We start from the raw sequence: 57,671 nt of genomic DNA, 5'->3' as shown, positions 1-57,671 counted from the left end.
GTGATGATAGGCGAAAACGGTGAGGTTTTTCATATAGAACGCGGGCAGGGCATTTCGGCAGCGCCCATACAATTGGGGAATGTCCCCGTTACGCTTATTCAGGATGATGAGGCGTTCCTGTCGTCGGTAGTGAGTATGGGCTGTTTGGGGGTTACTTATGCTTTGGTGTTGAAAGTGACCGATGCTTATTTATTAAAGGAAGAGCGAACTTTTAGCAGTTGGGAAAAGGTAAAAAAACAGCTGCGTCGTGAAGGGTTATTGGGCGCTAACCGCCACCTCGAAGTTTTGCTGAATCCTTACCAAACCCATACCAAAGGCGACCATGATTGCCTCATCACGCAACGTAATATTTGCGAGCCCGAAACCTCCACCTCCTGGTTCAGGCTGCATAGGGCATGGTTTTATACGCTGGTAGGCTGGCTGATGCCCAATTTTTTGCTGAACGCCATATTGCGTTTTCTGTTCAATACCTTCCCAAAATCAACCCCTTACCTTATACAGGCTTCGCTGAAAACCCTGCGCGATGGTTGTTATATTGATAAAAGCTTTAAGGTGCTCGATCTGGGTAAGGCCAATAATATAGCTGCTTACTCGCTGGAGATCGCTTTTCCGTCGGCAAGCTACCAGCAGGCGGTTGAGGCGCTTTTTGTGATTTTTGGACAGATAGCTGCCGATGGTGAACAGTATATCACCTCGCCTTTTTCGCTCCGCTTTGTAAAAACAAGTGCGCATTACCTGGCCATGCAATACGGGGCTAAAGATGATTTTGTATGTATGATAGAGTTCCCGGTACTGAAAGGCACAGTTGGCGGCGAAGAAATATTATCGCGCATTGAGCACGATATGTACCGCTATGGCGGCATCCCCCATTGGGGCCAATATAACCATGTGGGCATTGGCGACCATACGCTGGACAAACTCTATCCGCAATTTTATAAATGGATGGCCAACTATCGCCGTTTTTGCAAAAAGGGCACTTTTGAAAACAACTTTACCGAACGTTGCCGCATTATCGCTTAACCTAAATACGTTCAATCAACACCTGCTCATCAATCCGCAGGGCATCATCATTCCAGCGAATGAGTTGCGAGCGGTTGAGGCTGCCTGTGGCATTGAGCGTGATATGCAGTAGGGTATACGTTTTATCGAGCCGTACACTGGCGGCGTTGTTTTCAAAAACGGGCATCCAGGTACCGGTGTTATAGTATTTTTGAGCAACGCCCGGCATTGATTTTTGCTGCGGATTATGCGTATGCCCAAACGTTACCAGTTTGAGGTGCTTATTACGTTCAAATAATTTCGCGGCAAATTCGCTCAATCCGCCCGATGAACTTAGCTGTAACATGGCGAACAACCGGCTCATAAAGTACGACAGTATCAATAACGACAAGCTCTTCACCACGTTAAAGATCATCTTACCGATTCCCGAAAACTCGGGTAGTTTTATAGATGAACCTATCGAACTCCACAACACCAAACCAGCCAGTACAATGGGCAAGGCGATGAACAGTAAAAACTGAAAAAGATATTTCAGCGCGTATTTATACTGCCGTTTGGGTATCACCATTAAAGTAAACGGCAAATAGTGAAACAGCATTTTTACCGCCAGCGGAAAGCGTTCCTGTATCAGCACCGGCAGTATATTTTCGCTCGGCCTTACATTATCAATGTAGGGGTACGATAGTTCGATGCGATTAATAAGGTAACGGTTAAAGAATGAGCCGAAGGGCAGGTTCAGTTCATCGCAGTTTTCCAGTTGGGCGGGGCCGTCAACACTGGTAAATTTTTCATACCGATGACCGTGTTCTACATAAATTTCGTTGTTGATGATAAAGCTGTCGTCAACATAACTTAGGTTAGGCCTCACGTATTTATCCATCGCTTCGGCGGCGCTGATGGTTGCCCGTGCCGCTATGTTTTGCGCCATTAAATGATCCATATAATTACGCACGGCAGGCCAGTACCATTCTAAATCGTGGTTGCCCTTTACAATCACCAGTTTGTTGCCTCCGGCCAGCCATTCGGCCAGGCTGGCAAACACTACAGCATGCCCCCCGGCGCATAGCAGCAGTTTCCATACCGATTTATAATCGTCTGTTTTAAGGCCGTACTTTCGTTCTTTATCATTTACGGCTTTAGTAAGTTCCGGCTTGGTTTTGCTGATACCGATAGCGGCAAGGGCTTGCTGCCACTGCGTAAAATCGGCATCGCTTACAGGTACCCGGCCAATCCGCAAATAATCTATCATGTCGCCGTTGATGATCAGCATGCCCGATCCCTCCTTTCGCTTCTGCATTAACCGGTGAATGAACCGCTGAAAAGAAGCATCGGCAAAAAAGTTTTCCGCGCCGTTATAGTTACCATCTTTATCCTTGCCCTCGGCCAAATGAAGGTCGCTGATCACAAAAATATCGTCGCCCGCGAAATGGTAATTTACCACAGGACGGCCATAACTAAGGGTATCTGTTTCGGGTTGATGGGTCATTGTAAAACGTTTAGGAATACGGTACGCTAATGCAGGCTTATTTACATAAACTTAAAATAAATTTGTGATTAGTCAAATAAATTTATAATTTAAGTGACTAATAAACAGATAATTGCCTCTTCCATCCGGCAAACATCTTCCATTAAACCTGAAACATTACGATTATGAGCTTTATCGACCTACTCCGTTTGGTGCCACGCACCCTTGGAAGCTATTTCAGGAATAACCACTTCGTCATCATGTTCTCGGCTTTTTTGCTGCTGATGATCTACGGTTATCATGGTAATTTTGATCTGCTGCGTTTTATTATTCCCAAGTGGACCATTCCCGGCGAAAATGTTTGCTGCCGCGCCCCTATCATCCCCGGCCTGGCCTGGGATCGCGAACTGATCTCTTTTATCGGCGGGGCCATATTGCTGGTGGTGGTGCCTATTGTGCTGATCCGTTTGCTGTTTAAAGAACCATTAAGTAAATACGGACTGGGCTTACCCGAAAAAGGTAAACGGTGGACGGGCGTATTCATCTTCCTGTTTTTGGTAGCGGTGCTCGGCCCCGGTTTTTACATGATCAGCGGCGATAGTTCTATGCAGGGTGTTTATCCTTTTTATAAGCCCTTTACCTCGGTTAGTGAATTTGTATGGTACGAGCTGGCCTACTTCCCCTTCTTTATCACTATCGAATTTATTTTCAGGGGATACATCCTTTTTGGCCTGGCCGATATGCACGATACCTATGTGCGCGAAAACCCGCAGCGCAACAATTATTTCATCGGCTTCGGCCTTATTATACAAATGCTGGCCTATACCATGTGGCACATGGGCAAGCCCCTGCCCGAACTTTGGGGCACACCCGTATGGGGACTCGTCACCGGAATTTTCACCTACCACCTGCGTTCGATATGGCCGGTTACGCTGGCACACTGGGGGCTCAATATATTTTTAGATGCCATGATACTGCACCGCTTACATATCCTTTTTTAAAGCCATTAAAAAATCAAGCTCATGAAAAAACTGATCTTCCTGAAAATAGTACTCGTACTTACAGGCATTTATATTGTTTTAAGCGGACTTAACATTGCAGCCGGTGGCATGCTCACGCTGGGCTGGGGTGGCTCAAAGGATTTTTTCACCGTGACCAATCAAAAGGCTTACCTGATTCAGGATAGCCATGTGCGTTTTGTGGGCGGGGTTTGGCTGGCGCTGGGGTTGTTCTTTATATGGTCGGTTACTAATGTGTATCGCTATTTGCCGCAGCTGCTTTTTGCCTGTATCCTTGTTTTTGTGGGCGGGCTATGCCGCCTTTTTCAGCCGGATGGCGCAACGTTCCACATGCCCGTGCTCGGCTCTTTCCTTGCTGAACTGGTAGGTATGCCGGTACTGTTTATATGGCTGCAAAAATCGGTACGCTGATCTATGCCTTATCGCCCTCTTTATCAAGCCGCATTTTGTAACTGGCACGCATTAAAAAGTTGAGCAATAGTATAAACACACCACCCGGCAAAGCTAAAACTACGGTACGTACCCAAACATTGGTAATACCCAGCGGCCAGCCGGGGGCAAAATCCCAGTGGTAATTGCCTAAAATGCCCAGCACGTTGATCAGTTCAATACTCCCTGCGCTTAAGGCGCCCACTACAAATTGCAGCCAGGCGCTTTGCTTACGCAGCGCCTTGGCCAAACTGGCGAAAAGCAGCCCGAATGCCCCTATAATAATTACAAAAATAAGCCAGCCGGGGGTAAAAGTGTAAAACTTGCCTATGTATGATATCAACTCAACAATACAACCCAAAGCGAACGCGGTAAGGAAATATTTTAACCACAGGATACCATTGTTTTCGAGCGCCATTTCGCGCAGTACCTTTTTTTCGGCAAAATAGGGTATCAAGGTTTTGCGCAGACCGCTTACCATATCGTGGCGTGCAACCCAGCCAAAATCGCGCTGTGCCTTTGACGGATCGGCGAGCCAGTATTTACGGGTTACTTCAAGGGCTTTATCTTTGGTCATCTTGGGCCTGTCGCGGTTAAAAAAGTAAACCAGTTCGCTTATGGGTGCCATTCCCCGTATTAAAAAGTCGGGCACGCCAATAGCCAGTCCTGCTTTTTTATCCATAGCCTCGCCTATTTTTTGCACTATACTTTTTGAGGTGAGCAATTCGGCATTGTTCAGGAAATAGGTTTCGCCGATACTTTTGTCGCTAAGCGCGGCGGCAACAATACCCTCCACCAAATCGCCAACATAAATACCGTTGGATAGCTTTTCGGTAAGGCCCAACTTGGGCTGCAAGCGATATTCTACCAGGGGGAAGATCTGGCTTAAGTCCTGCTCGCGCTCGCCGTATACAATAGCGGGGCGCACTATGGTTACCGGCAACCGGTTGTAATAACTATGCGCAACAGCCTCGCTCTGTTTTTTTGAGCGGCCATACATGGATATGGGGTTGAGCGTAGCTGTTTCAGTATAGGGTTCGGCAGATGGATTAGGCCCGGCAGATGCCAAACTGGATACGAATACCAGGCGAGCAAGGCTATCTTTGGCGTAACGTTCGGCGGCGTCAAATACATTGCGGGTACCTTCTATGTTGGTTTCGTTAAAATCTTTTTCGGTAGTAACCAGTAAGCGGGCAGCGAGGTGAAATATATATATAGCGCCTTCAATGGGTGCTTTTAGCGTAGTAATATCGCGAGTATCGCCAATGTGGAGCGTAACGTTTTGTCCGCGTAATGAAGATATATCGCTGGTATACCTCACCAGGCAATGCACATCAAAACCTTTTTCAATTAACAAAGGCACCAAATGCGAGCCCACGAAGCCGTTGGCCCCGGTAACAATTACTTTGTCCATAAAAATGAAGATTAGGTTAGGCAAACAAAATACACGGCGATGAATAGCTGCTATGCCGGATATTTAATTCGGGTTTATTTATTGTTACGCTAATATACATTTTTAATTAACAATAGGCTAATTTTCAGTTATTTATATAGATTGAAAAGTCTCGAATAGACAAAGTGTTTAATCTGCTCATGAGATGCTGAAATAAATTCAGCATGACCTTTGTGTTCTTTTAAACACAGTAACTCCGGCAAGTCCTATCCTTTTCTTAATTGGAATAACTTAATCCCCCCCAAATAACATCAATGTAAAATTCTCTTTACCTCTCTTACTCACAAACCCGCTTTCAGCCTAAATACCGCTTTTATTTATTTGTGCGCTTTTATTTTTTTAGGAATTGCTGAAAAAACATCTTATTATTGCTTCATATTGAAGCAATAATAATTTTTAACCAATTTTAACTGCAACATAAATGATGAAAGCATCCCGGTTCTTACCATTGGTAATATTTTTACCATTGCTGTCGTGCTCCGACAAAAACCAAGCACCTCAATTAGGCGAAGCCCCCGTTAAGGAAGTGGTTGCCGCCATGACACCCGAAGAAAAAGTTAAACTGATTATAGGCATGGGCATGAATTACGACGGTATCCCCGACGGTATTCTGCCTCCGGCCGATCCTGAAGATGCCAAAGTACCCGAAAAAGTACCCGGCGCGGCAGGGCGTACGCATGCTATTCCGCGTTTAGGTATCCCGTCCATTGTATTATCCGATGGACCTGCCGGTGTACGCATCAGCCCTAAACGCAAAGGAAACGACAGTACTTTTTACGCCACGGCATTCCCTACGGCTACCTTGCTGGCATCAAGCTGGGATACCACCCTGGTACGTAAAGTGGGCGAAGCATTCGGCAGCGAGGTACGCGATTATGGTATCGATATCCTGCTGGCTCCGGGCATGAACATTCACCGCAACCCGCTGGGTGGCCGTAACTTTGAGTATTACTCCGAAGATCCGGTGATAGCCGGTAACATGGCGGCTTACTTTGTAAACGGCATACAGTCAAACAACGTAGGTACATCCATTAAACACTTCGCGGCCAATAACCAGGAGTTTAACCGGATGCAGCTGAACACCCATGTAAGTGAGCGTGCCCTCCGCGAAATTTATTTGAAGGGTTTTGAAATAGCGGTAACCAAATCGCACCCATGGACGGTGATGTCGTCATACAACCTGATCAACGGCACTTATGCCTCCGAAAGCCGCGACCTGCTGACCACTGTTTTACGTGATGAGTGGGGCTTTAAAGGCTTTGTAATGACCGATTGGTTTGGTGGCAAAAACGTAGTAGCGCAAATAAATGCCGGTAACGACATGATTATGCCCGGCACTACCGCGCAAACCGAAGACCTGATGGCAGCTGTTAAAAACGGCAAAGTTAGCCCTGCGCAACTGGATGAAAACGTGGAGCGCATTTTGAACATCATTTTAAAATCGCCATCGTTTAATAAATACGCTTACTCTGATAAACCCGACCTGAAAAAAGACGCGGGCGTTAGCCGCATGGCTGCCGCCGAAGGTATGGTATTGCTAAAAAACAATGCCGATGCCTTACCGCTTACAACAGGTAAAAAAGTGGCCCTGTTTGGTAACACCTCATACAACCTGATAGCGGGTGGTACCGGCAGCGGCGATGTAAACAAACAATACGTAATATCATTACACCAGGGCCTGGCCAATGCAGGTTACGCGCCCGAAGCAAGTTTACAGGCAGCTTATCAAAAATATATTGCCGATGAAAAAGCGAAACAGCCTAAAGCGGCTATCGCTTTCTTCGCGCCTAAGCCTATTGCCGAAATGCCGGTAACTGGTGCACTATTGCAAAACGAAGCAGCCAATACCGATATAGCCATCGTAACCATTGGCCGTAACGCAGGCGAGGGCGGCGACAGGCAGGAAGCCGATGATTTTGATTTAACCTTTGCTGAAAGGCAAAACCTTAAACAAATTGCCGCGGCCTACCATGCCAAAAGTAAAAAAGTGGTTGTGGTGCTTAACATAGGCGGCGTAACCGAAATTGCCAGCTGGCGCGATAATGCTGATGCCATACTTTTGGCATGGCAGCCAGGCCTTGAAGGCGGCAACGCTATTGCCGATATCCTAAGCGGCAAGGTGAACCCATCGGGCAAACTGGCTACTACCTTCCCGGTTAAATACAGTGATGTGCCTTCGGCCAAGACATTCCCGGGTAAGCTGTTAAACCCTGATGATAAAACACCGGCCAACCCGCTGATGGGTAAACCTGCCGAGGTTACTTATGATGAAGGCATTTATGTAGGTTACCGTTACTACAATACCTTTAATATTAAACCGGCTTATGAGTTTGGTTACGGCTTATCATACACCACCTTCGCGTACAGCAATTTGGTTTTGAGCGACAGCAAATTCAACGGAAAATCGTTGGAAGCAAAAGTAACCGTTACCAACAGCGGTAAGGTAGCCGGTAAAGAGGTAGCGCAGTTATATATCAGCGCGCCAGTCAAAGACTTAAACAAACCGGCTATCGAGCTGAAAGGTTTCGCCAAAACTATCCTGTTAAGACCGGGCGAATCGGCTACGCTTACATTTACCATTAACGCTGCTGATCTGGCTTCGTATGACCCGAATCAGGCTGCCTGGGTGGCCGACGCGGGCGCTTATACGGTAAAGATAGGCGCGTCGTCGCTTAATATAAAACAAACAGCAGGCTTTGAATTGGCACAGGCTATTAAGGCCGCTAAACTGAAACATGTGTTGACTCCCTTAACCCTAATTAAGGAACTTAAAAAGTAAAACTATTGTAATTTAAAGCCGCAAAGCAGCCCGAAAGGGTTGCTTTGTTTGTTTTAATGCAGATTTTGCACACTTCTATATTTTTTGAATAACATGGCTAAAAATCAACCGGCATCTACTAACTATACCCTTCCGTTAGTAACGCTTACTTCGCTTTTTTTTATGTGGGGTTTTATCACCTGCATGAATGATGTTTTGATACCGCACCTGAAAGAGCTGTTCAAACTATCCTACACTCAATCAATGCTGATACAGTTTTGCTTTTTTGGCGCTTACTTTATCGGCTCGCTCATCTATTTCTTTATCTCCTATTACAAAGGCGACCCTATTAACCGCATAGGTTATAAGAACGGCATTTTACTGGGCCTGCTGGTATCGGCTATAGGCTGCGCCTTGTTTTACCCCGCGGCTACGGCAGGGGTTTACGGCTTATTTTTGGCCGCGCTGTTTGTATTGGGCTTAGGTTTTACGCTGCTGCAAATAGCGGCCAATGCCTATGTATCCTTACTGGGTTCGCCCGAAAGCGCTTCGAGCAGGCTGAACTTGACGCAGGCCTTTAATGCTTTGGGTACAACCATTGCCCCGGTATTGGGCGGCTTTTTGATATTGCAATTCTTTTCAGATAATGGGGTGATCACCGCGGCATCAACCCGTATGCCTTACCTTACTTTCGCGGGGATCTTCCTGTTACTGATGTTGCTGATCTACCGGGTTAAGTTGCCGCAGTTCGCATCCGAAGAAATGGAAACCCAGGGCCTTGGCGCTTTAAAGTTCATGAACCTTAAACTGGGTGTGGTAGCCATATTTTGCTATGTGGGTGCCGAAGTTGCCATTGGCAGTTTCATCATCAGCCTGCTTAAACACGGGGATATTGCCGGGCTGGACGAAACCGTAAGCAAAAACTACCTGGCCTTATACTGGGGCGGAGCCATGCTGGGCAGGTTTTTGGGTGCTATATCGCTCAATCAATCATTAAGCGCGGTAAAAAAGATACTGTATATGGTGGTAACGGCGGTGTTGGTTTTCGGGGTGATATTTTCTATTGTTGATCTTAGTTTCGCGCAAATCCAACCCTTTTTGATATTTATCGTTATCAACCTGCTGGCATTCCTGCTGGGCAAGTCATCGCCGGGCCGCACATTGCTGCTATTTGCATCGGTTAACGTGGTATTGTTGCTTATTACCGTTTTTACGGGCGGGCATACGGCTATGTGGTCGGTTATAGCGATAGGTTTGTTTAACTCCATTATGTACTCCAATATTTACACGCTGGCCATTGCCGATCTGGGTAAATATACCAGCCAGGGTTCGTCGCTGTTAGTAATGGCTATACTTGGCGGGGCGGTGTTCCCGCTGGCGCAGGGTGCCCTTACCGATGTGGTGGGAATACAAACAGCCTTGCTGCTGCCTGTATTAAATTACCTGTACCTGATATTCTTTGGTTATTACTGCTGGCGCAAGTTTAGCCATGTAACCATGGGCGCTGCAAAAGGCGGGCATTAAGTATAACATCAATCCCCGCCCATAGAACTAACTATAAGGCGGGGGTATTGATAAATTAGTTCTTCAACAGGGCAAGCTTCGCGAAAAAATCGTTGAACATGAGGTTGATATCCAAATGGGTGTACACCCTTATATTACGGCCTTTGGCATTATATTCGTAAGCGCCCGCGTTGTTAATCAGCGGGGCGTTTTTTAATACATAAGTGCTTGATGATGGGTCGGCCTCAAAAGAGGATTGCAAAGCGGTAAGCAACACCAGCGGACTATCGCCCATGATATAGGTTTCGCCAATATTGAGCTGGTATTTTTTCAGCATCACCATCAGGTTACCAATCACTCCGCTTAAATAGCTACCCAAAACACCCTTTGGTTTTATTTGGGTTTGCAGCTGCGAGTAAGGCAACAAAGCCTGACGGTAAGCATTACGCGGCACCTGCCACATTGATACATTACTACGATTGAACAAGGCTTTAGCAGCGGCTATATCAATATTTAAATTATACTCGGGGTTAGAATAATTAGGCGGTGGCAAAGCCAGATCGGTATATTCCGGGCCGCCTATCCATATCAGGGTAAGCTTACCCGCAATTTGCGGATCTGTTAACGCGGCCGAAGCTATTTCGGTTAAGCCCGCGCCACAAAGTATGTATAGCGGCTGTTGGGTATCGGTACGCAGGGCTTCTTTAATAATGGCATTTACCGCCGCGCTTTTCACAGGCGTACTATCATTCGCCATAGCCGTGTTTGAACCCGCGATAACCGGGATACGGCCATCCAGCTTCATTACCTTAAGCAATTCGGTAGCTTTTTTGGCGGCGTTATCGGCCTGGGTAGTGGAGTTATCAAAGCCGTCGCCCACTTTAAGGTGTGAGCCAATGATAGCCCTTACCTCTACCGATGGCGACAGCAGCAAGTGCGCAAGCTGGAAAAGCCCGTCGGGGTCGCCGCTGAAATCGTTATCCACAATAACCCGCATACGCGGCGTTATAGCACTTTCGGGTTTCGTTTGTTTCTGACTAAAGGCAATAGTAGTATCGGCCAGCAACAGCAGCGATACCATTACGATAAATTTTTGCATGGTTTATTATTGCTTTATAAAGAAGCAATAATAAAGAATATTTCATTAAATCAAGCTATTATCGCAATAATAATAGCGATACTTCCGTCCACAGGTATTCGGAAGATTCTAAATGTCATGCTGAACTTGTTTCAGCATCCCACGGGCAAGGTAAACACTTTGCTTATCTGATACTTTTCTAATGATATGCCGAAATAAATTCGGCATGACTGATTATGAAATTGATCTTCCGAACACTTGAGCACTTCCCTCTAACTAATAACTTACCAGTTAAAGTTCTTTAAAGATTCGCCGTACTTAGCCGGATCAAACTTATACAGGTCGGGTGCTTTGTGGGCTCCGCCTTTACGGGTTTTTGGCAGTTTAATTAAAATATCGTACTTCATTATACGCCTGTAAAAATTACCGCGGTTCAGCGTGGTGCCTAATATGGCCTCGTATAAGTTTTGCAGTTCGGTAAGAGTAAACTCATCGGGCAATAAATTATAACCGATGGGTTTATAGGTAAGCTGTTCGCGCAGTACCTCCAGGCCTTTATCCAGTATGCGGCGGTGGTCCATCACCATTTCGGGGATCTGATCTACCGGGCACCACTCACAGGCATCCGAAAATTCATCGGTTACGGGCACTACCTTGGTATGGTCAACCAGGGCATAATAACTGGTTGAAATAAAACGCTGCTTATGCCAAAGGTCATCCGGGTAATCTTTAAAATAAGCTTCGGAACGGTTTGCTTCGCCAAAGGTGGCAAACTGGTGCAAAAATATATGATCAACCCCGGTACGTTCTTTTAAAACACGCTCAACGGCCGCGTCAATATTCTCCTGCTTTTGTACATAACCGCCGGGCAGTATCCATTTCTGATCGCCGCCTATACGCAGTAATAAAACATTTAACTGGCTGTCATGAAAACCAAAAACCACGCTATCAACAGATAAGTGGGGAATGCAAGTTTCCCACAGCGTTTTACTATTAGCTAAAATCCTTTCGTTAATGCTCATTACCACAAATGTAATATTCGTAGCATAAAAATTTGGAAGTTTCATAAAAACACTTTACTATTGATTCATATTGAAGCAATAAAATTTATCATTGCCCCAATTATTACCAACCTATAAAATTTTTTATTCCCCATTATGATAAGGAAACATAAGTTGTTACTGTGCATAGCCGTTCATAGCATGCCATTTTTTGCCGTAGCCCAGCAAACAGAGAAACCGGTACCGGCAGATACTTCCCGCGTTAAAAAAACGAAAGCGCCTGCCAAAGAAGAAGAAAACCGTAACGTAATGCTAAACGCGGCCAGCAATACCGGCCCGCGCGAGGTGAACATCGGTTTACCATCAAACGTTGGCGGTATCACTATTTTAGAGAATGATATGCCCGTTGTGCACTTCTTTTGGCCTGAATTGCCTACCACCTCATGGCGCCAAAGCAACAGCCTGGGTAAAGTAGGTTTGCTTAAACTGGGCGAAGTTGCCATTACCCAGGGCGATTTAGGTTATGCCGTAAACTCTTATGCCCGCAAAGGAACCGCTAAAACCGAATTGCTGGGGAGCTTATCAACCAATCAGTTCGGATGGTTAAAAGGTGACATAACGCTATCGGGGCCGTTGAAAAACAACTGGTTTTATACCGCCGGCGTATACGAAAATTTCGACCCATCAACTTACGACATGAAATTTGCCCGTTATGTTGATAAAACGCAGATCTATCGCGCCGGTTTAACCAAGCTATTCAACAACAATAAAGGCGAGGTGAGTTTATTTTATAAATACTCCAGTTCGGCATCGCTTACCAATTACAGCGTATTCAGGTACCAAGAGGGCGGTGTGGCGCAAGAGCTATCAAACTTCCGTATCGGCCGCGATTCGTACTTCTTAAACAGTGGCACCATTCGCTTTAAGGATATTTTAACCGGCGAATACATGGATAAAAACCTGGGCAGCGATGCTACCTCATCAACCCATACTATTGACCTGGTAGGTAACTACGCCCTCAACGACTCATGGAAACTAAACTTCAACGCCCGTTATCATGCCACCAAGGCTACCTTGTTTTACGCCATTCCGTTAGGTACGGTATCGCAATCATCGGCAGATAATTTTACTTATTCTGATGGATCAAGGTATACCGGCGATGTACAATCTGTAATGGGTATGTACAGTCCTAATGTGCCTACGCATACGCTGATGTCGCGCGTGGAAATTGTAAAGAAAACCGATAAACATAATTGGCGCATAGGCCTTACCGAATCATATTATAATGTAAACAAATTTACATCGAACCGTAGTTTTTATTACCAGGAAGTAGCCGCCAACCCGGCACAGCTGTACAGAAGCGGCGCTACCGATGGCTCTAATACTGACGACGCGGGCTTTTACAATTACAACATAGCCGGTGAATATCACAATGGTTATGAGAACAAGGTAGCCGCCTTTTTCTCCGACGACTGGACAGTATCTGACAAGCTTACCGTTACCTACGGTTTAAACTTAAAGTATAACAAAGTAAAAGGCGATTATTACGAGCAACAACGCAGTCCGGGTATTGTACTGGGCGATTTGCAGACCACCAATTTTGATAAGAACTACTTTAACAAGGCGTTTGATATAAACGCGGTATATAAAATAACACCTAAGTTTGGTTTACTGGCAGAGGCCATGTACACCGAGCAAAGCGGCAGGCTCGAAAATTACTCGGGCGCGCTTGACCCGATGGTGCGTGTAAGCAAAAGCCCTTACGGCAGCTTCGGTATTTATCTTAACAGCGATAAATTCAGCCTGGTATCGGCAGTGAATTACTTAACGAGGGATAACGTGCAAACCCGCCTTAACCTGGTTAACCCTACCAACAGCAGTCAGGCACAGGCCGCAACGGTTTACTACGGCATCAGAACCATCGGCTGGACTACCGACATCGTTACTTCGCCGTTCAAAAACTTCGACCTGCACTATTTAATTACCCTGCAAGATCCGGTTTACCGCAACTATACTTTTAGCGCGTTTGGTAATGATTATAACTATAATGGCAAAAGCGTACTGGAAATATCAAAAGTACTGATGGAAATTGACCCAAGCTATACCATGAACAAATGGCGTTTTTGGGCAAGTTTACGCTCGTACAGCCAGCAGTTTGCCAACCTTACCAACGTACTGTACTTTAAAAGCCGCTGGGAAACTTTTGCAGGCGCTGCCTTTGCCCTTAACAAACATTACGATTTTGGGTTAACGGTAGTGAATCCGCTTAATCAGCGCGGCGCTAAGGGCACTATCTCAGGCGCGGAGCTGATTACCGATCCGTCGCCGTATTACAACAGTATTTTAACCGGCTCATACATCAGGCCATTTACTATAGAAGCAACTGTTAACTTTAAATTTTAACTATGAGCAATCGATTGAAATTTTTAGCGCGCGCACTGGCAACCGTTGGCATTGCGCAATTACTCACTGCCAATGCAGGCGCGCAAACCATGGAATGGGTTACCTCAAGCGCTACCGAAAACTGGAAGGTGCAGCATAAAATCCCGACAGGTAAGGCAGGTAAAACGGCTGATGCCACTATTACTAACCAAAAGTTACAGGTAATTGACGGCTGGGGCGGATGCTTTAACGAACTCGGCTGGACATCATTAAACGTACTGCCGGCAGCAGATCAGCAGGCTATTTTTAAGGAACTGTTTTCGCCGGGCGCGGGTGCCAACTTTAATATTTGCCGCATGCCTATAGGCGCTAACGATTTTGCACGCAAGTGGTACTCTTACGATGAAACCGACGGCGATTTCGGGCTGACCAATTTTAGTATTGCCAACGATGAAGAAACACTCATCCCGTTCATTAAAAGCGCGCTTAAACAAAACCCGAAGCTGAAATTGTGGGCTTCGCCGTGGTCGCCGCCGGTGTGGATGAAGGTAAATAAGCAATACGCGGGCGCACCTTTCCCTAAAACGGGTGTTAAGGCATGGCAGGATCTGCGTTTTGATTTTGACAGTTTGGATAATGGCGTAAAACCGGGACAAGAAGGAAAAGAAGGCACCAACATGTTTATACAGGATGAGCAGCATTTTAAAAGCTATGCCAATTATTTTGCCGAGTTTATTAAAGCTTACCGCAAGCAAAACATCAACATTGGTATGGTAATGCCGCAAAACGAGTTTAACTCGCCGCAAACGTTCCCAAGCTGCACTTGGACGGCCGATGGTCTATCGAAATTTGTGAGCTATTTAGGCCCCGAAATGAACAAGCTGGGCGTGAATATTTTTATGGGCACGGTAGAGCGCGGCAACCCTAAACTGGCCGATACGGTGATCAGCAGCGCGGCAAGCGGCAAATACATTAAGGGTGCGGGCTTTCAATGGGCGGGTAAGGATGCGATAGCTACCATACATCAAAAGTACCCGGCATTGAAACTCTATCAATCTGAACAGGAATGCGGTAACGGCCTTAACGACTGGAAGTATTGCACCTATACATGGAGCCTGATGAAACACTATTTAAGCAACGGTGCCAATGCCTACATGTACTGGAACATCTCCTTGCAAAACGGCGGCAAAAGTACCTGGGGTTGGTTCCAAAATTCGTTAATAACGGTTGATACCACCGCCAAAACCTATAAATACAATTACGAGTATTACTTAATGAAACACTTTAGCCATTACATACAACCGGGCGCTTACCGCCTGCAAACCGATGGCAGCTTTGGTAACTTACTGGCCTTTCAAAACCCGGATAAGAGCATGGTTATCGTAGCTTATAACGAGGGCACAGCTGCCAAAAAGATCAGCATTAACGCGGGCGGCAAAACCTGGGAGCCTGAATTAGCACCCGATTCGTTCCATACCTTTTACATTAAAAACTAAATAGCGGTATTATGCAAAGTATATTCCATTTAAAACAGCTGAAGCTATGGGGCATGCTGGCATTGCTTTTTGCTGTAGTAACGCAGGTCAGCGCGCAGTACAAACCCGATAAGCTATTATTTGGTGTAGCCTATTACGATGAGTATATGCCTTATGAACGGCTGAACAAGGATATAAAAATGATGCAAGCCGCGGGCATCAATGTGGTGCGCATTGCCGAATCAACCTGGGGAACAGTTGAGCCGCAGGAAGATGTGTATGATTTTACGCATATCGACAGGGTGTTAAGCGCCATGCATAAAGCAGGCATCAGGGTAATTGTGGGTACGCCTACCTACGCCGTACCTACCTGGCTGGCAAAAAAATATCCGGATGTGCTGGCTATTACCGCCAAGGGGCAAAACCAGTATGGCGCAAGGCAAAACATGGATATCACCAATATCCATTTCAGGGAGCATGCCGAAAAAGTGATCCGCAAAATAATGGAGCACGTGAAGGATAACCCGGCCATTATTGGTTACCAGGTAGATAATGAAACCAAAGCTTACGGTACCAGCGGCCCCAATGTACAAAAGCAGTTTGTTGAGTACATGAAAGCAAAATATCCAAGTTTGGATAGCCTGAACAAAGCATTTGGCCTCAATTACTGGAGTAATCGCATCAATAGTTGGGACGATTTTCCGTCGGTTAACGGCAGCATCAATGCCAGCCTAACCTCGGAGTTCGCCAAATTTCAACGCAAACTGGTTACCGATTACCTGGCATGGCAGGCAGGCATTGTTCGCGAATACAAACGACCGGGGCAATTCATCACCCAAAACTTTGATTTTGAATGGCGTAATTATTCGTACGGCATTCAGCCTGATGTTGACCACTTCGCGGCAGCAAAAGCCATGGATATTGCCGGGGTAGATATCTATCACCCATCGCAGGATCAACTTACCGGTACCGAAATTTCTTTCGGCGGTGATGTGACCCGCTCCATGAAGAACGGCCAAAACTATATGGTGATCGAAACCGAGGCACAGGGCTTTCCGCAATGGCTGCCGTATCCGGGGCAATTACGTTTACAGGCGTTCAGCCATCTGGCTTCGGGTGCAAGCATGCTGTCGTACTGGCACTGGCACTCCATCCATAATTCGGCAGAAACTTATTGGAAAGGTTTGCTGAGCCAGGATTTTGAACCAAACCCAACCTACGACGAAGCCAAAACCATTGGTGCCGATTTTAAAAAGCTAAGCGATAAACTGGTCAACCTGAAAAAGACCAATAAGGTTGCCGTACTGTTCAGCAATGAAGCATTAACGGCTTTCAACGCGTTCTCATTTGGCTGGGGCCGTACCGAAAATTACAACGATATACTACGCCCTTTGTACGACGCGCTTTACCGCCTCAATGTTGGTGTTGATTTTGTTGACCCAAGCAGCAAGCTCGAAAACTATAAGTTGCTGGTTGTACCCGCGCTATATGCCGCGCCCGACAGCCTGTTGCAAAGGCTTAACCTGTTTGTAAAGAACGGCGGCCATATTGTGTATACCTTTAAAAGCGGCTACTCAAACGAGAATGTAAAGGTGCGTTCGGTTAAGCAACCGGGTATTATCAGCGAAGCCTGTGGTATCAGCTACAGCCAGTTTACCTTCCCCGAAAATGTATCGTTAAAAGGCGATCCGTTTAATGTGGGTAAGCAAAACAACACCATACAAAAATGGATGGAGCTGATTACCCCTACTACCGCCAAAGTGCTGGCCACTTATGATCACCCGGTTTGGGGCAAGTACGCGGCCATTACCCAAAACAATTACGGCAAGGGCGTGGCTACCTACATAGGCTGCATGACCGGTGATCTACTTACCGAAAAAATAATGGAGAACGCCGTAAAAACTGCCGGACTTTGGGGTGCCGATCAACAGCTGCACTTCCCGCTCATTGTAAAATCGGGTGTAAACCAGCAGGGCAAAACCATCCATTATTACTTTAATTATTCGGCGCAGGCGCAAACATTTACTTACCCGCACAAAGCAGGTAAGGAGTTATTGACAGATACCGAAACCGCTTCGGGCACACAGTTATCCATACCCGCATGGGGTATAAAAATACTGGAGGAACGTTAGCTCCGGTCAATGTTTGTTTTATTAGGAAAGCTCGGGTCGGTTGACCCGGGCTTTCCTTGTTTTATGGGGGTGCTTACACCGTCAAACTTCGTTAGTGATGGTATTTAAGCGCTTTAACAATTCCTCCCGTGCGGTTCGCGATAGCGGGATCCTTTCCGTGTTAATTACTATTTGATAGTTCTCTACCTTTTCTATTTTCGGCAATGCCGCCCACTATATATGATTTATGAACAATGTGGATGCCGGAGAAAACAGGCACATTCTAATTTTTATTGAGTCTGATTAAATACGTATTTTTGTACAAGCAAACCGGCAAAACATAGTATTGAATTATTTTTTGCAGGCAACCATTGGTTATAAACCGGCGTAATCCTATTGAAAAATTATGTCCGTACGTTAAAGATGAAAGTATTACTTGTAGAAGATGAGCCTGTACTGGCAGACGAAATAGTGGGATATTTTTCGTCGCAGGGATTTTTGGTAGAGCATGCCGATACTTACGCAACCGCGGCCGAAAAAATAGATAATTATACCTATGATGTTGTAATACTTGATATTACCCTGCCCGGCGGTTCGGGTATTGAGTTGATACCGGGTATACTTAAGCAAAATGTAGAAACCGGTATCATTGTATTATCAGCCAAAAACTCGTTACATGATAAACTGCAGGGTTTAAACCGGGGTGCCGACGATTACCTCACCAAACCTTTCTATCTTGAAGAACTTAGCGCACGCTTATACGCGCTTTTTCGTCGTAAAATGCTGAAGGGAACAGGAAATATCAGGTTTGATAATTTCACTATAGACCCGCAATCGAAAGTACTGCTGTTTAATGATGAAGAGATCATGCTTACAAAAAAAGAATATCAGCTACTGCTCTATTTTATTGTGAACCGCAACCGCGTGGTAAGTAAACCGGCCATTGCCGAACATATTTGGGGCGACCATGTAGATCAATCAAATAATTTCGACGCGGTGTATGTACACCTTACCAATCTGCGTAAAAAACTAAATAATGCGGCCAATAAAGATTACATTAAAACTTTATACGGCATGGGCTATAAATTTACTGCATGAAGCTGCTTACCAAAACCAGTTTACATTATTTATGGGTAAGCATGTCGCTTTTGAGCATCACCTGTGTGCTGCTTTTTTCATTATTAAAGCGTGATGTATCTGCCGAGATAGAAGAACAGCTGGAATTGCAGCACGATATGGTTACTGCCGAAATACAAAAAGGCAACCCTGTAAATTTTCCGCTGGTGATGGTAAAGCCCGAAAAAAGCAAAAGCACCGATGCCGTATTTAGCGATACCGTAATGCACGATGCCCGGCAAAACGTGAGCGAAGATTATTACATGCTCACACAATCTAAACTGATCAACGGCAAATATTACCGCATAACGGTAATGACTACTTACATAGGCTGGAATGAATATTTAAAGGCCATTACTACCATTTTTATTGTGCTCGCTGTACTGCTCATAGTAGCCGGAACAGTGGTCAATTACCTGATAAGCCGCAAAGTATGGAAGCCCTTCTTCACCAACATGCAGTTGTTAAAAAACTTTTCGGTAGCTAAAAACGAAGAGCTGGTGTTAACCAAATCAAACATCAACGAGTTTGAGGAGCTTAACGCCGTGATGCTCAGCTTTGCCGATCATGCACGTAAGGAATACAAAGGCTTGCAGGAGTTCTCCGAAAACGCGTCGCACGAGTTGCAAACGCCTATCAGCATTATCAGAACCCGGCTCGATAGTATCAGTCAGCTGCCTTTACCCAACGAAGCGGTCGGTTATCTTGGCGACGCGAAAAGATCGCTCACCCGCTTGAGCAAGGTAAACAAGGGTTTATTATTGCTGGCCAAGCTCACTCATGACAGCTTTCCCGATCAGCAGGAAATGTCGCTATCTGCTGCGCTTAATGATGTTATCAGTCAGCTGGAAGAATTGTTTTTGAGCCGCGGACTCCAATTGCAGCAGCACGTAGCCGAGGTGAGCGCAAAGGCAAGTCCGCATTTGGTGAATATTATGCTATCGAACCTGTTATCGAACATGCTGAAGAATACCCGTCCGGACGCGGCTTTATCGGTAAGCCTTAATGCAGATAAACTGATCTTTAAAAACGAGGGCGAACCGCTGCCGTTCGCGGAGGAGGTGCTGTTTACCCGTTTTAAAAAGAACAAGAAAGCCCAAAGCGGTATAGGCCTCGGGCTTTCTATAGTAAGGCAAATTTGCCAGGTACATCAGTGGGATATTCAATACAGTTATACCAATCAAACTCACATTTTCACTGTATATCTTAAAGCTGATCAATACCCGGCATTCGCCTAAATTATTTTATACTGATAGCCAAACCACCACCCGGTGCTATAGCCTGTTTCAGTACCGTTTTTGAGGTAACCTTCATTTTACGAATGGTGTAGCTTTGCGGATTTTTATCATAATCAGCATCCTTGCCATCGGCGTAAATGGTAGCTTCATAAGTTTTACCTTTGGGTAGGTAATCAAATTTAACTACCGCTGTGCGGGCATTTTCGTCGGTCACGCTGCCTACATACCACTCGTCTTTACCTTTGGCTTTACGGGCAATGGTAATGTAATCACCGGGTTCGGCTTCCAGTATATAGGTATCATCCCAATCAACGGCTACGTCTTTAATAAACTGAAACGCGTCCGAAAACTTGTTGTAGGTTTCGGGCAGGTCGGCAGCCATTTGCAGCGGACTGTACATGGTTACATACAGCGCCAGTTGCTTAACCAGCGTAGTGTGCACAAACGAATTATTATCCGGATTGTACGCGTTTATTTTTGTCTGGAAGATACCGGGAGTATAATCCATCGGCCCGCCAACTAACCTGGTAAAAGGCAAAATAGTAGTATGATCGGGGTTGTTACCGCCAAATGATTCGTACTCGGTACCACGTGCCGCTTCGTTACCAATCAGGTTAGGATAAGTACGTGCCAAACCTGTTGGCCTGATGGCTTCGTGGGCGTTCACCATAATTTTATAATCGGCAGCCTTGGTAATGGCATACAGGTAATGGTTAACCAGCCATTGGCCATAATGGTGCTCGCCACGCGGAATGATCTGCCCTACATAGCCGCTTTTTACAGCGTTGTAACCATTCTCCACCATAAATTTATAAGCGGTATCTAAATGGCGCTCATAGTTACGTACCGAACCTGAAGTTTCGTGGTGCATAATAATTTTAACACCTTTTGAGGCCGCGTAGCGGTGCAGTTCCTTCACATCAAAATCGGGATACGGGGTTACAAAATCAAAAACATAGTCTTTGGTTTTGCCAAACCAGTCTTCCCAACCTTCGTTCCAGCCTTCAACCAGTACGGCATCAAAACCGTTTTTGGCCGCGAAATCAATATATTCTTTTACATGCGCTGTATTGGCGCCATGTTTACCGTTAGGTTTGGTTTTGCTGTAATCGGTAATGCCCAGCTGCACATTCTCCAGGTCGGTATAGGCCCAAGTGCTTTTACCGGTGATCATTTCCCACCATACGCCAATGTATTTTACGGGTTTTATCCACGATACATCTTTAAACTTAGTAGGCTCGTTCAGGTTATATACCAATTTTGATAACAGGATGTCGCCCGCTTTATCGCTCACAATAACGGTACGCCAAGGTGATTGGGTAGGCGCTTGCATGTAGCCTTTATCACCTATTGCATCGGGGGTTAAAAATGATTCGAGCACGAAGTTCTTGTCATCCAGGTTTAACGACATGCACGAGTAATCAACCAGCGCGGCTTCGTGTATATTGATGTACAAACCATCCTTGCTTTTCATCATCAGCGGGGTTTGCAGCCCGGTTGGCGAAAAGGTGGTTTGCGATACATTGGGTGTTACAGCGGCTTTCATTTTACCGCGAACTTCAGATAGGTTTGACGTTACCGTGCTGTACTCCTGCGTATCAAAATCGCCGGGCAGCCAAAACGCTTTATGGTCGCCTGCTAAGGCAAACTGCGTATGCTCTTCCTTAATAATAAAGTAATTGAGGTTAGGCTGCGACGGAAATTCGTACCTAAAACCCAAACCATCGTTAAACAAACGGAAACGGATGCGGATAAACCTGTCTTTAACGGCCTTTTGGCTTAAGGTTACCAGCAACTCGTTATAATGGTTACGGATAGTTTTTTGCTCGCCCCAAACTGGGTTCCAGCTTTCGTCAAAGGTGCTTTGCTCGGTTTTGGTGATGGTAAAACCATCTAAAAACGAGGGAACATCTTTAGTTTCTAAACCCAGCTTACTGGTTTTAATAACGTCCTTCTTTTTATAGGTTAACTGATACGTGGGTACGCCACCGGTTTGCAACCCGAAAGTAAGTGTAAGATTTTTGTCGGGCGATGTAATAACCTGGGCTTTTAACATAAAAGTACTACCTAAAATTACCAGGATAACAAGTAAAGATCTACGCATTGTTTTAAACAGATTTTGCATTAAGAATATTAATTGGTTGATACAAAATTTGTAAACGTTTAGGCGGAGTGCCTTTTTTTTATTGATAATATAAAAAATTTAAACCCTGTTTTGAATCAATTAGCTATATATCAATATTATATATAAATATCACACCGTAATTATCCTCGATTTATTTAAAAGTTTTTTATGTAGAAACAGGGTATAATGGAAAAAACAGCAGTATTAAAAGGGCCTTTTCAGGTTAAAAAGCCATGGTAATTTTTATGTGATAAATGCCATACTTAAATACGGGTATGTTAACTTGCAATGGTTATACCGCGTTTAATTTACGCGGATAATAGTTACATTAGAGCTGCCTGTAAATCCAATTATTACAAATACCTATGGCGATACTAATTATTTTATGTTGTATCATTTTGCTTATCGCGCTGGTAAGCTGGGCTAAGATCAACCCTTTCCTGGCCTTCCTTATCGTATCGGTAACGGCGGGTTTGCTGCTCAAAATTCCGCCGCTTAAGCTAATGGCCTCCATACAAAAAGGACTGGGTGATACGCTTGGATCGCTGGTGATCATTATTTGCCTCGGGGCTATGCTGGGCAAGCTTATAGCCGCCAGCGGCGCGGCGCAAAAAATTGCCGAAGTATTGGTAAATGCCGTGGGTAAAAAATATATTCAATGGGCATTGGTGTTTGCGGGTTTTATTATCGGGATCCCTCTGTTTTATGGTATCGGCTTTGTACTGATGGTACCTTTGATATTTTCTGTAGTATATAAGTATAAATTGCCTGCGGTTTACATCGGCCTGCCTATGCTGGCCTCGCTTTCGGTAACGCACGGTTTTTTACCGCCCCACCCCTCGCCCGCCGCGTTGGTGGTACAGTTTAACGCCAATATGGGGCTAACGCTTATTTACGGATTGATGATCGCTATCCCGGCCATCATTATCGCGGGGCCTTTATTCGCGCAGCTGTTAAAAAAGATTCCCTCAAAACCACTCGACACCTTTCGCCCGGAAGATATGCCCGCCGATAAACTTCCCGGCGCTTTTAAAAGCTTTTTTATAGCACTGCTGCCGGTGCTTTTACTCATGATGACAGCCGCCTTACCCTACATTTCCAACATCCCGCCTGAACTGTTAAAATGGCTGACTTATATAGGTGAGCCATCTATGGTAATGCTGATCACCCTTGCTGTGGCTACTTATTTTTTGGGTATAAAACAGGGCAAAAGCATGAAGCAGCTCAACGTTGTTTATGTTGATGCTATAAAAGACATTGCCGTTATTTTACTCATTATAGGTGGTTCGGGTTCGTTTAAACAGGTATTGACCGATAGCGGCGCGAGTAACGAGATAGGCCTGCAATTGCAAAACCTGCACCTGCACCCGCTTATCCTCGGCTGGTTGATAGCGGCCATCATCAGGGCGAGTTTAGGTTCGGCCACTGTTGCAGGGCTTACCGCCGCGGGTATTATAGGCGCTACCATGCAGCAAAACCATGTAGACCCTAACCTGATGGTACTTTCCATTGGCGCAGGCAGCCTCGCCTTTTCACACGTTAACGATTCGGGCTTTTGGCTATATAAAGAGTATTTTAACCTTACTATTAAGGATACCTTCAAGTCGTGGTCGGCCATGGAATCATTAATAGCCGTGGTGGGCTTGGGTGGGGTGATGCTGCTTAATGTGTTTGTTGGTTAACTTTATTCTTTTTAACTTACGCTTATGCGGAATATCACACAGAAAGAAATCCCCAGATCAATAATAAAAGGAGGAGGAGGCATTGGCATTGATGCCAATTTTTTAGATGGTAAAGGGAAAATACTTTTTTTAAACCCGGTGTGCACTATCTTGGGAATGGGCGATATCCCACATACCATGTTTACTACCCCGCAATTTCAGGAAGTGGCTTTACCTCCAAATATTACTGAGCGTATTTACGAATTAAAGAGGTTTATTTTTCAACCAACTTTCTCAAAGCCCGACTTAATAAAAAAAGACTACGCTGCTATTTCAAAATGGATAAGCGACTTCAAAAACATTGAAGAACTAATTTTCAGACATGTGACATTAGACCATTTGGAGGATATTACAGATGTGCCTGTTCAACATTTAATATTTGAGGATATTAAGTTTAACGACGATAAAAGATTGATTGAAGCAATTGCAAAATTCAAAAACCTGAAAGAGATCTCTCATGACCAATCGCTCCCCGAAGAACTTATAACATCGTTAAAGAATCCAAACCTGAAATTAACGGTTATTACTGAACACGAATAAGATTAGCCCTGCACCTTATGCATATCTGCAAAAACCTGTAATGCCCGCGAAGGTGGTACATCTTTGCGGTAAATGAGTACGGTGGTCATGGTGCCCAGTTCTTTATTCAGCGGAAAAGCAATCAGTTTGCGCCCTGCATAATAATGCTCCATAACTTCGGCGGGTAAAATAGTAATGCCCAGTCCGGCTTCCACAAAATTGATAATGCCCTCCAATGAGTTAAGCACGATGCTTTTATATTTAATAATCCCCTTCGCGCTCAACCACGATTCCAGCCTTGCCCTGAATATGCAGCCCTGATCAAATACTATAATTTTCACCGGTTGCTTATTAAGCACCTCGCTTATTTTAGCCGTTTGGGCCGATGATACGATCACCAGTTGCTCATCCCTTATATGGATCTGATCCAGCTCGGGCTGGCTTACCGGGGCCGAAACAAAAGCCGCATCCAGCTTAAAATTCAACACCTCGCTGATCAGCGTACTCCGCATAGCCGACCGGAATTCCAGATCGACATCCGGGTAGTTTTCGGCAAAGTAGTTGATAATTTCGGGAGCTTTTAATGCCATGGTGGTTTCAATGCAGCCGATTTTTAACTGACCTATTATCTGCCCCGCATTTTTAATATCGTACTTTGCCTCATCAATCAGGTGGTTTATTTTTTTGCAATACTGCATCAACGTTTCGCCCGCTGTTGTAAGCGCCACCTTGCGCGATGTACGCGTGAACAACTCTACTCCAAACTCCTCTTCCAGGCTTTTAATGCGTGCCGTTACGTTTGATTGTACGGTAAAGGTGGCCTCGGCAGCCTTGGTAAAACTGCCGTGTGCCGCTACCGCTTCAAATATTTTAAGGTCGTTGGTATTCATATCCTGTCTGCAATAATTTAATCAATCATTTTTTAAGATTTAAAACATCATTTTAAATCGTTTTTAATAATTAAATATTGGGATTAATTTTGACATAAACAAACAGAAAATGAAAAATCTCATCAACGCCGGCATATCCGTACTCGCTATATCAGCCATGCTGATCAGCGGGCTACAGGCAAACGCGCAACAAACACAAACCAATAAATCAACAACAATGGAAACTTCAGCAATTCACTACAACAGCATTAAGGCAAACGGCCTTAACATATTTTATCGCGAGGCTGGCAAGGCCGGGGCACCAACTATTTTACTGCTGCATGGCTACCCAACCTCATCGCACATGTTCCGGAACCTGATACCTATTTTGAGCACAAAATACCATGTATTAGCGCCTGACCTGCCCGGCTTCGGCTTTTCCGACGCGCCCGATCATACCCAATTTCAATATACCTTTGACAACTTTGCCAAAACCATGCAGGCGTTTATTGATGCCAAAGGCCTTAAACGCTTTGCCATATATGTATTTGATTACGGTGCGCCTACAGGTTACCGCCTGGCGTTGGCCAACCCCGAAAAGATAACTGGCATTATCTCACAAAACGGCAACGCTTATGAAGAAGGCCTAAGCACCGGCTGGAACCCGATACAAAAGTACTGGCAAGATCCATCGGCAGAAAACAGGGCTTCCCTAAAACAGTTCGTATCAAAAGAAGCCACCTTATTTCAGTACGTTCACGGGGTAAGCGACCCAACTTTAATTGCGCCCGAGACTTACACAATGGATCAATACTTTTTAGATCGCCCGGGTAACCTGGATATACAAATGGATATCTTGTTAGATTACCGCACCAACGTTGCGCTCTACCCAAAATTCCAGGCTTACTTTCGCCAATACAAACCAAAATTGCTGGCGGTTTGGGGTAGTAACGATCCCTTCTTTTTACCCGCCGGTGCCGAAGCTTACAAACGTGATGACCCTAATGCCACCGTTAAATTTTACAACACAGGCCATTTCGCTTTAGAAACCCATAGTAAAGAAATAGGCGCGGATATATTGAACTTTATGCAGGGACTACCTAAATAATAAAGTGTATCGGCTATCAAAATACGCTGCTTTATAATTAGGCGGCGTATTTTTTTCTCCAAAATCCGTGATGATGCTCCGTAGGAGCTACCGATTTGTAGACAAGGTAAAAAGTATATTTTACCCCTTTAGGGGTTACCCTTTGTGAATGTGTAGCCCCTAAAGGGGCAAAAAAACAGGTAATATGGTGCTATAAATCGGTAGCTCCTACGGAGCATTATAAAAGCGCCAACTTGTGTACACACAGTAGGTTTTATAATGAGTGGCGTATTCTTTTCAGCTAAGACCAACTGCAAATTCAGCGAATTATGCCCTCAATGCGCTAAATAAAGCCAGTGTTAACAATTATGAAATTGCCTTAACATTTCCCCGCTTTTACAGCGTAATTTTATTACTTTTTACCGTACCTTTGCGCCTTAATTAGTACCATGATCTATTTCTTTTCAAATAAGGCAGGTATCGTATTTGCCGTACAGATGGAACAATCGCTCCAACCATCAGATATTTCAAAATTAAGCTGGTTATTCGGGGGCGCTCAATTAGAGCAGGCCGGTGTATTAAACGACTTTTATGTGGGTCCGCGCGCTGCCATGATCACGCCATGGAGTACCAACGCGGTAGAGATAACCCAGAATATGGATATCCACGGCATTTTGAGGATAGAAGAATTTACTAAGGTTGATGCCGATTTCTCGGGCTTCGACCCTATGCTATCGCAAAAATACAAAGAGCTTAACCAGGATATTTATACAATTAACCTGCAGCCCGAAGCTATACTTGAAATAGAAGACATCGCGGCCTACAACAAACAGGAAGGCTTATCCCTAAGCGACGAAGAGGTTACTTATTTGAACGAACTGGCAACCAAACTGGGTCGTAAACTTACCGACTCGGAAGTATTCGGCTTTTCGCAGGTAAACTCCGAGCATTGCCGCCACAAAATATTCAACGGCAAATTTGTTATTGATGGCGAAGAGCAACCGGTATCATTATTTAAACTGATCCGCAAAACATCCGAAACTAATCCTAACGGCATTGTTTCGGCCTATAAAGATAACGTGGCCTTTGTTAAGGGCCCGATAGTACAGCAATTTGCACCTGAACGTGCCGACGTACCTGCTTACTACGAAATAAAAGATTTTCAATCGGTAATATCATTAAAAGCCGAAACCCATAACTTCCCAACCACTGTTGAGCCTTTTAACGGCGCGGCAACCGGTTCGGGCGGCGAAATAAGGGACAGGCTGGCAGGCGGTAAAGGCTCGTTGCCTTTGGCCGGTACCGCTGTGTACATGACGGCCTTATCGCGCTTAGCGAAAGACAGGCCATGGGAAAACGGCGTACAAGAGCGCCAATGGTTATACCAAGCCCCTGTTGACATATTGATAAAAGCATCAAACGGCGCGTCTGATTTTGGTAACAAATTCGGTCAGCCACTCATTACCGGCTCGGTACTCACCTTTGAGCACGAGGAAAACTCAAGAAAATTGGGTTACGATAAGGTAATTATGCAGGCCGGTGGTATTGGTTATGGCAAAGCCGACCAGGCCGCCAAAGCAAGCCCGCAGGTTGATGATAAAATTGTGATATTGGGTGGCGACAATTACCGTATTGGTATGGGTGGCGCGGCAGTATCATCGGCCGATACCGGTGCCTTTGGCTCGGGTATTGAGCTTAACGCTATACAACGCTCAAACCCCGAAATGCAAAAAAGGGTAGCCAATGCCGTTCGTGGTTTGGTAGAGAGCGATCATAACACCATTATTTCTATCCATGATCATGGCGCGGGTGGTCACCTGAACTGCCTGTCGGAACTGGTGGAAGAAACCGGTGGTAAAATCGACCTGGATAAATTACCTGTAGGCGACCCTACCCTTTCGGCCAAAGAAATTATCGGCAACGAATCGCAGGAGCGTATGGGTTTGGTGATAGGCCAGGAAAATATCGACACCCTACAACGTATTGCCGACCGCGAACGAGCCCCGATGTATACCGTTGGTGACGTAACCGGCGATCATCGCTTCACCTTTGAATCGGCCACTACAGGTGCCAAACCAATGGACCTGAAAATGGAAGACATGTTTGGCAGCTCGCCAAAAGTGGTAATGCACGATAGCACCATTGAGCGCCAATACGAGCCTGTAACTTACGATCCGGCTTTACTTTCAACTTATCTTGAACAAGTATTACAACTGGAAGCCGTAGCCAGCAAAGATTGGCTGGTAAATAAGGTTGACCGTTGCGTAGGCGGCCGTGTTGCCAAGCAACAATGTGCCGGCCCGCTGCAATTACCGCTGAACAATGTGGGTGTTATGGCACTTGATTTTCAGGGCAAAGATGGAATCGCCACTTCAATAGGTCATGCGCCTTTATCGGCACTGATCAACCCGGCAGCGGGTAGCCGTAATGCCATTGCCGAATCGCTTTCAAACATTGTTTGGGCACCTTTGCAGGATGGCCTAACCAGCGTATCGTTATCGGCCAACTGGATGTGGGCCTGTAAAAATGAAGGTGAAGATGCCCGCTTATACCGTGCGGTTGAAGCCTGCTCGGCCTTCGCTATCGACCTGGGTATCAATATTCCTACCGGTAAAGATTCTTTATCGATGAAACAGAAGTACAAAGACGGCGAAGTTATTGCACCGGGTACGGTTATTATATCGGCAGCCGGCCATTGCGATGATATTACCGCGGTTGTTGAACCTGTTTTACGCAAAAGCGGCGGCGCTATTTATTACATCAATTTATCGGGCGATACTTATAAACTGGGCGGTTCTTCCTTTGCGCAGATACTGAACAAAATAGGTACCGAAACCCCTGATATTACCGATGCCGCGGCATTTAAAAATACATTTAACACTATACAGCAATTAATTAAGGCAGGCCATATACAGGCAGGTCATGATATTGGCAGCGGCGGTTTAATTACTACCCTGTTAGAGCTTTGCTTTGCTGATCGTGATCTGGGTGCTGAGATCGACCTGACCTCATTGGGTTCACAGGATATTATCGAAACCTTATTTGCCGAAAATATCGGGATCGTTTTCCAGGCTGATGCTGCCGCTGAAGCTGTGTTGGAAGCTAATAACTTAACTTACCATAAAATTGGTAACGTTACTTCATCAGCCGCTTTAAAAGTTAAAAACGCCGGCGGCGAATGGGCTTTTGATATCGATCATTTACGCGATGTATGGGCAACCACCTCATACCTGCTCGATCAAAAACAAAGCGGACCGGTTAAAGCCAAAGAACGTTTTGATAACTACAAACACCAGGTTTTGAAATATACTTTCCCGGCTGATTTTGACGGTAAAAAACCGGTTATTGAAGCGAGCAAACCTCGCCCGAAAGCAGCCATACTGCGCGAAAAGGGCAGCAACTCCGAAAGGGAACTGGCCAACGCCATGTACCTTGCTGGTTTTGATGTGAAAGACGTACACATGACCGACTTAATATCGGGCCGTGAAACTTTGGAAGATATACAATTCATCGGCGCGGTTGGTGGTTTCTCCAATTCGGATGTACTGGGTTCGGCTAAAGGCTGGGCAGGCGCGTTCCTGTATAACGAGAAAGCTAAGATAGCTTTGGAGAATTTCTTTAAACGCGAAGATACCCTGTCAGTAGGCGTTTGTAATGGTTGCCAGCTTTTTGTTGAGCTGGGCCTTATTAACCCAACACATGCCGATAAGCCAAAAATGCTGCATAACGACAGCCACAAGCACGAGAGCATCTTTACATCGTTAACCGTGCAAGAGAATAATTCGATAATGCTATCGGGCCTTGCAGGCAGCACACTGGGTGTTTGGGTATCACACGGAGAGGGTAAATTCCATTTACCATACAGCGAAGATCAATACAACATTGTAGCCAAATACGCTTACGAAAGCTACCCGGCAAGCCCGAATGGTTCGGCATATAATACCGCCATGATGTGCGACACCACCGGCAGGCACCTCGTAATGATGCCGCATATTGAGCGTTCATTGTTCCAATGGCACTGGGCTAACTACCCCGAAGGTCGCAAAGACGAGGTAACCCCATGGATGGCCGCCTTCGTTAACGCCAAAAACTGGCTGGAAAACAAAGCGAAATAAGCGACAGTGAAATACATACAATCATACAAATGCCCCGATCAGTATTGACCGGGGCATTTTTTGTTACAGGATAGAATGTTTAAGGGATAGCCCGCCGCTTACAGCGCGAAGCCTACGCTCAGCCTGAAATTTTGCGGGGTACCAACGTTATAATTCCAGTCGTCACCAACAGAACGGTAGCCGCCGCTGGCATAGCGCTTGTTGGTAAGGTTATACACGTTCACATTCACCGACATTTTTTTGTAGGTATAACCTGCCGATGCATCAAACAAGGTATAAGATGGCAGGTAGCCGGCAAAGGTCATGTCGTTATAATTTAAGCCGCCGCTTATTTGTCCGCTATATTGCATCCCCGCGCCTAACGAAAAACCTTTCACCGCGCCATGTGTAAAGCTGTAACGGCCAAACAGGTTAGCGGTATGTTTTACCGCGCCCGAGTTGCGAATACCTACCAGTACAGGGTTATTATCTTTAGTAATACGGGCATCGGTATAAGCGTAGTTGGCAAACATGTTCAGGTTAGGCAATATGTTACCATTCACATCAAACTCAACACCCTTACTAATCAACTGGCCCGATTGTATCTGGAATGCGGGATGTTCAGGATCGGTAGTGAGGGCATTATTCTTGGTGATTTGGTAAACGGCCGCGCTGGCATTAAACCGATCAAAGAAAACCCCTTTTACGCCAAACTCCTTATTGTTACCGGTAAGCGGTTTAAATACTTCACCACTAAAACTTCTTCCGTTTTGCGCGATGAAAGCACCATCGTACAAACCATAAACCGATATATTATTGGTGATGAGATAGGTTAAACCAAAACGCGGCACCAGTTTATTATCGCTTTGCTCCACCGGGTCGCTGTAGTTGGCCCAGCTTACGCTACCTGTGTAACGCGCGGCCAGGGTAACAATAAATTTATCATAAAACTTTATGTGATCCTGAATATACAGAGCCGCGTACCTGCTGCCGTACTTACTGTCGAAACCGTTCACACTAAAATTTTTAAGTGAATCAACAGGGATGTAATAGGCCAAAGAATCAAACAGTAAATTATTTCTGCTGCGGTCGCCATAAGTATCACCGCCTGAGCTGTGTACGCTGGTATTACCGTAATCAATACCCAACAATACCTTATGTTCTACCTTGCTGCCGGTATTGAACGAGCCATCAAGAAATGCCTGCACCGTATATAATTTATTCTTCCAGCCGGTGTAGGCCATATAACGGTAAAGGGTATCATAAGTTGGTGATGTACCTTCGGTATACATCATATAGCCACCCCAGGGGCCGCTTGCCGCACCGGCCTGCGCGTTCACATGCCACTTATCGTCCAGTTTGTGCGATAGTTGAACCCTGTAATAATTATCGGCACTTTTGGTACCGGGCACGTTTGGATCGATAGCGCCAAAATTATCGGGCAATACAAAAAATTTACCGTTAATGGTAGGCAGCACTTGTCCGTTACTTAACGAGCGTGCCTGCATGTAGTTATATTCGGCAGTAACGGAGGTTTTATCATCAAACTCATATTTAACAGCCGCGGCTACAAAACTTTTATTAAATTCACTGAACTTATAAAAATCGGCCTGGCGTTGTAAACCTGCATTTAAGCGATAGGTTAAGTTGCCGCTCTTATTCAGTTCGCCGCCCAAATCAACGTTGCTGCGCATCAAGTTCCAGCTGCCTAAGCCGAAACCGAACTGCGCTGTGCGCTCGTGAGTAGGCTGCTTGGTAACAATATTCACCAAACCACCAGGTTCGGTATTGCTGATCATAAAACCGGCCGGGCCTTTTATAAATTCAACACGTTCTATCATGCTGGCATCGGCCTCCTGGTTATACCAGTAGCCGCTGCCTATACCGTTGCGCAGTATACTGCTGTACACCTGTGTACCACGCACGTTAAATGAAATATCCTGCTTGGCACCGCCGGCAAGTATCCCGCTGGAGGTACGTAATATATCTGACAACGACAGGGCGCCAATATTTTTAATGGTTTGTATACCTGTTACGGTAATGTTTTGAGGAGTTTCTATCAAAGGAGTGTTCAGCCTTAGTGATGGCGATACGGTTTTGGTAGCGCCATGGCGGGCGCCTGTAATGTTTACCTCCACCAAATCAGAACTGGATTCGGCCAGGGTTACGTTGATGATTGTTGCAGTGCCTTCCTTTACGGTAACCGCTGTATCCAGGCGTTTAAAACCTACTTCAGATACATGTAAACGATAGGTTCCGGCACGCAGGTTCTCTAATTGAAAGTAGCCACTTTCACTGGTGTGGGTACCCAATTTTGTGCCCTTTAATAATACCGAAGCCATTACAACCGGCTGACCAGATACAGATAGCACCGTACCTGTAATGCTGCCGTTTTTAGTTTGGGCGAGGGATGCAAAAGGGATTAGAAAAATGATAATGATGAGGGCAGACTTTGCCCAAAGATGCTGTAGTAAAAATTTATTCATGTGGCAAGTAATAGTTGTTTCGTCGCAAATATATTATTATTTATACTTAGTCTAAATAATAATAAGAATAAATTTTACAGAAACACTTTGATTACCATCAGTATATCAATCATATACGATAGAGCCAATAAAAAAAGCCGCTTGCATTATCATGCAAGCGGCTTTTATGAGCTAAACTTAGCTTGTGCTTTTAAGCCACTACCTGGTAAACCGTTACCGGTTTTGATTTATTTTTGAGGCTAACGTCGCCTATTTTTTCGCAGCTGAAAGATTCTTTCGCTTTTTCGTAAACTTCTTCGGTAATTAATATCTGCCCGCCCTTGGCTGCCGCTTGCAGGCGTTGCGCCAAATTCACCACATCGCCAATTACGGTATAGTCGAGACGTTTTAAGGAGGCCGAACCGATATTGCCCGAGATCATTTCACCGGAATTAATACCGATAGATACGGCAGGTTTGTACACTTCGCCATCACTGTTGATCTCTTCGGCACTGTTTATTTTGGCGTTAACGGCAAGAGCGGCTTCAATAGCACGATCAAGGTGATAATCTCCCCTGAAAACGGCCATCACCGCGTCGCCTATAAATTTATCAACGTGGCCATTGTGTGCTATAATTTCGGTTACCATGGTATCAAACAAACCGTTGAGCAATTTCACCACCGTATTGGCCGGTACCTTCTCGGTAATGGCGGTAAAGCCGCATATATCAATAAATACCACGGTGGCATCAACCAGGTTATTTGACAACAGGCTTTGTTCAAACTCTTTGTGCGTCATAAAATTGAGCACATTTTCGTCTACATACATTTTAAGGATGTTGTTTTCCTTAATAGCCTTCATGGTAGCCTGCAATTGCCTTACGTATTGTATGGTTTTCTCCATGGTAAGGTCGAGGTCGGCAAAATCAACGGGCTTTACCACAAAATCGAAAGCGCCTCGATTCATGGCAGTACGGATGTTCTGCATGTCGCCATAGGCCGATACCACTACAGCTTTCAGCATAGGGTTGGCTTCGGGCAGGCGGCTCAACAGGGTTAGGCCATCCATTACGGGCATGTTGATATCACTAAGAATAATATCCAGATCGGGGTGTTCTTTTACCCTTTCCAGTGCCTCTTCGCCATTTTGCGCGAAAATAAACTCGTATACATTTTCCCTGATCTTGCGCCTGAACTTTTGTTTTACCAGCAGCTCCAGATCAGCTTCATCATCCACTACTAATATCTTAGCCATTATGTTCTTAAGTTTTTCAAGTTCTCTTTTAACAATTTAAAATCGAGCGGCTTGGTTAAATAGTTATTGGCTCCATTTTCCATCGCCTGCCTTTTATTCTCTTCATCATCGTATGCGGTGATCATCATTACCACGATGGGCGGCGGCGCGTCATAATCGTGCCTGATGCGCGACAGCAGTTCGATACCGCTCATGCCGGGCATATTAATGTCTGACAGGATGAGCACCACTTCCGAATGTTTATCTTTCAAATAATCCAGCGCCTTTTCGCCCGACAGGGCAAAATCAAATTCCACTTCGTGATTGCGTATCTCTTTACGAAACTGCTGCAAAAATAACGATTGCACGTCCTCTTCGTCGTCAACTACCAGTATTTTCATTTCAATGTTTTTAATCAGGCTACAGGCAAAATAACCGTAAACAGTGTGTATTCGCCTTCTTTGCTATCAATTTCGAGTTTGCCGCCATGGCCTTTCGCTATAATATCATAACTAAGCGATAGCCCCAAACCTGTACCCTCGCCGGTTGGCTTGGTGGTAAAAAACGGCTGTAATATTTTATCCTTCACCGCATCGGGGATGCCAATACCGTTATCCCAAACCTTTATGATAAGGTTTTTACCGCTTACCGATGTGGTCAGCTTAAGCTCGGGCCTGAAACTGCCGCCCAGCGATTTTTGCTTTTGCTGCACCGCGTAAAAGGCATTGGTGAACAGGTTGAGTAGCACCCGGCCCACATCCTGCGAAATGATGTTCACCATCGGTAATCCCTGCCCAAAATCGGTGATCAATTCGGCATTAAAAGTTTTGTCTTTAGCACGTAAGCCGTGGTACGAAAGGCGCAGATATTCGTCGGCAAGTTTATTAATATCCGTAGGCTCTTTTATATTATTATTAGCGCGACTGTGTTGCAGCATGCCTTTTACAATACCATCGGCACGTTTACCGTGGTGACGAATTTTTTCGAGGTTTTGCTTGATGTCTGCCGCAATAGCCATGGCTTCTTCCATATCGCCCTTTTGCAGCTCCTCACCCATTTCATCGATCAGCTCCACGCTCACTTCCGAAAAATTGTTTACAAAATTTAGCGGGTTTTGTATTTCATGCGCTATACCGGCGGTAAGTTCGCCCAATGATGCCAGTTTTTCCTGTTGGATGAGTTGCGCCTGGGTTTCTTTAAGCAGCTTTACGGTTTGCTGCAGTTCGTTCTTTTGTTTGGTAAGCTCGGCGGTACGTTCGGCCACCATCATATCCAGCTCATTATTACGGATACTGGCCACGCGCAGCTCGTCCATTTGCTTTTTTGAATAACCGCGAAGCACAAAGATCCAGGCAAAAGCAGCCAGGTTAGCCAGCTGAAAAGAATCGTCGTACTTATGGTAAAACTTACTCGCAACAAGCTCTGTAACGGCCGATAGTAGCGTAGTTATTATTAAAGGATAGTGTGCCTTAGCCAAAAACTGGAACCGCTTAAAGTCTTCTTCCTCTCTTAAATAATAAACAGCGCCCAGCAGCAGCAATCCCGAAATAAACGAATTAACCACATCGCTTGAGTAGATGGTAAGCACAATAAAAGCCCCTATGCAACCGCCAATTGCCGAACGCAGCGTATTGTTCCATTTAAGTTTAATATCGGGCAAAAAGGCAATTTCTTTTTGTATGCGCCTTATTAGCAAAACAATGGCCAGGTATGTAAAAAAGAACATGCTTACAATTTATTTATGTGACTAAAGGTAACCTAAGTTGTTGATTATCGTTGTAACTTTTATCTGCCGACACAGCAGTATAAAATGCCTTGATACAGTGCCGGCGAAGTGTAAACCGGGCAAAGAGGTATTGTATAGAAGCAGGTCGGTGTTAATTATCAATAAATAACTTAAAATATTAGCTAATAAACAAATTTGAAGTGGAAAAGGCGGAAAGCTGAAAGCCGAAAGCGGAAAGGTAAAAGCTGAAAGGCGAAAGGTGGAAAGGTCAATGACTAATGACCAAATGCCGAATGACTAAGATAAACCTTTATATTTAGCCACTAAACATGTATACCCAATGCAATTTGAACAGGTAGCGGAATTTATTTTGAATAAGATGCAAAGGGAACTGCCTGCACATCTTACCTATCACGATGTTGAGCATACGCGTGATGTGGTCAATGCGGCCAAACAACTTGCGCAGCTTGAAAATGTTAATGCTGGTGATACACAGTTGCTGCTTACCGCTGCTATGTACCATGATGCCGGGCATATTGTGAAGAGCGAAGGTCATGAAGAGGAATCGTGCCTTATTGCCGGGAGAACTCTACCCAACTACGGTTATACCCCGGCGCAAATTGAACAGATCTGCGGTATAATAAGGGCTACCCGTTTACCGCAGTCGCCTGCTAATCATTTGGAACAGATTATTGCCGATGCCGATTTGGATTACCTGGGCCGTGATGATTTTTTTGCCATCAGCCATAAACTCTACCTGGAGCTTGCGCATACGGGCGCGGTAACCAACGAAAATGAGTGGAATAAAAAACAGATAGATTTCCTGGAAAACCATCGTTATTTTACAAAAACAGCAATAAATTTAAGGCAAGCTAAAAAAGAACAGAATATAGAGCAGATTAAAAGTCAAAATTCTAACTTAGCGGAGTAATGAAAAAGATAGCCGTATCCCACTGGATAACCGACGTATTTTACACCGTACTGGGCATATTGTTTTGCGGTTTTGCCCTAAAAAGCTTTTTAATACCCAACTCGTTTTTTGATGGCGGGGTTACGGGGATGTCGTTACTCATACACGAGATCTACCATATTAATATCGCTTATGTGATCATTCTGCTGAATATCCCTTTCATTATTATGGGGGCATTCCAGGTGAATAACACTTTCGCTATTAAAACTTTGGTAGCGGTTGTAGGCCTCGGGCTGTGCCTGTTATTTATCCCTTATCCGCAGATCACTTCAGATAAATTACTGGTATCCATCTTTGGCGGTGTGTTTATGGGGATAGGCGTGGGGCTGGCCATACGCGGTGGTTGTGCTTTAGATGGTATTGAAGTGCTGGCACTTTATACCGGCAGGCGCATCAGCTTTACCGTGAGCGAAATTATACTGGGTATCAATATCATCATCTTCCTTATTGCCGCTATTGATCTGGGGCTACCTACTGCATTATACTCTATACTTACCTATTATACCGCTTCCAAAACCATCAGTTTTGTAATTGAAGGATTGGAAGAGTATACCGGCGTAACCATAATTTCTGCCGATAGCGAAGAAGTTAAAAGGCGTTTGGTGATGGAACTCGGCCGTGGTATTACCATATACAAAGGCGAGCGCGGCTTTTTAAAAGAGAGCTTTGATGTAAGTCAGCCGGTTGATATTGTATTTACGGTAATTACCCGTTTAGAGGTAAGGCGCCTGCGCAACCTGGTGCACGAAATTGACCCAAAGGCTTTCGTATTTACCAGCACCATTAAAGAAGCAGCCGGCGGCGTACTTAAACGCAGGGCAAGGCACTAATTATTCTTTTTATTTAATACAATTCTGTTAAACTGATTAGGGGCACCGTTGCCTTTAAGCCGGGCACTATTTGCCGTGAATTTTTATAGGCAGATATCAAAAATATGTACGCTTCAAAAATCGAAAACAAGGTGCGTTATTCGACATCTATTAAACTATAAAATCCAATAAAACCTTTCCGCGGTAATACGTTTTAACCAGATATACACGTTATAACATCAGTTAAAAAGCTTATTTATCGCGTCCTGCCCCACTTTTACGACATTTGATTGATAACGAAGCAATTAGCTGAAAATATTTCATTTTTTATTTACAACCTTTAGGAATATTTATTAACTTAGCCTTCAAACTTATCAATATGAAAACAGCACTCACTCCAACCGTTCTCCAGTTCCTGGTAGATGAAGGTTTCCAGATATGCCTTTCTAAAACAAGTTCTATTTTTACCAAGAAGGCAAGGTTTTGTACCACGCTCACCCCGGCAAAATTCGATTCGATGCCTGATCGCAGTACCGGCCTGTTCGATAACTTTTTTGCCATTAAAGCCGAGCCCGTAGTAATGGCGCAGGGACTATATGATACCATTGTTTTAGTTGACATGGACACCACCACCTGGCAAGCCTACGAAACCAAAGTATTGAAGGTTAAAAAACGCAAAACTGCTGCCAAAACTGCCCGCAAACAGTACGATTTGGTTGCTTAGTTAAACGTTTTATAAAGTGTTGTAATCACAATAATCAATTAGTTATCAGCTTGTAAACTTATTGTGACGTTTTAAATATGCGCCATTTGCATTAGCGGGTTAACGAAAAAAAGCGGTATTATTGGGATAATTAATTTAAACCCAATTATTCTGAATCTTTACCACGTAATGCACAAAAAGTCATTCTTTTCAAAAGCGATGCCCGCTATTTTCCTTGCGGCATCTATTTCGTTCAACACAGTAGCCCAAACGGCAAAAAAGCCCGAAGATAACCGTTTCACCAAAGTAGTGCTTGCACAAGGCGTTGAAGAACCTATGCAGTTCCAGATACTTAAGGACGGCCGCGTAATATATGCCGAACGCAAAGGCAAGCTCAAAGTTTACGACCCTGCCACAGCCAAGGTAACCGTAGTGGCCGATATACCGGTGAGCACCAAATACGTGAGCCGCACCGGCGAGGTATCTGATGCCGAAGATGGTTTGCAAGGCGTAATTTTAGATCCCGATTACGAAAAGAATCATTGGATCTACCTCTTTTACTCGCCTGCCGGTACCGAATCAAAGAATATACTGGTACGCTATACCTGGTTGGGTAAAGAGCTGATAGCCGCCTCAAAAAAGGTGGTACTGGAGGTAGATGTACAGCGTTTTGAGTGCTGCCACGTGGGTGGTGGTATGGTTTTCGATAAAGATAAGAACCTGTACCTAAGCACCGGCGATAATACTTTTTCCCGCGCGTCTGACGGCTTTAGTCCGCTGGATGAGCGCCCCGGAAAATCGGAGCAGGATTCGCAAAAATCGTCACCAAACAGCAACGATCTGCGAGGCAAGATCTTGAAGATCCACCCCGAGGCCGATGGTACTTATACCATTCCCGAAGGAAACCTTTTCCCGAAAGGAACACCAAAAACACGTCCCGAAATTTATACCATGGGTAACCGTAACCCGTGGCGCTTAACTATCGATAGCAAAACGGGCTGGTTATACTGGGGCGAGGTTGGTCCGGATGGATCAGCGGATGATTTGGAAAAACGTGGGCCACAATCATACGATGAGTTTAATCGCGCAAAAAAACCGGGCTTTTTTGGCTGGCCATACTTTGTGGCCGATAACAAAGCTTACCGTAAATATGATTTCGCTACTAAACAATCGGGCGATTTCTTTAACGCCGAGCACCCGGTTAACAACTCGCCTAACAACACCGGCTTAAATGAGTTACCCCCTGCAACGCCCGCGTTTATATGGTACGGCAAGGCTACCAACACGCAATTTCCGCTGTTAGAAAGCGGTGGTAACAGCGCCGTTGGCGGACCGATATTCCACAAAGATGACTTTAAAGGAGCCAAACGCCCCTTCCCTGATTATTACGAGGGCAAATGGCTAATTACCGACTGGGTACGCGGCTGGATAAACGCGGTAGAAATGGATGAGAACGGCGACTACAAATCAATGGAGCGCTTTTTACCCGATCTGAAACTGCGCGGCCCTATCGATATGAAATTTGGTCCCGATGGCGACCTTTATGTACTGGAATATGGCAATGGCTACTTTAGGGATAACCCCGAAGCCGAGTTGATAAAGATTGAGTTTAACGGCGGCAACAGGCGCCCGCAGGTACAGGCAGCCGCCAATAAAACAGCCGGCGCGGTACCGCTTAAGGTAAGCTTTTCTTCTGCCGGAACAAAAGATTTCGACGAAGGCGACGTATTGAGCTATGAGTGGAAGATCACCAAAAAAGGAGCGATATACAAGGTGCTGAAACAAGCCGATCCGTCGCTTACTTTTACTACCCCTGGCGTGTACAAGGCCACCCTTACCGTAACCGATTTAAAGGGTGCTAAAAACAGCAAAACCATTGATATTAAAGCAGGCAATGAACCGCCGGTGGTTAACTTCAATGTAACAGCGGGTAATTCGAGTTTCTTCTTTCCGGGTAAAAGCATTGCCTACAACGTAAGCGTGAGCGATAAGGAAGACGGCAGCCTCGCCAATAAAAAGATACTGCCTGCACAGGTTTCGGTAACGGCCAATTACTTATCAGAAGGATACAACCTTACCGATATTGCCCAAAGGCAGTTGAGTGCCGATGCTAATGCACAGTTCGCGGGTGCTATAGCGCTGATGAATAAAAGCGATTGTAAATCGTGCCATTCGGTGAAGGATAAAATATTAGGGCCATCGTTTACCGAAGTTGCCAAGAAATATAAAGATGATGGCGGCGCGCAAACCGCTTTGGTTAAAAAGATCATCACCGGGGGCTCGGGTGTTTGGGGCGATGCCATGATGCCTGCCCACCCCGCGCTAAAGGAAAGTGATGCCAATGCCATTGTAAAATATATATTGAGCCTGAGCACTACACCGCGCGTGGCCAAATCGTTACCGGTACGCAGCACTTACACCCCGGTTGTGCCCGAAGGTGATAACCCCGACGGTACCTTTATACTTCGTGCCGCTTACACGGATAGGGGCAGCAAACTGGCTCCGGCGCAAATGAGCGAGAAAATAATGGTATTGCACAGTCCGCTATTGCCGGTATCGCAAGTGGTCGAATCAACCAATTTTGCCTTTAATAGGGATAGCACGGTTGCGCGTCCGCAAGGCGAAAACGCCGCGCTGAAATTTAAAAAGATAGACCTGACAGATATTAACCACCTCGAATTGCTTGTTAACCCGGTAAAGGATGCTGCCGCTAAAGGCAATATCGAAGTTTATTCGGGCTCGGCACAGGGCAAATTGCTGGGTAAGTATACCGGTACTTATACTGATCTGAAATCGGTAAACATACCTTTAACGGGCGCGGCAGGAGTAACCGATTTATACCTGGTATTTAATGGTGCTCCGTTGCGATTAAATGGGATTCGGTTTGCTGATAAGGAATAAATAGTGTTGTAGCGGATGGGAGAAGCCTCCCCACATACCCTTCGACAAGCTCAGGGTGACCCCGCCAAAAAAGATGACTACAAGCTTTGACAACTTTTAAAAAGTTGTCAAAGCTGAAATGACAAGTATTAGAAATGAGCGGTAAAATTGCATTGGGCAATATTACCGCTCATCTTTTTTTATAGCTTTACCTTATGGATACGGTACAGGTTTTTAAACACTTTAATGAGTTAACCCCAACAGAGCTTTACGAGATGCTGCGCCTGCGGAGCGAGATTTTTGTGGTGGAACAGAATTGCATCTTTTTGGATATGGATAACAAAGATCAGAAATGCCATCACCTGTTGCTCTACAAAGACGATCAATTGGTGGCTTACGCGCGCGTTGTACCGGCGGGTATCTCCTACCCCGAGGCATCCATTGGCAGAATTGTTACCGGCAGTACGGTAAGGGGCACGGGCATGGGCAAAATTTTGGTGCAGGCCGCCATTGATGCCTGCTTTAATTTATACGGCAATCAAACCATCCGCATAGGGGCGCAACTTTATGCCAAAAAGTTTTACGAGGGTTTAGGTTTTGTTGAAGAAGGCGAAATTTACGATGAAGACGGCATCGACCACGTTGAAATGATCCTCGATCCGGCTGCTAAATAACTATAGCAGCTGATGGGTTTCTTTAATAATGTCCATTACGAAAATACTTTTAGTCTGCCCAAGACCGGCAACTTCGCCCAATTGGTTCACAAAAAAATCGTGGTAGCTATCCATGCTTTCTGATACTATTTTGAGCATAAAATCGAAGTCGCCCGAGATATTGTAGCATTCCAGCACTTCCTTAAATTGCATTACGGCGTTAATGAATTCGGCACCCGCCTTTTTATTATGTTCGCGCAGGGTGATCATGCAAATCACCATAATGCCTTTGTTCACCATGCGCTTATCCAATATGGCCGCGTAGTGCTTAATTACGCCTGTTTTTTCCAGCCTTTTTATACGCTCATGGGTGGGCGTGGCGCTTAAATTGATCTTGGCGGCAATATCTCGCACGGTTAGCTTGGGGTCGGTTTCCAGTAAACGCAGTATATCGTGGTCTTTTTCATCTAAAGGCACAGGTACCTTTTTAGTTTGTTCTTTTGCTGATGTCATAATTTATGATAAAGAATACTTTTGTTCTTCGCACCTATCCAATTTACAAATTTTGTTCCAAATAATTATTAAAAAATAATTATAAAATCTACCTGAGTAATTTTGTCGGAACAAAATTCGAAATTATGAGTTTAAAAAAGAACAGCATCCTCATTATAGCCTCCATGGCCATATTTGTGGAAGCTTTAGATATAGCGATCATCAACCTCACCATTCCTTCCATCCAAAATCAGTTTAGCCTGAGTAACGATGAGGTGCAATGGCTGCAAACTTTATATGTGCTGCTCTATGGTGGTTTCCTGATCATCGGCGGTAAACTGTCTGACCTGATTGGCCGCAAGCGGGTATTTATAGCCGGGGCTATCCTGTTTTTGGTTACCTCTTTGGGCGCGGGGCTGTCGGGTTCGTTTATTATGCTGGCCCTGTTCAGGGCGGTGCAGGGTTTGGCGGCAGCATTGATCATGCCATCGGCGCTTTCCATAGTTACCCACACCTTTACCGAAAAGCACGAACGCAGTAAGGCTATCGGTATTTTCAGTTCGTTCGCTGCGGTGGGTTCGGGGAGCGGGTTATCAATTGGCGGTATCATCAGCACTTATTGGGGTTGGCACTGGGTATTCCTCATCAATGTACCCATCCTTGCTTTTGTAATTGTAGCAGCCTGGCTTTACCTGGCCAACGATCTGCATTTTCATCCACCCAAAATTGCCGATATAACATCCGGCTTATTATTAGTAGCAGGGTTATTGATGCTAAGTTATGGCGTGCACCAGTTAGGCGAAATTAAAGAACATTACTTTTCCATAAGCGCCATACTGACCGGGGCTGTGCTATGCTTCGCGATACTTTATCGCCGGTTTACCAAACAGGCGCAACCACTTATCGATCTGTCTATTTTTCGGTCGGCTACCATATCAACGGCTAACGGGGTGTTTATTTTATTGGGGGCTTTCTTTACAGGTTACCTGTTCATTATATCGTTGCTGTTGCAAAAAGACATGCACTACAGCGCGGCCGAAGCGGGGATATTACTGGTACCTTTCAGCATATTATCGGCCATGGTAGCCAAATTTATTATTCCGCTGATGATTAAAAAGATTACTATTCGTCAGTTGGGCACCCTGGGTATGGCCATGATGGCTATCGGCGGCCTGTTGCTTTTCATGAGCATCCTGTCGGGGCATTCGTTACTGCTACTATTGCTCTCGGCAGCCTGCGTGTCGGGCATCGGCATGACGATCTGCTTTACCAGTCTATCTGTACTGGCGGTTGAGGGTGTGCCTACGCAGCATTACGGCCTGGCATCCAGCCTTACCAGCACTTCTTACTTTTTAGGCGCGGGTATCGGTCTATCTATCCTAAGCCTGTTTATGCAGGAGGATGCAAGCGCGGCCGCGGTTAACCATATTTCTATGGTGATCCTTTGCGCTTATGCCTTTACCGGCCTGGTTTGGCTGGTGATCTTCATCAGCCGGGGCAACGCTTATAAATTGGGGATGGTGGGTAAATCTTAAATTTTTTAGTCATTCGGCATTTTGTCATTACTTATTTAGTCATTCGGCATTGGTCATTAGTCATTACCTTTCCGCTTTAACCTTTCTGCTTTAACCTTTCAGCTTTCCGCCTTTCAGCTCAATGCCTGCCGCAAATCCTCAATAATATATTCCGGGTCTTCCAGCCCTACATACATCCGCATCATTTGGTGGCGTTCATTGGCAACGTCGTATTCGTGGTTGTTTATAGATGCCAGTACCGGCATTACCAGGCTTTCGTGCCCGCCCCATGATACGCCCATCAATATATGTTTGAGGCCATTACAAAAACGTTCTATCTTTTCTTCAGATGAGTTTTTAAGTGTAAAGCTGAACAAACCACCGCAACCCTTCATTTGCCTGCGGGCCAACTCAGCCTGTTTATGATCGGGGTTGAAAGGCCAGTATACCTTATCAACCGCATGATGCGTACGCAAGTAAGCGGTTACCAATTTAGCGGTTTCAAAACTACGCTGAATGCGCAGCGGCAAGGTGCGTAAACCACGGATCATGAGCCAGGCGGTTTGCGGGGACAAGGCCGCGCCGATATTCATAAACTCGTTATTGAACAATTGCTCCATCAGTGCCTTGCTGCCGGTAAGTACACCTGCAACAATATCAGAGTGCCCGCCAATATATTTTGTAGCCGATTGCGCTACCAGATCAATACCCATACTTATCGGTTTTTGAAACAGCGGACTGCAATAGCTATTATCTATCATGGTGATGATCCCTTTCAATTTTGCAAACTCCGCAATGCGGGTAATATCCTGCAACTCAAAGGTGAGCGTATTAGGGCTTTCGAGGTAGATGAGGCGCGTGTTCGGCTGAGTAGCATCAATAAAATTTTGCACATCGTTACCATTAACAAACGTGGCGGTTACACCGTATTTGCCAAGCACATTGGTAAATAGTTTTTCTACCCAGTTATAGGGGTTTTTGATGGCCACCACATGGTCGCCTTGTTTAAGCAAACTAATAAGCGGCACCGCTATAGCGGCTATACCGCTGCTAAATAATAAAGCATCTTCGGCACCATCTAATGCTGCCAGTTTTTTACGTAAGATGTTGAGCGTAGGATTTTGTCCGCGCGAGTAAATGCCGGCTTCAAATTCATTAGCCATGGCCTGCCTGAAATCGGCCACGGTTTTAAAGGCAAAGTTACTGCTTTGCATTACAGGTGGCGAAATGGCATTAAAGTAGTTCTCGCGGTCTTCTCCTAACTCGTTTAGGATAAATGATAGTTCCATTTTAGGGTTTGGGAATTGGTTTTTGGTTTCTTTTGGTTAGATAATATATAATGAGGCCTGCAACAAATGTGCAGAAACAAACTATGGCCGCCAGTGGGTTATTAATGAATATATTAATAGTAACAAACAGGTACGAAGCAATAAATATCAAAGGCACAAGAGGAAACAGCCGTACCTTGTACACACCTTGCGTGTTGTGTTGCTTTGCTTTTTTACGTAATATAAAAATAGAGCTTGCTGCTATTGAAAGGCCTATAGTATCAAAGAACATTACATAATCAAGCATTTTTTGAAAAGAGCTTACAAATAGTAAAATGAGCAATATAGCCCCTACAAAAAAAGTTAAGCCAAACTCCTGTACCTGATTTTTGCCGTTAACCCGTTTAAATAATTGCGGTAATATGCCATCTTCGGCCATAGCATAATAAACCCGCGGATTAGCCATAATATTTACGTTGATATATGCCAGTACCGATGCGAACATCAGTATCGATGTTATCTTATATCCTGTAACTCCGAATAGTACGCCTGCGAGTTTAGCGGCGATAACATGATCGCTTTGTAAGCCCCCTAACCCTAATACTTTTATATAACAAAGGTTAATAAGCAAATACAGTATTACCACAGTTAACACTCCCCAAAAAATAGCTTTGGGTATATTTTTTTTAGGATTAATAATATCACCGCCGAAATTGATAGTTTGCTGATACCCGCCATAGGTAAAAAATACAGCTACAAGACTTAAGCCCAAACCTGTAAGGTTACTAACAGGATGCTGTAAAACTTGTACTGCCGGCAATGTGGCATCGCTTTTAAAAACAGCAGCGCATAATATCAATATCATCAGCACTTTAAATATAGTAAGTACATTTTGGGTGCGGGCACTCATTTTTATACCTATATAATTAATAATATATAATATAAGTACTGATGATACAGTAAGTATACGTACACCCAATGTATTCTGCAAACCGGGCGGCATTACTAACGGATCAATATACTCGGCACCAATTAGTGCCACTGCCGCAACAGAGGCCGCATTGCTGATCACCAGCACCCAATTGATCATGAACGCGAATGCCGGATTAAAGCAATACGACACCACTTTGTAAAAACCACCCGTATTAGGGTACCGCGAACCTATCTCGGCAAAGGTGAGCGCGCCGCACAAACTTACCGCGCCTCCAAATATCCATACGGCGAAATACAGATATACGTTATCGGTATGGTTAGCCACTTCATAAGGTGTGGCAAAAATACCCATGCCTATAATAAGGCTGATAACTATCATGTACAGATCAAAACGGTTAAGTTTTGGAATTATGCCCATAAAAACCGTTTTTTATATAAAGTATTTTGCATATTTTAAATATAGTAAAAGGTTTTACTATATTTAGGCCAAAATAAGATCAGTTTTCAGTATTTTAAATGATATCAGGGCGATATTTTATCATTTTAAATAAAAACTGACTTAAACTACTTGTAAACCGATATTCTGTATAAATTTCTTTTTTTAACTAAATTATAGTTACGCTATAATCACCACCTATTACAATGAAAAAAACGGTGTCTATTAAAGATATTGCCAAACTTACCGACTCGTCGATCACCACGGTATCTTTCGTTTTAAACGGCAAAGGCCGGATTAGCGAAGCTACCCGAAAAAAAATATTAGATGTAGCCGAAAAAAATGGTTACCAGGCCAACCGGATGGCTGTAGGCTTACGCACCGGGGTTTCAAAAGTAATAGGGCTCGTTGTAGAAAACATTGGCGGCCACTTTTTTGGTGCGCTGGCTAAAGTAATTGAAGAAGAAGCAGAAAAACATGGCTACCGCATAATTTACTGCAGCACCAATAATGATATACAAAAAGGCCGGGAGGTTATAAAAATGCTTTCGCAGCAATTGGTTGATGGCTATATTATTACACCACTTAAGGGTTTAGAGGATGAAGTGCTGGCATTAACTACAAACAATAAACCCGTTGTACTTATAGATGGCTATTTCCCTGGTTTGAACATTCCCCATGTATTGGTTGACAATACAGGCAGTGTAGTAAATGGTATTAACTGCTTTATAAAAGAAGGCTATAAAAAAATAGGTTTTGTAACGGTAGATATTGAACTGGTGCAATTAACCGAAAGGTTGCAGGGCTACAGCGATACCCTGAAGCAAAATAATATTAAAGAGGTAAAGAAAAATATCCTGAAACTACCTTTTGATATTGATAAGTATAATGCCGTAGAAGTAATTAAGAACTACATATTGAAAAACAAAAACCTCGATGCCATATTCTTCGCCACCAACTATTTGGGCATATTAGGCTTACAGGCCTTAAAAGAGCTTAAACTCAGCATTCCGGATGATATTGCGGTGATCAGCTTTGATGATAACGAACTATTCGATCTGTATCCACCGGGCATAACCTCTATTAAACAGCCTACTTACGAGATAGCGAAATCGGCTATCGATATTCTGTTATCGCAGCTAATGGATAATAAAACCGACATATCAGATCTGAAACTTCAAATCCCGTCAACCATTATTGAGCGTGGTTCAACAAGAGCTAAATAACCACCTTGCATCAAAAGGTGTTTTACGCATATTTTTATTCAGTACCATATCCGTAATTGCATTTACAGATAATGGCGATGATTTTCCTTTAAATATTCTTTTTTCAAGAACAAAATCTGCTTAACGAAATCACAGAAGCACTAAATACTTATTAAAAATCAACAATACTTAAATTGAGCACACCAGCACAGCAAAAAATAAGGAGATCATAATATATTTTTTAATTACAAATCCAGTAACATAGCAAAATACATAACATATATTTATAAATACCCATCTAAATATAAAAAACAGTTCAAATATTTGTATTTTATCATCATATTTTTGGCACATCACTAATTAATTAACACTTTGTTTAAATAAATTTTATAAAATATTTGATAAAACCTTTTACTATTCTATATTTGCTATATGCAACGCGCGCCTGTCTGCTATTTATTCTATACTAAGCTCTGTTACAAAACAATAACAAGCTAAAAAATCTTTTTTTAAGCCAAATGGTAAAACGTTTAACCATTTGTTGATCAATATCATGCGATATAATTTGATTTGAACAGCCTTAAACTGTACAAGCATGACTTGTTGTGCCCTAATCGATAAAACGTTTTATCGTGGATAATTAAACTATTGTTGAACCAAAACATACTGAATGGATATATAAATTACTATAAAACAACCGATTATTAGCAGATACACTGTTAACTGCTTCCCCTTTAATACCCCTAACAGGCACCATATCGTCGGGTGCTATGGATATTCACCTTATTATTAAATTTTACCACATGATCTTATTGTTTTACGAGAAAAAGTTCCCCCGTTTTTTATGTATCATGCTAATGCTGCTGGTGTTAGAGATACCTTACGTTCGTGCGCAAAATACCGGCGGTATAGTTACCGTTTCAGGTACTATTAAAGACGAATCGGGCCCGTTACCAGGCGCTATAGTATTAGTTAGCGGTACAAATACCGGCTCATCAACCGATGCCGATGGTAAATTCAGCATCAAAATTACTGCAGGCCAAACGCTTACAGTAAAAATGCTTGGTTATGAAACTAAACAAGTTAAAGTTACAGGTGCTACTACCAGCCTTGTTGTAACCCTGGCCAATGATAGCAAGAGCCTTAAAGAGGTGGTTGTAATTGGATATCAGCAAGTAGCCCGCCGCAGTGTGAGTGCCGCTGTTACCTCTATCAATCCCAGAGATATTGCAGATATCCCCGCCCCTACGTTTGACGCCTTACTTCAAGGCCGCGTGGCAGGTTTGAACGTGCAAAATTTTTCGGGTGAGCCGGGTGTACGCAGCAACGTTGTATTACGTGGTAATACATCGGTAAGCCGTTCAATTGATAACAACACCAACTCACAAAGCGGTAAAGCAAGTTTGGCACGTGCCATTAGCGGTCCGCTTTATGTAATAGACGGAGTGCCTCAAAGCACAGAGGATATTGCTGCTATTAATTACGGCAGCGGTACCAGCACCGATCTTTTGGCAGGTATCCCAATTGGGGATATTCAAAGTATCGACGTTTTAAAAGATGGTTCGGCAGCAGCTGTTTACGGTTCGCGTGGTGCCAATGGTGTTATTTTGATAACTACTAAAAAAGGTCTGCCCGGCAAAACCCAAATAGGCTTCTCAGCTTATCATGGTTTAACTGCCAGGCCAAACCTTGATAAGGTGTTGATAGGTGCCGAAGAAACACGCGCCAAACTGGACCTTATTAACCATTATGGTAATTATACTAACCTGAAAAACCTCCCGCAAATATTAACCGACACCTTAAACAATGCTTTCAACAACGCCAATGATTACCGCGATGGTGTGTACCAAACCGGCCGTGTTGATAATTACCAGGTATCGCTTACCGGTGGTAGCGACATTTTCACTTATCGTTATGGTTTAAACTATTATGATGAAGATGGTATCATTAAAAAATCGGGCTTAAAACGCTATGCTTTAAATAGCAATATCGGCCTTAACCTTTCGCCAAAGTTGAAGATCACTACCCAGATCCGCTTTTACAGGGTTGACCGTCCACGGTCTATCAGTGATTTGAGTGGTGGTTTTAGTCCGTTCAACGGAGGATATTATGCAAGCAGTCCGCTGCCGGCATCAAACTTGTACCTGTCGCCCGAGAAAAGAGATTTTCTTTTCGGTAACACATCAGTGCAAACTGATGCTAACACCAACAACAGTATCACCATTAGCCCTACTATTGATTGGAGAATATCAGATAAATGGTTATTTAACACCGTTATATCATACGAAAGCGCCAACAGCCGTAACGACTCTTACACTCCCGGCTATGTTCGTTTAAGTAATGAAGGTATCGCATCAAGCTTTTCAGACAATTCTTACAACTACCTATTAAGCAATAGCTTACAGTTCACCACCAAAATTAAGGAAGATCATCACATAAACGTATTATTGGGCCAAAACACTGAATACCACCAGTATCGCTCAATAAGCGCTTATGCTGATGGTATTCCTAATGACCAGGTGAACGTAGTAAAGATCATTGACAGAAACAGATCTAACGCTTTTTCTGACCTGATAGAAAGCGGTATCCAAACCGGCTTTTTGCGTTTAAACTATGATTACAAAGGCCGTTACCTGTTATCGGGTGTATTTAATGCCGATGCGTCATCAAAATTTGGTCCGGGTAAACGCGTGGGTTATTTCCCATCAGTATCTGCCGGTTGGATTATCAGCGACGAGCCTTTTATGAAAAGTGCAGCCTCATGGCTTACCATGTTAAAATTACGCGGTAGCTTTGGTATTACCGGCCGCCAGCCTGATAGCGGCGACAACTATCTTTCGTTTAATGCTTACCGCATTGGCGCAGGTGGTTTTTCGGGCAGTGATGCACAAACCTATAACGGTGTATCATCCATATCGCCAAATTTTGATACTGGTTTAAGCAATAAAGACCTTACCTGGGAGCATTCAAAACAATACAATTTAGGTATCGACCTTACCATACTTGATGGTCGTTTCAACTTTGTTGCCGATGCTTATGTTAAAAATACTACCGAAGGTATCTTCTCATTAAACCTGCCTGTTACAACCGGTTATTCAACCATTATTACCAATGCTATAGGTACACAAAACAGGGGTATAGAAGCATCAGTTATTGCAAATATTTTTTCGCCTTCAAGCAAATTTCAATGGAATACCAACTTTAACATTGCCTACAATAAAAACGAGATCACCTCATTGCCAAACGGTGGTCGCGATATTTATTTAGACCACTTTGTTTTACGCCGCGGACAATCTATCAACGAATTCAACTTGTTTCAACAAACAGGTGTTTACCCTACCGATGCCGATGTACCATTTAACCCGGTTACAGGTGGTGTGTTAAACTTCTACGGGTATCCGTTTAAAGGTGGTGACCCAATATGGAAAGATTCAAATGGCGATGGTGTGCTGGATGCTACAGATTATGTACCAGCCGGTAACCCTAACCCTAAATACACAGGTGGTTTTACCAACTCTTTCAGTTACAACAACTTCACGCTATCGGTATTCTGTACCTTTACTTTAGGGCGTGAAATATTTAACGATTACCTGGTAGGTAAACTATCGCACCTGGTACCAACTGATGATGGCGACCCTAATCCGCTACATGCAATTACCAACAACGCATTCCCTGATCTTACTGGTATCAACTACTGGAAAAACCCGGGCGATATTGCCCAATACCCTTCATTAAGTTCGGTAAGCGGCACGAGGTATAAATACGCGGCATCAAGCAACGCGTGGATTGAAAGCGGCAACTATATGCGTATTAAAACGGTATCGTTAGCATACGCCTTTCAACCGGCAGTGTTAAAAAAGATCAGCATAAGCAAGCTGCGCGTATATGGCATGGTTGATAACCTTCACATTTTCCAAAAATCAAACGTACCTGATGCTGAACAGGTTGATGCTTTTGGTTTATATAACGGTAGCGGTTACCCTATCCCTAAAAAATTCACTCTTGGTGTTGACCTTACCTTTTAATATTTAAATACTAAGTAAAAAGCGATGAAAATACTTTCAAAAAAATATATAGCAGTACTGGGGTTAGCAGCCGGGCTGTTGGGTGCAAGTTCATGTAAAAAGATACTTGAGCTGGAGCCGCACAATACTACCTTCACCGGAGCTTACTTTACCAACGGACAGGATGCCAACACCGCTATTTCAGGTGCTTACTCCCTGTTGCGTTCGGCTTTGTTTGATAACTATTCCTACCATGTATTTGGTGATGCGCCTTCAAATGAATTTAGCATAAATGGTAGTTTGGATAATGCCAATTACAATATATCACGCGGAGAGTTTACCGGCCTTAACGTTGGCCCGGGTATATGGAACTGGAAAAACTATTTTAAGTTATTGCAGCAAATTAACCTTGTTATTAATAAGGTACCCGGCATACCGATTGAAAAATTCACCAATCAGGATGACAAGGCCCGTATAATAGGCGAAGCACACTTTTTAAGGGCTTATACCTATTTTTATATGAGCCGTGTATGGGGCGATATTCCACTTAAGTTAGCACCCGATCTAGATGTTTCGCAAGCTGTAAACGTACCCCGTTCACCAGCCGCCGCTGTATTAAAACAGTGCCTGGCCGATGTTAAAATAGCTGAAGATAATTTAACCTTCGGGTATAATGACGAGAACGAACGTGCCGTACGTGCCAACAAAGGCAGCGCTTTCGCTTTAGAAGCCCATATTAAAGCATGGCAACATGATTATGCCGGTAGTGAAGTTGCCGCTAATACGGTAATTACACAGGGTGGTTACGCACTTGCAGATTCATCTGAGTATGCTAAAGTTTTTATTGGCAAATCTCTTGAAGGTATTTTTGAAATAAACGTGAGTTACGGACAGGGTGAAGGCATATCGCTTAACGGCGGTGGTTACGCACCAACATTGGCAGCTCCGTTTATTGATAAAAGAACACAGGTTAACTGGCCAACCAATAAAGAATATATCAATAAGATATTTAAGGATTCAACAGATTTTCGTTACAGGAAGTTCTTATTCCAGGCGCAGTCTACTGTTGGGCAAACCATTAAATTTTCAAACATCACTTATGCCGATGGTTCAGCTAAGAATGACCCTCGTTTATCAAACAACCTGATCATTTTCAGGCTTGCAGATATAATGCTGTTAAGAGCCGAGGCGCTCAATCAACTTGGCCGCGACAACGAAGCTGTGATATTGCTGAACAGGGTTCGTCAAAGAGCGCATGTACCGTCAATTAACGGTGTAACCGGCGATGCGCTTACTTCCGTGATACTACAGGAACGTTTACGCGAATTGTATTACGAAGGTCAGTCATATTATGACCTGGTAAGAACACTGCATCAAGGCTCAACAACAGCGCATTACTTTGGCGATTATAATTCCGTTTTCAGTGATGACCGCATTAATACCGGCGGAGCTCTTTGGCCTATTGACCCTAATATGTTTAAAGATGATTTTGTGATAACTCAAACACCATACTGGCAAGGTAAACTGTAAACGTAAACTGATATGAAAATGAAACCATTAAAAATATTTATACTGGGCATTTTTGCTGTCCTTACCTTTTATTCATGTAAAAAAGACTACGTAATAGGTGGTAGCCTTTTCGAGGCAAAAGTGAACATGAGTACCTATGATTACCTGAAAACCAATCATAAGTTTGATACACTGCTGATCATGATTGATAAGATGAACCTGAAAGATGATGTGAATAAAAGCGGAACTTTCTTCGCTTTCACTAATTATTCAATACATGCTTATGTAAATCTTGTACAAAATCAAAAACGTGTACAGGGCGATGAAAACTTAGTTTTCACTTTTGACTCTCTTGAGTTAACTCCGCAAAGCCCGCTACGGGATTCATTGAAAGCCTATATGTTTAAAGACAGGATTGCTTATGATAATCTTGATGTTAAAGGTAAATATGTAGCCGCTAACGATGGCGAAAAACGATTGATACAGTTACGCCCTACTACCGATTACACAAGCGGGGTATTTACCACTTTGCCAAAGTACATTTTCTTTACTAAGCTGGTATTAACTGAAGATGGCAAACCACTACCTAATGATATAGATGGAGTGGCAGCCCTTAATGACGATCAGTTTTTAAGCACGCTTTGCCAAACAACAGGTATAATCACCACAACAGGAACACTGCACGTGTTAAGCGACAACCATACGTTCACCTATTTTGGCGATAAGAACAATTAACATACATTAATAATAACTAACATGAAAAAATTAATAAAACCAATACTTATTGCTTTAGTTATAGCTGGTGTATATTCATGCGTTAAAGCACCGCACGGCTACCTGAGCGATCAGATACGCTACCGCGATAACCCTATGCGTATACCACAAGGTATTATTGTGCAAACGGTTGCGGTTGATAATGACGGATCAAGCGCCCCGGTAACTTATGAATTATTAGATATACGCGACGCTGTTACCCACCAACATGCCGATTCGGTATACAAAGCACGCGGCCGGTATGTATTTTCATCGGCATTTGACCCTAATGTTATCACAACGGTTGAACAGTTAAATCAAATACGCTCAAAAATAGAAACACCTCCTTTTGAATTTAACTCACACACAGGTGCGTTTACTTTTTTACAAACCTCATCATTTATTCCTCTGGGTAAATATGAATTTGATATAAAAGCCACTAATGAGTTCGGTACAAAAACTTATAAAAATGTAGCCACATTTAGTGTTGAACCCGGCGATATCGCAAAAATTGACGCAGGTGGTGGCGCTTGGTTTAAAGACGGGACCGATCAAAATGGTGACATTGGCGAGCCAAAAGTTACCGTACAAAAACTGGCTTCGACAGGTACACTGGCTATCTTAAAAATTGTTGACAAAAATGGTGTTCCTTTCAACCCTAAAAACGGTGAATATTTGAAACGTGGCGACAGGAGTGATTTTGAAACATTTGCGAAATTCCACCCGCTTATTGTTTCAGATACTTCGTTAACCTGTAACTTCGAGGTAACCCCTTTCCCATTCCAGGGAGCTGCACAGGGCTTTACCATTTACTATCGTATACCTGGTAAATTCGCAAAAATTGATGATGGTTTTACACCAACTCCTGATAGGGGTTACAGTGCTAATCCACGTTTTACCGTGCGTTTATTTCAGGAAGGTACTTACCTGATAACTGTTAAAATGCAACACGTTACACGTGATGTATTATAGGTTTTAGTGAGCTATATCGTTTTACAGAATAGTTAATTATATTTGGGAAGCGTTCGCGAGGAACGCTTCCCTTTTTATAAACCACCAAATACCTCTTAATAACAATGACTATCATAAAATCGGCTGCCCTGGCAGCGTTGATCATCGGCGAAGTTTTTATTTCGTGCAGTAAGGATAAGGCCAGGCCATCCGATAATATCAATCCCCCCAATCCTATTGATACCATCAAAACACCTGTTGAGGCAGAAGCCGCTCCGCCCGAAAGATGGAAAGAGCACTGGTTTGAGCACAATCAAAACCTTACACGCGTGTATTATGATAGTGTTGTTGCTGTTTATTATGACAGTGATGTAAAACGCAGCATTACCTGGCCTTACAAAGTTATGGGTGATGTATGGCGCTACACTAAAAAAACTTACGGCGATTTCGGTACTGGCAAACGCCTTTACGTTATCTTCCACGCGGGTAAATATAGCGGCGGGCACCCGGCATCGTACTTTGATGCCAGTCACGATAACCGTAACGTGGTTGATATGGGTTCGAGCGATTTCAACGCGTGGCAAAATCCTACCGGTACAGATATCGCCATCCCTATCCACGAAGTGGGCCACATTGTAGAAGGCGCATCAAAAGGCATCAAAAATTCACCTTCGTTCCCGCTGTGGGGCGATAGCAAGTGGATGGAGATCTACATTTACGATGTATTGCTGGCTTTGGATAAAAAGGCCGAAGCGGACAAGATCTACAATGAAATGCAAACCCAAACCGACGATTTTCCGCGTGCAGGTTCGCAATGGTTTAAGAACTGGTTCTACCCTATTTACAGCAAATACGGCGGCGCAACGGTGTTAAACAAATATTTTGTTTTACTGGCTGCCAACTTCCCTAAAAATGGTAAAGAGTATAGCCGCGATTTAAACTGGGGCGAGTTTATCCACTTTTGGAGCGGTGCCGCGGGTGTTAACCTGAAAGAACAGGCTACCATAGCATTCGGCTGGCCCGATGAGTGGGAAACCCAATTTAAACAAGCTCAAAAAGACTTCCCTAACGTTAAATATTAATCAAGATCAAGCAGAAAAAAATGAAATTAAAAGTTACCGTATTTACAATTGCCGTACTATGCTGCATGCAGGCCTTAACGGCAAGCGCGCAAGGTAAATGGACTACCATAGGCACTTATCTTACCCGCGACTCTATCACTAAAAAAGGTTATACGCTGATATTCATCAACAAAGATTCAACCTTTGCGCAAGCGGCCGGTGATTCGGTTAAAACCCGCATGATAGACGCCTTTTTTAAAGTATACCCTGCCGAAGCAAAAAAATACAATAAGAAAACTACCCGCACGGTAACCTTTATTGTTGACCCCGGCTACAAAGGCGTGGCAGCTGCCAGCGATGGTATTATCCGCTTTAACCCAGGATGGATGCTGCGTAAACCTACTGATGTTGACGTGGTTACCCACGAAGTAATGCACATTGTACAGGAGTACGGTTACAGTGCCGGTCCGGTTTGGTTAACCGAAGGTATTGCCGATTATGTACGCTTTAAATTTGGTGTGGATAACGAAGGCTCAAAATGGACCATGCCCGAGTATAAAGAAACCCAGAGCTATAAAAACAGCTACCGCATTACCGCGCGCTTTTTTGTTTGGATAGAAAAAACCAACAATAAAAAACTGGTTGTGGAGCTTGATAAACGCTTAAGGGCGCACACTTACACTGCCGATACCTGGAAAGAACTTACCAGTAAAAACGTTGATGAGCTTTGGGCTGATTACGCTAAAAACCCGGTTATATAATACTGTATTACCACAGTTTAATATTACCACACAATTAAAGGCCCGCACTAAAAACGCAGGCCTTTTTTGTGTTTAACCGTTATCGGCAAAGCCGGGATAGAGCGTCATGCCCCCATCTACAAAAATGGTGGTACCGGTTATATAGTCGGCCTCGTCAGATGCCAGCCATACGGCCAGCTTGCCCACATCCTCGGACTGGCCTATCCTGTTGTAAGGTATCAGCTCCAACAGTTTATCCATCGCTTCGGGGGTTTCCCAGGCGGCTTTGTTGATGGGGGTTTTTATAGCACCGGGGCCTATACCTACCACACGTATTTTATGCGGAGCCAGTTCTTGCGCCATACTTTTCATCATCATCATTACACCGCCTTTGCTGGCCGCGTAATTAATATGGCCTGCCCATGGTATCACCTCGTGCACGCTACTCATGCAAATGATCTTCCCGGCGGCTTTGCTCCTGCTCTCCACCACACCACGCCGGATTAACTCGCGTGCAGCCTCCCTTCCACACAAGAACTGACCTGTAAGATTTACGTTGATCACCTTCTGCCACTCATCCAGCGTCATATCAACAAATTTAGCATCCTTTTGCATGCCCGAATTACTCACCAGTATATCAATAGTGCCGTAACGCTCAAACATGGCGGCAAACATGGCCTGCACATCGCTTTCGCTGCTTACATCGGCTTTGTGGGCGTAGGCTTCGCCGCCGCCTGCTGTAATTTCTTTTACGGTTTCATTAGCGGCTTCTTCGTTATGCGCGTAGTTGATCACTACCCTTGCCCCGGCTTTGGCCATGGCAATTGCCACACCTTTGCCTATCCCGCTATCGCCGCCCGTAATTAATGCTGATTGATTGTTGAGTGATTGCGCCATACGTTTCATTTTCTGCTAATTTAAGC

General features: G+C 44.2%; 41 protein-coding genes (1 of these 41 only partly in view). 27 read left to right on the top strand and 14 right to left on the bottom strand.

Annotated features, from left to right (window positions below; translation table 11 throughout):
* Positions 1-1,020, top strand: the 3' portion of a protein-coding gene (locus ABD894_RS09845) for an FAD-binding protein (RefSeq protein ID WP_345210849.1). It extends 456 nt beyond the left edge of the window; the window shows 1,020 of its 1,476 coding nt (coding positions 457-1,476); its start codon lies off the left edge, out of view; its stop codon occupies positions 1,018-1,020.
* A 1-nt stretch (position 1,021) separates the two neighbouring features.
* Here the strand turns inward: ABD894_RS09845 and ABD894_RS09840 are convergent, their stop codons facing one another.
* Positions 1,022-2,485, bottom strand: a complete 1,464-nt coding sequence (locus tag ABD894_RS09840) for a metallophosphoesterase (RefSeq protein ID WP_345210848.1) — start codon at positions 2,483-2,485, stop codon at positions 1,022-1,024.
* Between the two features lie 164 nt (positions 2,486-2,649).
* On the opposite strand from ABD894_RS09840, the gene ABD894_RS09835 reads away from it, so the two are divergent.
* Both ABD894_RS09835 and ABD894_RS09830 read left to right on the top strand, forming a co-directional pair.
* Complete coding sequence (locus tag ABD894_RS09835; protein ID WP_345210847.1) at positions 2,650-3,465, top strand: CPBP family glutamic-type intramembrane protease; 816 nt, start codon at positions 2,650-2,652, stop codon at positions 3,463-3,465.
* Between the two features lie 21 nt (positions 3,466-3,486).
* Positions 3,487-3,894, top strand: a complete 408-nt coding sequence (locus tag ABD894_RS09830) for a DUF4345 domain-containing protein (RefSeq protein ID WP_345210846.1) — start codon at positions 3,487-3,489, stop codon at positions 3,892-3,894.
* Between the two features lies 1 nt (position 3,895).
* Here ABD894_RS09830 and ABD894_RS09825 read toward each other — a convergent pair whose 3' ends face one another.
* Complete coding sequence (locus ABD894_RS09825; protein WP_345210845.1) at positions 3,896-5,326, bottom strand: NAD-dependent epimerase/dehydratase family protein; 1,431 nt, start codon at positions 5,324-5,326, stop codon at positions 3,896-3,898.
* 460 nt (positions 5,327-5,786) lie between these two features.
* Here ABD894_RS09825 and ABD894_RS09820 point away from each other — a divergent pair, with 460 nt between their 5' ends.
* Together ABD894_RS09820 and ABD894_RS09815 are read left to right on the top strand one after the other, a co-directional pair.
* Positions 5,787-8,144 carry a glycoside hydrolase family 3 N-terminal domain-containing protein gene (locus tag ABD894_RS09820; protein ID WP_345210844.1) on the top strand — a complete coding sequence of 786 codons (2,358 nt, stop codon included), beginning with the start codon at positions 5,787-5,789 and terminating at the stop codon, positions 8,142-8,144.
* Positions 8,145-8,237: 93 nt separating this feature from the next.
* On the top strand, positions 8,238-9,647 hold the full coding sequence (locus ABD894_RS09815) for a sugar MFS transporter (protein ID WP_345210843.1): 1,410 nt from the start codon (positions 8,238-8,240) through the stop codon (positions 9,645-9,647).
* Positions 9,648-9,702: 55 nt separating this feature from the next.
* On the opposite strand, the gene ABD894_RS09810 is transcribed toward ABD894_RS09815, so the two are convergent.
* Complete coding sequence (locus tag ABD894_RS09810) at positions 9,703-10,725, bottom strand: nucleoside hydrolase (RefSeq protein ID WP_345210842.1); 1,023 nt, start codon at positions 10,723-10,725, stop codon at positions 9,703-9,705.
* A gap of 263 nt (positions 10,726-10,988) precedes the next feature.
* Positions 10,989-11,726: an NUDIX hydrolase gene (locus ABD894_RS09805; RefSeq protein WP_345210841.1), complete on the bottom strand. Its 738-nt coding sequence runs from the start codon at positions 11,724-11,726 to the stop codon at positions 10,989-10,991.
* Positions 11,727-11,861: 135 nt separating this feature from the next.
* Between ABD894_RS09805 and ABD894_RS09800 the strand changes: the two genes are divergently transcribed.
* The 5 genes from ABD894_RS09800 (at position 11,862) to ABD894_RS09780 (ending at position 20,027) form a co-directional block, all read left to right on the top strand.
* Positions 11,862-14,108 carry a TonB-dependent receptor gene (locus ABD894_RS09800; protein ID WP_345210840.1) on the top strand — a complete coding sequence of 749 codons (2,247 nt, stop codon included), beginning with the start codon at positions 11,862-11,864 and terminating at the stop codon, positions 14,106-14,108.
* Between the two features lie 2 nt (positions 14,109-14,110).
* A complete protein-coding gene (locus ABD894_RS09795) occupies positions 14,111-15,583 on the top strand; it encodes a glycoside hydrolase family 30 protein (RefSeq protein WP_345210839.1) in 1,473 nt (490 codons plus the stop codon).
* 11 nt (positions 15,584-15,594) lie between these two features.
* Entirely contained in the window at positions 15,595-17,694 is a 2,100-nt protein-coding gene (locus ABD894_RS09790) for a beta-galactosidase (RefSeq protein ID WP_345210838.1), read from the top strand.
* 402 nt (positions 17,695-18,096) lie between these two features.
* The gene (locus tag ABD894_RS09785; protein WP_345210837.1) at positions 18,097-18,771 is read left to right on the top strand and encodes a response regulator transcription factor; all 675 of its coding nucleotides are present in this window, start codon (positions 18,097-18,099) and stop codon (positions 18,769-18,771) included.
* Complete coding sequence (locus tag ABD894_RS09780) at positions 18,768-20,027, top strand: sensor histidine kinase (RefSeq protein WP_345210836.1); 1,260 nt, start codon at positions 18,768-18,770, stop codon at positions 20,025-20,027. The genes ABD894_RS09785 and ABD894_RS09780 overlap by 4 nt, the downstream gene beginning before the upstream one ends.
* A 1-nt stretch (position 20,028) precedes the next feature.
* Here the strand turns inward: ABD894_RS09780 and ABD894_RS09775 are convergent, their stop codons facing one another.
* Positions 20,029-22,131 carry a glycoside hydrolase family 97 protein gene (locus tag ABD894_RS09775; RefSeq protein ID WP_345210835.1) on the bottom strand — a complete coding sequence of 701 codons (2,103 nt, stop codon included), beginning with the start codon at positions 22,129-22,131 and terminating at the stop codon, positions 20,029-20,031.
* Between the two features lie 386 nt (positions 22,132-22,517).
* On the opposite strand from ABD894_RS09775, the gene ABD894_RS09770 reads away from it, so the two are divergent.
* Together ABD894_RS09770 and ABD894_RS09765 are read left to right on the top strand one after the other, a co-directional pair.
* Complete coding sequence (locus ABD894_RS09770) at positions 22,518-23,834, top strand: gluconate:H+ symporter (RefSeq protein ID WP_345210834.1); 1,317 nt, start codon at positions 22,518-22,520, stop codon at positions 23,832-23,834.
* Positions 23,835-23,858: 24 nt separating this feature from the next.
* The gene (locus ABD894_RS09765) at positions 23,859-24,413 is read left to right on the top strand and encodes a hypothetical protein (protein ID WP_345210833.1); all 555 of its coding nucleotides are present in this window, start codon (positions 23,859-23,861) and stop codon (positions 24,411-24,413) included.
* A gap of 2 nt (positions 24,414-24,415) precedes the next feature.
* Here the strand turns inward: ABD894_RS09765 and ABD894_RS09760 are convergent, their stop codons facing one another.
* Positions 24,416-25,282, bottom strand: coding sequence for a LysR family transcriptional regulator (locus ABD894_RS09760; protein ID WP_345210832.1), 867 nt, complete (start codon positions 25,280-25,282; stop codon positions 24,416-24,418).
* 109 nt (positions 25,283-25,391) lie between these two features.
* Between ABD894_RS09760 and ABD894_RS09755 the strand changes: the two genes are divergently transcribed.
* Together ABD894_RS09755 and purL are read left to right on the top strand one after the other, a co-directional pair.
* The gene (locus tag ABD894_RS09755; RefSeq protein ID WP_345210831.1) at positions 25,392-26,369 is read left to right on the top strand and encodes an alpha/beta fold hydrolase; all 978 of its coding nucleotides are present in this window, start codon (positions 25,392-25,394) and stop codon (positions 26,367-26,369) included.
* A 428-nt stretch (positions 26,370-26,797) separates the two neighbouring features.
* Positions 26,798-30,463: a phosphoribosylformylglycinamidine synthase gene (gene purL / locus ABD894_RS09750; protein ID WP_345210830.1), complete on the top strand. Its 3,666-nt coding sequence runs from the start codon at positions 26,798-26,800 to the stop codon at positions 30,461-30,463.
* 98 nt (positions 30,464-30,561) lie between these two features.
* Here purL and ABD894_RS09745 read toward each other — a convergent pair whose 3' ends face one another.
* From ABD894_RS09745 to ABD894_RS09730, 4 genes are all read right to left on the bottom strand, one after another.
* Positions 30,562-32,928, bottom strand: a complete 2,367-nt coding sequence (locus ABD894_RS09745) for a TonB-dependent siderophore receptor (protein ID WP_345210829.1) — start codon at positions 32,926-32,928, stop codon at positions 30,562-30,564.
* Between the two features lie 190 nt (positions 32,929-33,118).
* A complete protein-coding gene (locus ABD894_RS09740; RefSeq protein ID WP_345210828.1) occupies positions 33,119-34,162 on the bottom strand; it encodes an adenylate/guanylate cyclase domain-containing protein in 1,044 nt (347 codons plus the stop codon).
* The gene (locus ABD894_RS09735; RefSeq protein WP_345210827.1) at positions 34,162-34,542 is read right to left on the bottom strand and encodes a response regulator; all 381 of its coding nucleotides are present in this window, start codon (positions 34,540-34,542) and stop codon (positions 34,162-34,164) included. Before ABD894_RS09735 ends, ABD894_RS09740 begins: the two co-directional genes overlap by 1 nt.
* Positions 34,543-34,556: 14 nt before the next feature.
* Positions 34,557-35,867 carry a sensor histidine kinase gene (locus ABD894_RS09730; RefSeq protein ID WP_345210826.1) on the bottom strand — a complete coding sequence of 437 codons (1,311 nt, stop codon included), beginning with the start codon at positions 35,865-35,867 and terminating at the stop codon, positions 34,557-34,559.
* A gap of 340 nt (positions 35,868-36,207) precedes the next feature.
* Here ABD894_RS09730 and ABD894_RS09725 point away from each other — a divergent pair, with 340 nt between their 5' ends.
* The 5 genes from ABD894_RS09725 (at position 36,208) to ABD894_RS09705 (ending at position 41,903) form a co-directional block, all read left to right on the top strand.
* Positions 36,208-36,798 (top strand): HD domain-containing protein, encoded by a 591-nt coding sequence (locus ABD894_RS09725; RefSeq protein WP_345210825.1) that lies wholly within the window; start codon positions 36,208-36,210, stop codon positions 36,796-36,798.
* Positions 36,798-37,667, top strand: a complete 870-nt coding sequence (locus tag ABD894_RS09720; protein WP_345210824.1) for a YitT family protein — start codon at positions 36,798-36,800, stop codon at positions 37,665-37,667. Before ABD894_RS09725 ends, ABD894_RS09720 begins: the two co-directional genes overlap by 1 nt.
* A gap of 358 nt (positions 37,668-38,025) precedes the next feature.
* Complete coding sequence (locus tag ABD894_RS09715) at positions 38,026-38,370, top strand: hypothetical protein (RefSeq protein WP_345210823.1); 345 nt, start codon at positions 38,026-38,028, stop codon at positions 38,368-38,370.
* Positions 38,371-38,538: 168 nt separating this feature from the next.
* A complete protein-coding gene (locus tag ABD894_RS09710) occupies positions 38,539-41,250 on the top strand; it encodes a PQQ-dependent sugar dehydrogenase (protein WP_345210822.1) in 2,712 nt (903 codons plus the stop codon).
* Between the two features lie 194 nt (positions 41,251-41,444).
* On the top strand, positions 41,445-41,903 hold the full coding sequence (locus ABD894_RS09705) for a GNAT family N-acetyltransferase (protein ID WP_345210821.1): 459 nt from the start codon (positions 41,445-41,447) through the stop codon (positions 41,901-41,903).
* Here ABD894_RS09705 and ABD894_RS09700 read toward each other — a convergent pair whose 3' ends face one another.
* Positions 41,904-42,395 carry an Lrp/AsnC family transcriptional regulator gene (locus ABD894_RS09700; protein ID WP_345210820.1) on the bottom strand — a complete coding sequence of 164 codons (492 nt, stop codon included), beginning with the start codon at positions 42,393-42,395 and terminating at the stop codon, positions 41,904-41,906.
* A gap of 125 nt (positions 42,396-42,520) precedes the next feature.
* Here ABD894_RS09700 and ABD894_RS09695 point away from each other — a divergent pair, with 125 nt between their 5' ends.
* Positions 42,521-43,909: an MFS transporter gene (locus tag ABD894_RS09695; RefSeq protein WP_345210819.1), complete on the top strand. Its 1,389-nt coding sequence runs from the start codon at positions 42,521-42,523 to the stop codon at positions 43,907-43,909.
* A 113-nt stretch (positions 43,910-44,022) separates the two neighbouring features.
* Here ABD894_RS09695 and ABD894_RS09690 read toward each other — a convergent pair whose 3' ends face one another.
* Both ABD894_RS09690 and ABD894_RS09685 read right to left on the bottom strand, forming a co-directional pair.
* A complete protein-coding gene (locus ABD894_RS09690) occupies positions 44,023-45,177 on the bottom strand; it encodes a trans-sulfuration enzyme family protein (RefSeq protein WP_345210818.1) in 1,155 nt (384 codons plus the stop codon).
* A 1-nt stretch (position 45,178) separates the two neighbouring features.
* On the bottom strand, positions 45,179-46,507 hold the full coding sequence (locus tag ABD894_RS09685) for an APC family permease (RefSeq protein ID WP_345210817.1): 1,329 nt from the start codon (positions 46,505-46,507) through the stop codon (positions 45,179-45,181).
* A 224-nt stretch (positions 46,508-46,731) separates the two neighbouring features.
* Between ABD894_RS09685 and ABD894_RS09680 the strand changes: the two genes are divergently transcribed.
* The 7 genes from ABD894_RS09680 to ABD894_RS09650 all read left to right on the top strand — a co-directional run bounded on the left by ABD894_RS09680 (position 46,732) and on the right by ABD894_RS09650 (position 56,769).
* Positions 46,732-47,751 (top strand): LacI family DNA-binding transcriptional regulator, encoded by a 1,020-nt coding sequence (locus ABD894_RS09680; RefSeq protein ID WP_345210816.1) that lies wholly within the window; start codon positions 46,732-46,734, stop codon positions 47,749-47,751.
* Positions 47,752-48,533: 782 nt separating this feature from the next.
* Positions 48,534-51,755: a SusC/RagA family TonB-linked outer membrane protein gene (locus ABD894_RS09675; RefSeq protein ID WP_345210815.1), complete on the top strand. Its 3,222-nt coding sequence runs from the start codon at positions 48,534-48,536 to the stop codon at positions 51,753-51,755.
* Positions 51,756-51,779: 24 nt separating this feature from the next.
* Positions 51,780-53,264 (top strand): RagB/SusD family nutrient uptake outer membrane protein, encoded by a 1,485-nt coding sequence (locus ABD894_RS09670; RefSeq protein ID WP_345210814.1) that lies wholly within the window; start codon positions 51,780-51,782, stop codon positions 53,262-53,264.
* Positions 53,265-53,282: 18 nt separating this feature from the next.
* The gene (locus ABD894_RS09665; protein WP_345210813.1) at positions 53,283-53,978 is read left to right on the top strand and encodes a hypothetical protein; all 696 of its coding nucleotides are present in this window, start codon (positions 53,283-53,285) and stop codon (positions 53,976-53,978) included.
* Between the two features lie 21 nt (positions 53,979-53,999).
* A complete protein-coding gene (locus ABD894_RS09660) occupies positions 54,000-54,968 on the top strand; it encodes a DUF5007 domain-containing protein (protein WP_345210812.1) in 969 nt (322 codons plus the stop codon).
* A gap of 104 nt (positions 54,969-55,072) precedes the next feature.
* Entirely contained in the window at positions 55,073-56,029 is a 957-nt protein-coding gene (locus tag ABD894_RS09655) for a hypothetical protein (RefSeq protein WP_345210811.1), read from the top strand.
* A gap of 20 nt (positions 56,030-56,049) precedes the next feature.
* A complete protein-coding gene (locus ABD894_RS09650) occupies positions 56,050-56,769 on the top strand; it encodes a basic secretory protein-like protein (protein WP_345210810.1) in 720 nt (239 codons plus the stop codon).
* A gap of 72 nt (positions 56,770-56,841) precedes the next feature.
* Here the strand turns inward: ABD894_RS09650 and ABD894_RS09645 are convergent, their stop codons facing one another.
* Positions 56,842-57,654 (bottom strand): SDR family oxidoreductase, encoded by an 813-nt coding sequence (locus ABD894_RS09645; protein WP_345210809.1) that lies wholly within the window; start codon positions 57,652-57,654, stop codon positions 56,842-56,844.
* Positions 57,655-57,671 lie beyond the last annotated feature (17 nt).

Origin of the sequence: Mucilaginibacter gynuensis, assembly GCF_039541195.1 — a bacterium.
Classification (GTDB): domain Bacteria; phylum Bacteroidota; class Bacteroidia; order Sphingobacteriales; family Sphingobacteriaceae; genus Mucilaginibacter; species Mucilaginibacter gynuensis.
This window is presented reverse-complemented; position numbering and strand designations above follow the sequence as displayed.

Bases quoted from the DNA above. Each gene is read 5' to 3' on its own strand.
- ABD894_RS09840 (WP_345210848.1), bottom strand. From the start codon at position 2,485: ATGACCCATCAACCCGAAACAGATACCCTTAGTTATGGCCGTCCTGTG.
- ABD894_RS09835 (WP_345210847.1), top strand. From the start codon at position 2,650: ATGAGCTTTATCGACCTACTCCGTTTGGTGCCACGCACCCTTGGAAGC.
- ABD894_RS09830 (WP_345210846.1), top strand. From the start codon at position 3,487: ATGAAAAAACTGATCTTCCTGAAAATAGTACTCGTACTTACAGGCATT.
- ABD894_RS09825 (WP_345210845.1), bottom strand. From the start codon at position 5,326: ATGGACAAAGTAATTGTTACCGGGGCCAACGGCTTCGTGGGCTCGCAT.
- ABD894_RS09820 (WP_345210844.1), top strand. From the start codon at position 5,787: ATGATGAAAGCATCCCGGTTCTTACCATTGGTAATATTTTTACCATTG.
- ABD894_RS09815 (WP_345210843.1), top strand. From the start codon at position 8,238: ATGGCTAAAAATCAACCGGCATCTACTAACTATACCCTTCCGTTAGTA.
- ABD894_RS09810 (WP_345210842.1), bottom strand. From the start codon at position 10,725: ATGCAAAAATTTATCGTAATGGTATCGCTGCTGTTGCTGGCCGATACT.
- ABD894_RS09805 (WP_345210841.1), bottom strand. From the start codon at position 11,726: ATGAGCATTAACGAAAGGATTTTAGCTAATAGTAAAACGCTGTGGGAA.
- ABD894_RS09800 (WP_345210840.1), top strand. From the start codon at position 11,862: ATGATAAGGAAACATAAGTTGTTACTGTGCATAGCCGTTCATAGCATG.
- ABD894_RS09795 (WP_345210839.1), top strand. From the start codon at position 14,111: ATGAGCAATCGATTGAAATTTTTAGCGCGCGCACTGGCAACCGTTGGC.
- ABD894_RS09790 (WP_345210838.1), top strand. From the start codon at position 15,595: ATGCAAAGTATATTCCATTTAAAACAGCTGAAGCTATGGGGCATGCTG.
- ABD894_RS09785 (WP_345210837.1), top strand. From the start codon at position 18,097: ATGAAAGTATTACTTGTAGAAGATGAGCCTGTACTGGCAGACGAAATA.
- ABD894_RS09780 (WP_345210836.1), top strand. From the start codon at position 18,768: ATGAAGCTGCTTACCAAAACCAGTTTACATTATTTATGGGTAAGCATG.
- ABD894_RS09775 (WP_345210835.1), bottom strand. From the start codon at position 22,131: ATGCGTAGATCTTTACTTGTTATCCTGGTAATTTTAGGTAGTACTTTT.
- ABD894_RS09770 (WP_345210834.1), top strand. From the start codon at position 22,518: ATGGCGATACTAATTATTTTATGTTGTATCATTTTGCTTATCGCGCTG.
- ABD894_RS09765 (WP_345210833.1), top strand. From the start codon at position 23,859: ATGCGGAATATCACACAGAAAGAAATCCCCAGATCAATAATAAAAGGA.
- ABD894_RS09760 (WP_345210832.1), bottom strand. From the start codon at position 25,282: ATGAATACCAACGACCTTAAAATATTTGAAGCGGTAGCGGCACACGGC.
- ABD894_RS09755 (WP_345210831.1), top strand. From the start codon at position 25,392: ATGAAAAATCTCATCAACGCCGGCATATCCGTACTCGCTATATCAGCC.
- purL (WP_345210830.1), top strand. From the start codon at position 26,798: ATGATCTATTTCTTTTCAAATAAGGCAGGTATCGTATTTGCCGTACAG.
- ABD894_RS09745 (WP_345210829.1), bottom strand. From the start codon at position 32,928: ATGAATAAATTTTTACTACAGCATCTTTGGGCAAAGTCTGCCCTCATC.
- ABD894_RS09740 (WP_345210828.1), bottom strand. From the start codon at position 34,162: ATGGCTAAGATATTAGTAGTGGATGATGAAGCTGATCTGGAGCTGCTG.
- ABD894_RS09735 (WP_345210827.1), bottom strand. From the start codon at position 34,542: ATGAAAATACTGGTAGTTGACGACGAAGAGGACGTGCAATCGTTATTT.
- ABD894_RS09730 (WP_345210826.1), bottom strand. From the start codon at position 35,867: ATGTTCTTTTTTACATACCTGGCCATTGTTTTGCTAATAAGGCGCATA.
- ABD894_RS09725 (WP_345210825.1), top strand. From the start codon at position 36,208: ATGCAATTTGAACAGGTAGCGGAATTTATTTTGAATAAGATGCAAAGG.
- ABD894_RS09720 (WP_345210824.1), top strand. From the start codon at position 36,798: ATGAAAAAGATAGCCGTATCCCACTGGATAACCGACGTATTTTACACC.
- ABD894_RS09715 (WP_345210823.1), top strand. From the start codon at position 38,026: ATGAAAACAGCACTCACTCCAACCGTTCTCCAGTTCCTGGTAGATGAA.
- ABD894_RS09710 (WP_345210822.1), top strand. From the start codon at position 38,539: ATGCACAAAAAGTCATTCTTTTCAAAAGCGATGCCCGCTATTTTCCTT.
- ABD894_RS09705 (WP_345210821.1), top strand. From the start codon at position 41,445: ATGGATACGGTACAGGTTTTTAAACACTTTAATGAGTTAACCCCAACA.
- ABD894_RS09700 (WP_345210820.1), bottom strand. From the start codon at position 42,395: ATGACATCAGCAAAAGAACAAACTAAAAAGGTACCTGTGCCTTTAGAT.
- ABD894_RS09695 (WP_345210819.1), top strand. From the start codon at position 42,521: ATGAGTTTAAAAAAGAACAGCATCCTCATTATAGCCTCCATGGCCATA.
- ABD894_RS09690 (WP_345210818.1), bottom strand. From the start codon at position 45,177: ATGGAACTATCATTTATCCTAAACGAGTTAGGAGAAGACCGCGAGAAC.
- ABD894_RS09685 (WP_345210817.1), bottom strand. From the start codon at position 46,507: ATGGGCATAATTCCAAAACTTAACCGTTTTGATCTGTACATGATAGTT.
- ABD894_RS09680 (WP_345210816.1), top strand. From the start codon at position 46,732: ATGAAAAAAACGGTGTCTATTAAAGATATTGCCAAACTTACCGACTCG.
- ABD894_RS09675 (WP_345210815.1), top strand. From the start codon at position 48,534: ATGATCTTATTGTTTTACGAGAAAAAGTTCCCCCGTTTTTTATGTATC.
- ABD894_RS09670 (WP_345210814.1), top strand. From the start codon at position 51,780: ATGAAAATACTTTCAAAAAAATATATAGCAGTACTGGGGTTAGCAGCC.
- ABD894_RS09665 (WP_345210813.1), top strand. From the start codon at position 53,283: ATGAAACCATTAAAAATATTTATACTGGGCATTTTTGCTGTCCTTACC.
- ABD894_RS09660 (WP_345210812.1), top strand. From the start codon at position 54,000: ATGAAAAAATTAATAAAACCAATACTTATTGCTTTAGTTATAGCTGGT.
- ABD894_RS09655 (WP_345210811.1), top strand. From the start codon at position 55,073: ATGACTATCATAAAATCGGCTGCCCTGGCAGCGTTGATCATCGGCGAA.
- ABD894_RS09650 (WP_345210810.1), top strand. From the start codon at position 56,050: ATGAAATTAAAAGTTACCGTATTTACAATTGCCGTACTATGCTGCATG.
- ABD894_RS09645 (WP_345210809.1), bottom strand. From the start codon at position 57,654: ATGAAACGTATGGCGCAATCACTCAACAATCAATCAGCATTAATTACG.